Below are 57,671 nucleotides of genomic sequence, written 5' to 3' on the forward strand. Positions count from 1 at the left end.
GGCCAGGATCCGTTCTACCGATACGACGGCAGCACACCGCTGGAAGACATTGCACCTGGCACGGTGTTGAAGACCCGCACCATCCCTTACCACGTCATCGGGTTTCCGCTGCCGATCAAGAACACACAGCTGTTGTATCGCTCGACGGGACAGCTCGGACAGGCGACGGTGAATGTCACGTCCGTGGTCCAACCGGTTCTGTACTTCGGCCCGAAGAAGCTGGTCTCGTATCAGTCGTTCTACGATTCGCTCAATCCCGATGATGAGCCGTCGTATGCGATCTCGGGCGGGGTGACGCTCGGCGGGTTGATCCCGAATGTCGAATCGCTGCTGATCGCTCCGCTTCTGAGCCAGGGTTACAGCATCACGATCCCGGACACCCAGGGCCAGCAGGCAAACTTCGCGGCCGGGCCGGAGTACGGCATGAATACCCTGGATTCCTTGCGGGCCACGTTCAACTCGCGGGAAGTCGGTCTGCCCAGCTATACCAAAGCCGCGCTGATCGGCTATTCCGGCGGCGCGATCGCAACCGAATGGGCGGCCGAGCTTGCACCCGGTTATGCGCCCGACATGGACAAGCGCATCATCGGAGCGTCGATGGGCGGCGTGCTGGTGCAGCCGTTGCACAACCTGCACTACGTCGAAGGCAGCCTGGGATGGGCCGGGATCATGCCCGCAGCACTCATCGGCATCGCGCGCTCGTTCGATATCGATCTGAAACCCTATCTCAATGACTACGGCTTGACGCTCAACGAACGGCTGCAGAAGGCCTCGATCATCAACGTCCTGTATCAGTATCCCGGACTGACGTGGAGCGCGATCGCCAAGCCGGAATACCAGATTCCGGAGAAGGTCCCGGTACTCGTGGAAGCCGCGAACGATCTGATCATGAGCACGGGCGGCACACCGTCAGTGCCATTGCATATCGTGCAGGGCGCCGCTGGAGAACTCGAAGGAACGCTGGGCAATAAACCGGGCATCGGCCGCGGCGACGGCGTCATGATCGCTGGCGACGTGCGGACGCTGGCCCGCGATTATTGTTCGCGCGGCGTCAAGGTCCAATACAGCGAGAATCCGTTGCTCAGCCATGTCGGGGCCACCTTGCAATGGATTCCCGAGATGCTGCTCTGGGTGAACGGCCGGTTCGCGGGTTTCGCGGCGCCGCAAAATTGCTCGCAGATTCCGGTCGGGAATCCGGTGGAGCCGACGCCGCTCCCCTGAACATTCAGTCCACTGAAAATTTGACGTAACTTGCAAGCGCTGCGCACTCAACGCAGCGCTTGCCTATTTGGGCGCCGAGCCGAAACGGGAACGGCATCCAAACATCTGCCTACACCAAACCCTTCGCCCATTCTTTGAGAATAGAAACGTACAACTCCGGTTCCGCCTCATGCAGGGCATGTGTCTTGTCCGGCAGAGATTGGTAGTCGAAGCGCTGTCCCGCCTTTTCGACCAAAGTACGTGCGTAGTTGATTTGAAGATCCGATGCCACCCCGTGCAGCTCGCCCGTAACAGGGTCAGCCCCGCGGTAATGGTGAGTGAAAAGCATGGGCACCTTGGCCGATTGCAGTATCTCCTTTTGGCTGCAGCCGGCCGTCGCGGTTCCGGAAAGAAAGGCACGCCCCCACTCCGGATCATATTCCTTGAGGTTCTGCGGCGGGCCATCCGATTTTGCAATCCATGCCAGCACCCACGGGGGAATTTTCGAGGGCGCTGCGGCGATCATGCCTTCCCAGTCACCAACGGACCATTGATCGCCCAAATAGGTACTGAAAAGCCAGAACAAATTGCTGACCGCCGATTGATGCAAGCCATTGCCACAAGCGGGAGTGAGTTCGGAACTGAAGATCGGCGCATCCTCCAGGTACACCGCGCGCACCAAACCTGGCGGCGCGTAAGCAGCGAGCCATGCGGCAACGACGCCGCCCGACGAATTCCCGGCAACGATGGCCGGACGCCCGATGACCAGCTGGATGAAGCGAACCACATCGTTGGCGATGTTATCGACGGTATAACGGCCTGGCGTTCGTGTCGTTTTTCCCTGGCCGCGCAAATCGACCGCATAAACACGGTAATCGGCCGCCAGCTGCTGCATTGCGGCCTCGTAGGCCCACCAGGATTCAGCCTGCGCAGGAAGCAGCAGGAGTGCCGGGGCCGATTCCTCGCCGGCCACGGCGTAGTTCATCACGACCTCGCCGAGATCGATCGTTGCCTCCTGAAAGGCATGTGGAATGTAAGTTTCTTTTGGAAAATCTGGACCAAATCGCAAACCCATGGCAATTCCTCATCATTGAAATGACATCAATCAACAGGCATACAGCCGCACCTACTGCAATCAAAAAAATCCGACGCACGCCTCACATAATCCAGCATACGAGTGGATACTTTTCGTTGCAATTAGGTTTAATTAGGGCATTTATCGCCGCGTTCCATTCGCGGCGAAATCCTGTCTGATGACGAGAATGAAATGCGATCAGGATATTGGAGGAAACCCCACGATCCGTAAGGATTTCTCTTGAAGTAATTGCGGATCAAGCCACCGACATCGCAGCCGCATGCAATGCTGAAAATCCCTTCGTCGTGGCGTCGGCGGCATCGACGGTTGCCGAATTCAGATTCAAGCGCGCCAGCGCTTCCGCGTACATCGCGCAGACCGGGCCTGCGCCAATCAATGTGATCGTTTGATCGGCTGTGAGTGGATACGTGGCCTGGACATCGGCGATTTCCGCACCGATGAGCAACCCGCGCAGGTACGATGCCGCGTCGTCACGCGCGAGTTCCTTGCGAATCACGCGCGCGCGGGCACCAAACAGCAAAGTGCCCAGCCCCAGCGCGCCGCGCGCGCCTGCCTGCACGCCTGCGTGAAATGCAGGGCCGGGGGTCGCCGGCGCGCCAACGATCGACGCGAGCAAACCCGCGGCGGTGAGTCGATCGAAGATCTCGCCGGACATCGCCGTCATGAATTCCTCGACACGGCCATCCACGATCCGCACCCATTTGCTGTGCGTCCCGGGCAAGGCAACCATGCCGTCGCGCGGCAGACGACCCGCGCACAGCAGGCCGAACAGTTCGGTTTCCTCGCCACGCATGATGTCCGGCGCACCGTCGGCGGCACGACGGCAAGCCAATCCCGGCACGATGCGCATGATGCGTCCGGCGATGCGCGTGGAATGCAGCCGTGACGCGAGTCCATCGAGACCGATCGGACAATCGACGTAAGCGACTTCCTCCCAACCGATATTCGAACCGATCATGCCGCAGGCATACAGGCTTCCCACGTTGGGCCAGCGCTGACCGACCTGCTCGACCCTGGCTTCCATGGCCGGCCGATCGAGCGCGGCGATGGCGGATGCCTCGATCCAGGCGTCCTGCACGACACCGGCTTCGTTCAACAAATACGTGCGGAAATTGGAGCTGCCCCAGTTGATCGCGATGAAATCCTGCCCCATTCGCCGTCCTCAGCTCCGCGTCATGCCGGCGCCGCCGTCGACCGGAAAAACCCCGCCGGTGATCCAGCGGCTTCCTTCGCCCGCCAGGAACAGCGCCAGTTCCGCCACATCCTCCGCGGTGCCGAGACGGCCGAGCGGATGCCGGCCGATGTTGCGCATACGCGCGGCTTGAGGATCATCGGCGCGCTGGAACGAAGCCTGCAGCATCGGCGTATCGATCGAAGCCGGCGCCACGGCATTGACGCGCACCTGCCACGGCGCGAATTCGAGCGCGGCGGTGCGCACCAGCGATTCGAGTGCCGCTTTGCTCGCCGCATAGGCGGCCAGATTCGGCGTGGCGAAACGCGCATTGATCGACGACACGACCACCACCGAACCGCCGCCGAGATCACGCATGCCGGGAACGCAATGACGCAGCAGGCGTACCGCGGACACGACATTGCTGTCGTAGATGTCCAGATACAACGCATCTTCCGAATCGAGCACCGATCCCGGCGGACAGACTCCCGCGCAGTGCACCAGGATCGTCGCCGCGCCATGTGCCGCCGTGGCGGCCCGCACCGCCGTCGCCAGGGCTGCGTCGTCGCGCAAGTCGGCTTGCAGCGACAACGTGGCTTCCGGCGCCGGCCGCAGATCGATGCCGCCGACGCGCACACCCTGCTCGCGCAACCGGCGCGTCACTTCGGCGCCGATACCGCTCGCCGCGCCGGTGACGATCGCCGCACGACCGGCCAACGATACGCCGTTCACCTCCACGCCTTCCTGTTCTGCATATCTGCCCTCAGAAACGCCAGGTCATCGTCGCCATGTAGTTCCGGCCATATACGACGTTGGTGCGTAGCCCTTCGTCGCTGCCGTCGTAGGTGCGCTGCTGGCTGTCGAGCAGATTGCTCGCCTCCACCTGCAACGAAAGCCGGTCGCTGAAATCGTAGCCGATCGAGGCCGCCAGGTCCGAATAAGTGTCGTTGTAGATGCCGGTGGCCGCGGCCGACAAGCCCACCAGATACTTGTCGCGCCAGTTGTACGCGACACGGGCGTTGAAGGGACCGGTTTCGTAGTAGAGGATCAGGTTGGCGTTGTTCTTCGACAGGCCCGGGAACGTCAGCGACCGCCCGGTGACATCCTTGATCGGCGTCTTGGAGTCGATGTAGGTATACGTGGCGACGACGCCGAAATTGCTCAGCGCGCCCGGCAGGAAGGTGAACGGCACCTGCGCGAGCAATTCCGCGCCCTGGATGGTGGCCTGATCGCCGTTGACCTTGCGATTGATCAGATAGTTGACGCCACCGTAGGTCTCGGCGTTCTGGCGCTGCACGATGAAGGTCGACACGTCCTTGTAGAACAGGCCCGCCGAGAGCAACGCGCCCTCGTCGTAGTAGTACTCCAGCGACAGGTCGTACTGATCGGCCTTGAACGGATCGAGCGCCGGCGCACCGCCGACACCGGTACCGGGCGTGATCTGTACCCCACCCTCGAACACGGCGTTGTTGTACAGCATCACGCCGTTGTTGAGATCTTCCGTGTTGGGGAACGCCACCACGCGCGCCGCGCCGCCGCGCAGGACCAGCTTGTCCGTGATGTCGAGCTTGGCGGTCGCCGAAGGCAGCCACTCGCGATCGGTGCGGGTGTAGTCGATGGACTGCGGCACGTTGTTGACGCCGAGCAGATAGCCGCGCGAATCCAGTTCGCGTTGCACGTAGCGCACGCCGACGTTGCCCGTCAGCGGCATGCCGCCGACCTGGGTGTCCCAGTCGAGCTTGGTGTAGCCCTCGAAGAAATCCTCGTTGATGTCGAAGGTGCTGGCATAGGCCTGCGGATTGTTGATGCCGTCCAGGCACTGCGGGTCGCGACTGATCTGAGGCAGTGCGCCGAACGCCGCGCAACCACTGAACGCCTCGCGGTAGCTGGCCAGGAAGCTGCGTGGCAACCCGTCGAACTCGCCGCGCATGAAGTTGTTGTTGCTGTACGTGCGCAGGAAATCACCGAGCGCCGTTGCCGGAATGCCACCGGCGGGGCGAATGTCGGCGCGAGAGGGATTCTGCTCGCTCTCCAGCTTGTTGTAGCGGACGCCGAAATCCAGCGCGCGCACTGCGCCCGAATCGAAGCTCCAGGTCCAGTCGGTGCGCAATCCGCGGTTGTCGGTCTGGGCGCGGTAGTCGTTGTCGAACAGGATCGACAGGCGCATCTGCGACGGATCGGTCAGATCGACGCCGCTGATGTTGAAGCTGCCGAAATCGCCATCCCGCAGATCGAAGTCGACCACCGAGGTGATGCCGGCCATCGGTTGCAGACGCATGTAGCGCTGGTGGTATCGGGCGCTGGAACGGCCGTAGGATGCCTCGACCGAGCCGTCCAGATGCTCGCTCGCATTGAAGGTGGCCTTCAGCGCCGTCGACCAGATGTCGCTGTCGATGTCGGCGATCTCGGTGTTGGCCTGCACCGGGCCGGTCGAACGGCCGGCGACCAGGATGTCGTTGTCCGAATAGACCGCATTGCTGATGTTGGCGCTGGGATTGAACGCCAGCCAGTAGCGATCGCGATTGGCGTTCTGCTTCGAATAGAAGGTGTCGGCGGTGATCTCGACGCCGTCGACGGGACGCCATTGCAGGATGATGCTGGCGCCGACCTTCTTGCGATCGTCGTCGATGGCCTGCGCGCGCATGTCGGTGCTGCCGAAGCGCGTGCGCGTCGGGTCGTTGTTGCTGTCCTTAAAGGCCGCGTAGCCGGAGAAGGTGTCGAGCCCTTGCTGCACCACCTCGCGTTGGCTGTAGGTGGCGGCGAGCATGGCGCCGAAGCGCTGATCCTCGGAACGCAGGGACAACAGCGCGAAGCCCTGCCCGCCGCTCTTGCGCGCCAGCTCGTCATAGCTGCCGGAGAAGCTCGCGACGTTCTGCGTGCCGTCGCCGTACAGCGGCAGGCGCGTTTCGATGTCGATGATGCCGCCCAATCCACCCGCGATCTGATCAGCGCCGGCGAGTTTGGTGACCGACAGACGTGAAATCAGTTCGGAAGGCACCAGGGTCAGCAAGCCGTAAGTCGATGTGTTGAGCTGATCGAGGCCGTTGCCGCCGCGCCCAGTGGCGTCGTAGATCGGACGGCCGTTGTAGAGATAAACGTTCTCGCGCAAGCCGCGCACCAGCACGTCGCTGCCCTGCCCCATGCCGCGTTCGAGCTGCACGCCGGCGACGCGCCCCAGCGATTCGGCGACGTTGGTGTCCGGGAGCTTGCCGATGTCGTTGGCGACGATCGCGTCGACGATCTGCGGCGAATCGCGCTTGATGTCGCGCGAGGCTTCCAGGCTGCCGGCGATGCCGCGCACGGTCATCCGCTCCATGGTCTGGACGCCGTCCTGACCCTGCTGTGTCGCGGCGCCTTGCGGTGGCCCGGCCTGGCTCTGGTCCTGCGCGGTGCTGCCGGTTTGCGGTTGCGGTGTCGGCGCCCGTTCCGGAGTGCTCGGTGTGTCCGGAGCAGCGGATTGAGCAGTTGCCGGCAGCGAGGCGAACAACACCTGCGCAAGCAGCGACGACAGGATCGTACGGCGGGTATTGCGCATTACGGTGTCCTCCCTCAATGGGGAGCGAACCGGGCATCGCCACCCTGCATGCCGCACGTTACCGCGGGCATCCGGCTGGCCGATCAGAGCGCTCCCTCCCGGTCGCTCCTTACCTCTACGGATTTGTCGTTCGGAACCGCCCGTCCGCTCAGGCGGCTCCGTTGCCATTTGTCGCTATTATAGCAATAATAATCCGCAGGGCAAGACCCAGGCAACACGGCCCCCGGAGCTTCGCCGTTCCGGAGGCCGGTTTCATCGATTTCCATCTGCAAGTTCAAGGACACGGCGCATGAAGAAGCCGGCTGGCGTATTTCCCATACTCCCGACGATTTTCACTTCTTCGGGCGCGCTCGATCTGGACGGCACTCGCAATGTGCTCGAATACATCCTGGCCGCCGGCGCAACGGGCGTCGTCTTCCCCGGCCTGGCCAGCGAATACGACATGCTGTCGGTGGACGAGCGACTGGAAGTGACGGCGGCGCTCGGCGGCTGGATCAACGGACGCGTCCCGCTGATCGTCGGTGCCAGCCATCCCGATGCCGAGGTGGCGGCGCGTCTGGCGCGCGCCGGCGCGAATGTCGGGGCCGTCGCCGCCATGGTGCTCACGCCACACGCGCACGCGGGTGATCCCGAAGCGATGGCGCACTACTTCCACAACATCCATGCCACATCCGGTATCGCGATCATGCTGCAGAACGCGCCCGCGCCGATGGGGATCGGGCTGGGCGTGGCGCAGATCGCGGCGCTGGTGCGAGCGGTCGAGGGAATCCGCTACGTCAAGGAAGAAACCGCGCCTTCGGGCCATCGCATCACCGCGCTCGCATCCGAGGCCGGCGATGCGCTCGATGCGGTGTTCGGCGGCGCCGGCGCGCGCCACGTGATCGACGAGCTGCAGCGCGGCGCCATCGGCACCATGCCCGCTTGCGAGATCACCGAGGTCCACGTGGAGATGCTGGCGCGCTTCCAGCGCGGCGACGTCGGCGGCGCGCGCGACCTGTTCGAACGCACCCTGCCCCTGCTCAACATGCAGGCGGTGTTCCGCTGGCGGCTGACCAAGGCGGTGCTGCTGCGGCGCGGCCTGATCGACAGCGATCACGTCCGCGCGCCCGGACCGGCGCTGGACAGGTACGATCAGCACGAACTCGATGCCATGCTCGCACGCATCGCCGATCTGGTCCCCATCGACGGCGTGTCCGAGCACCGCGCCCGCATGCCCGCATGAATCCTCTCGTCACCAAGGTCGAAACCTTCATCGTCACCGTGCCGCGCGACACGCCCTACCTGGGTCCGCTCGGCCCAGGCGAGCGCGTCAACGCGCGCGGCTACGTGGTACGCAAGGGCAATGGCACGATCTATCCGTCGCTCGATCGCTCGGTGGCGGTGCGCGTGACCTGCGCCGACGGCAGCGAGGGCTGGGGCGAAACCTATGGCATCTGCGCGCCGCGGGCGACCTGCGAGATCATCAACGACCTGCTCGCGCCCGAGCTGATCGGCCGCAATCCGGAAGACGTGGAGCGGATCTGGGACGATCTGTACGGCCTGATGCGCGTGCGCGGCTGCAACTCGGGATTCCATGTCGATGCGATAACCGCGCTGGACATCGCGCTGTGGGACCTGCGCGCCCGCGCGCATGGCCTGCCGCTCTGGCAGATGCTCGGTTCGCGGCAACGCGAGCGCGTGCCGGGTTACCTGTCGGGATTGCCCGCTTCGACACTGGAAGGGCGCGTCGAGATGGCACGCCGCTTCCGCGAACAGGGCCATGACGCGTTCAAGATCCACGCCGTGATCAGCAGCGAAGGCATCGTCGAGGAAGTCGCCGCCTTGCGCGAGGCACTCGGTGACGACGCGTTGCTGATGGCCGACCTGCACTGGAAATTCTCGGCGGACGAAGCACTTGCGCTGATCGAACAATTGGCGCCGTATCGCCTGCATTTCGTCGAGGCGCCGGTGAAGCCGGAGGACGTCGCCGGTCTGGCCTGGCTCTCGGCGCATTCGCCGACGCCGATCGCCGCCGGCGAGGAGTGGTACACCGAATACGAAGTGCGCTTGCGGTTGTCGCAGCAGTCGGTGCGCTTCATCCAGCCGGAGATGGGACACACCGGCATCACCCAGTTCCTCCGCATCAACGCACTGGCCGAAGCCGACGGCGTGCAGACGGCACCGCACGCGACCATCGGCACGGGACTGTTCCTCGCCGCGAGCCTGCACGCTTCGGTCACCGTGCCCGGCCTGTGGCGGCACGAATGGCAACACTCGGTGTTCGCGCGCGCGTTGGAACTGCTCGACACCGATATGGCCTACGCCGATCGCAGCTATCGCCTGCCCGGCGGACCGGGCCTTGGCGTTCGTCCCGGCCAGCGCTTCTGGGATTACGCCGAACCGTTGTCCTGATCCGACGCCGCGGCATTCGTGATCAGTCGCGAGCGCGGCGCCGACCGCACCGCCAGCCATGACACGCCCAGCGCCAGCGGATGCAAGGTCGCCATGATCAGGAAGCTGCGATCGAAATTGCCTCCCGCGACGAGGTTGCCCACCACCTGCGCCGACAGCATGCCGCCGAACGCGCTGCCGGCGCCGATGATGCCGAACGCCGTGGCGATATAACGGGTCGGATACAGATCCACCGCCAGCGCGCCGATATTGATCTGGAACACCAGATGCGCGAACACCACCAGCGATGCGATCGCGAACAACAGCGGCAAGGTCGGATGGAAGGCCGCGAACACGCCGATCGGCGCCAGCATCGCCGCGCCGGACATCGCCAGCATGCGGCTGCGCACCGGCGCCATGCCGCGCTTGATCATCGCGCTGGAAATCCCGCCGCCACCGATGCTGCCGATGTCGGCCGCGAGATAGACCAGCCATGCCGACGCCGCGATCGCGGTCAACGTCATACCGCGCTGGTCATTGAGATATTTGGGAAACCAGAACAGGTAGAAGTACCAGACCGGATCGGCCACCGCGCGCGAGAGCGCGAACAGCCATAGCGAACGATCGCGCAGCAGATCGCCCCACAGCGCGCGCTCGCCGCGCGCGTCGGCCGGCCGTGGCGGGCGTGCTTCGCGCGGATGCAGCCACAGCCATCCGATCAGCCACACCAGTCCGGCCGCGCCGGTGACGAAGAAAGCCGAACGCCAGCCATAGGCCATCGCCACGCCGCCGATCAGCGGCGGCGCCAGCGTGGCGCCGATCATCGCGCCGGCGGTGTAGATGCCGATGGCGAGACCGCGCTCGGCGGGCGGAAAGCGTTCAGATACCACCTTGGCACCGACCGTGTAATTGCCGGGCTCGCCCAGGCCAAGCGCGAAACGCGCGGCACCGAGCTGCCAGACATTGCGCGCCAGGCCCGTGAGCAGATTGGCGATCGACCACCACGTCACGAACAGCGTCAGCGCCCAGCGCGAGCCCAGCCAGTCCGTGATCCGCCCCGCGGCCAGGAAGGCCACCGCGTAGGCGAGCAGGAATGCCTGGACGATGTGCGCGTATTCCAGGTCGCTGATATCGAGATCGGCCTGGATGGTGGTCGCGAGGATCGACAGCGCCTGGCGGTCGAGATAGTTGAGGATGGTCGAGAAGAACAGCAGGGCGAGCAGGATCCAACGCAACCAGCCGCGCCCCCCGCCTCCACCCTCTGTCATCGCCATGCCCACACTCCCCGCCAGGACGATCGGGAAAGTATTACTAAATTAGCAACAAAGCAAATAACGATGCGGTGAGGCGCTCAACCAATGCTCTGCGCCGCCGAGCGCAAGGCCTCGACCAGCTCGGCGGTGGCCGACTCGGGAATCCAGCCGGACATCGCGATCCCGGCATACACCGGCGTCCCGACCGTCACGGCGACGATGTGATGGTCGCGATCATCGGCCACATGCACGCGCGCGTAGCCCTGCTCGCGCGTGCGCGCGAGCAATTCCAGCAGGCTGTCGATGCCGGCCGGGAACCGCGGGATCTCGCGATCGGCATACAGCTCGCGCACGTCCTCGTCCTGCAGTTGCGACAGCAGCACGATGCCGATGCCGCTGGTGGTGGCCGGCAGCAGGCCGATGCGGCCCAATCCGCGTGCCGCCTCGATGCCGGGCGGCGCGTGGAACAGATAGCTCACGCTGTCGTTCCAGAGCACGCCCATCGCCACCGTGTGGCCGAACCGGCGCAATCGTTCGAGCACCGGCAACGCGCGCTGGATCAGGCCGGACGCGAACAGGCTTTGCGCGGCCAGCACGTGCATGCCCGGGCCGGAGGTGTACTTGCGATCGGAGGTCTGGCGCACGATGCCCATGTAGGCCAGCGTCTTCAGCAGCCGGTTCACGCGCGTCGCGTTGGCGCCGAGCTGACGCGCCAGTTCGCGGCATCCGATCGGCTCGGGCGCCGAGGCCAACGCCTGCAGCGTCAGGATTCCATCAATCAGGCTCTGGTTCGGCTGGGCATTCGGCTTGACGCGCATGTGTGCAGATTAGCCGTGCCGCCTGCGCGCGGCTAGAGCATCGCTGGCATCGTACCGTTCTTCACGCCAATCCATGACGCACCTGCCAGCGTCGCGCCAGTCCCGGCCAGCCGGCGATCGGCAACGACGGATCGGCGCGCAGTCCGACACCGTGATCACCCTCCTCGAACAGATGCATGTCGGCGGCGCCACCGGCCACCCGCACCGCCTGATACATCAGCACGGACTGTTCGACCGAGACTTCGCGATCCTGCGCCGCGTGGATCAGCAGTATTGGCGGCATGTCCGCGGTCACATTCCGTTCGAGCGAATAGGCCGCCAGCTGCGCCGCCGTCGGCGCGGCGCCGAACAACGCTTCGCGGCTGCCCGCATGCGCGCACTCGACCATCGAGATCACCGGATAAAGCAGCACCAATCCGTCGGGACGCGCCGGCAATCGGTCCGCTTCATCGCCGGCCGGATAGACATGATCGTCGAAACGGATGGCAAGACTGCCCGCGAGATGCCCGCCGGCCGACGCACCGAAGACCGTCACGCGCTTGGGATCGATAGCCCATCGGCCCTGTCCGCCATGACGGATCAATCGCATCGCGCGCTGTGCATCCTGCAACGCGACGTCGGGCCCGGCGCCCCAGCGGTCCACGGGCAGCCGATACTTGAGCACGAACCCCACGACACCCAGCGACGCCATCCAGCGCGCGTACTCGTATCCCTCATGATCGATGCCGACTCGCTGATACCCGCCGCCGGGAATCAGCAGCACCGCCGCGCCCGTCGGCTCACGCGGTGCGAAATACGACAGCGTCGGATACGTCACCCGATGCGCCACACGTTTGCGCAGCCCGTTTTCGAGAATCTGCTCGTCGACGAATTCGGTGATCGGCGGCGCCGGCAATCCGGGCATCGCATCGGGCCAGAGCGGCAGCACCTGCGTCGGCTCGATCGTGGAAGCAGCGAAGTCGCGATACGCCGGTGCGGCGACGGGCGCGATCGAGGATTCGCGGCGCATCGCATCCATCGTCAGCGTGCTTTCCTCTTCGCTTCGGCGCCGCGCCAGGCCGCGATGGCGCATTCGGCTGCGCGCGCGACCGTGGCGGCGTCATCGCCCGGACGATACAGGCTGCTCCCCAATCCGAAACCGGCGACGCCGGCGTCGAGGAACGGCGTCAGGTTGTTGTCGTCGATGCCGCCAACGGCGAACACGAGCGTTTCGGCCGGCAACACCGCGCGCCATGCCGAAACGGTGCCCGCGCCAAGCTCGCGCGCGGGAAACAGCTTCAACGCGGCCGCGCCGGCCGAAAGCGCCGCGAACGCCTCGCTCATCGTGGCGACGCCCGGCATCACCTCGACACCTCGCTCGCGTGCCGCCCACACCACGTCACTGTCGAAATTCGGCGCCAGCAGCAAGCGGGCGCCCGCATCGACCGCCTGATCGGCCTCGGCGGCGGTCAGCACCGTTCCGGCACCGATCAGTGCGCGGTCGCCGAAGGCAGCCGCCAGCGCTTCGATACTTTCGAAAGGCGATGGCGAGTTCAACGGCACCTCGATGATCGTGAAGCCGCTGTCGATCAGCGTGGCGCCGATGTCGACCACTTCATCGGGATGCACGCCACGCAAGATGGCGATCAGCGGACACGAGCGCGCGGCGTCGGGCAGCGTCATCATCGCCGTGGCTCCACCCCAATGATCGCTCTGATCACGCCACGCCCTCCTCGAACCTGATTTCCTCGAACTCGATCGAGCCACCCCAATCCACGCCGCGAACGCGTCCGTTCGGCGCGAACAGTGTTGCCTCGACTCGCGTCGCGATCGTTTCATTCGGCGCGAGACCGATCGCCGTGCCACGCTGCGCCGCTTCCGCGAGCGAGGGCAGATCGCAGGCGGGTTCCAGCGCGATCATCCTGCGCGCGCCGTACCACGGGTAATCGCCTTCTCCACCCAGCATCCGCCACAGCCCCAGCACCGGGAAATGCTGCTCATTCCAGCGCAGCGCGACACCGGCGCCACGACGCGCATTCGACACGGCGAACCAGCCCTCGCTCACGCGATCGAAGCGCGTGAAGTCATGCAGCTTCGTCGCGTCGTCGGGCACGATCAAAAGATCGGCAGCGGCTTCGATGCTCACGGGAAGATCGATGCGCGTGCCCGCTTCGATGAGCGGCGCACCGAAGGTTGGATGATGTCCCCACAAAACCTCGATCCGATGCCCCGCCTCGTTGGTGATGCGCTCGTCCAGCCGCAGCGTTCCGCTGCCCTGCTCCAGCGACACGCGACGTTCGACCGCCAGCGGCGTGCGTCGCAACCGCGTGTGCAGCGTGATCGCGATCCGCTCCGGCCGATCCTCGTCGCACGTGACCTCCCAGGTGAGGAAGGTCGCTTCGCCATGCTGGCCATAGTCGGCGCCGCGATGCTGGCAAGGCATGGGACCGTTCGGCAGCATCAGATACCAGCCACCGGGGAACTGGTCGCGGAAGGCACCGACGGCCAGCGGCGACGAAGCGCCATCGAGCGCGTGCGGCAGTCCCGCCGGCGCCTGATGCAGCATTTCGGTGTCGGTCGGCTTGTGCAGCAATTCCAGGATGTCGCCGCCCTTGTCGGCGCACAGCACGACCCGCAGCGTCTCGTTTTCGAGCGACAGGCAGCGGCGGCCGCGCCACACGAAATCGCGCAGGCGGCAGCCCGTATTGCGGTGCTGGCCGAAGCGCGGACTGTCTTCTTTCATCGGCGACCCCTTGTGTGACTGTATAAGTAACATTAAATTGAAATAATGACAAAACTTGCCGCATACCGATTGATATGTTGCTAATTTAGTGATACTGTCCGCGCCCTCATGGAGTGGGGAGAGTGAAGGTGGCGTCAGCGACCGGATCTTGGCAGGCGGCCGGCTCACAGGCCGGCCCGCCCTTGCCCATCGCGCCCGAACGGCAGTTGCTCGTCCGCGTCGCCGCGACGACGGCCCGCTGGAATTTCCGGCTGTGGGGCTTCGGCGAGGCGATCGCATTGCGTGGCCTGATCACCGCTGGTGATGTGCTCGATGATCCCACCTACTACGGATACGTGCTCGGCCTGATGCGCGGCTGGCTCGGACGCGGCGTCGCGCGCACCAACGAAGATCATGTCGCGCCCGGCCGCGAGTTGCTCGCGATCTGGGAGCGCGAACGCGATCCGGCGATGCTCGAAGCCGCGCGCGCACTGGCCGCGCTCAATGCCGGCTTCACGCCGGGTGCCGCCACCGGTGCGCGTTGTCATCGACCGGATACGCCCGGCTGGCGTCACCAGATCTGGGTCGACTGCATGGATATCGATGGCCCGTTTCTCTCGCGACTGGCGATCGCGACCGGCGAGGACCATTACTTCGACCAGGCCGCCGACGAACTGCTCGGCTACGCACGCGCGCTGCAGGACGACTCCGGCGGCCTGTTTCGTCATGGCCACGAACATTACGCGGGACGCAACGGCGCCTATTGGGCGCGCGGCAACGGCTGGGCACTGATGGGCCTGATCGAAACGCTTGAAGTGTTGCCGCGAACGCATCCCGCGCATGACGAATTGCGCGACCGTCTCGCCTCGCTGGTCGCGGAACTGACCGCGCGCCAGGATTCGACCGGACTGTTCCATACCATCCTCACCGATCAACGCAGTTATCTGGAAACCACGCTCGCCGCGATGATCGCGGCGACGCTGCCCGTCGCGATCGCATGCGGACTGATCGACCGCGCCTACGCCACCGTAGCTTCACGCGCGCGCGCAGCCGTCATGCGTCATGTCGATGAAAGCGGCGCGCTCGGATTGGTGAGCGATGCGACGCCGGTCGGCGAACCCCATGTCTATGCGACCCGGCCCTTCGGCATTTTCCCCTGGGGCCAAGGGCCGCTCCTGCTCATGCTTGCGAGGAGCGCGAAGTGAAGATCGTCCGTGTCGAAGCCGTTCCGATCCAGGCCCAGCCCACCGATACGAAACCTTATTGGGGCAGCCGCGCCTGGGGCAGCGAACGGCACGGACCTGGCGAGCTTTCGACAGAATATCCGCCGCCCTTGCGCCGCCGCTTCGTCTATTCGAAGACGATCGACACCGTGGTCGTACGCATCGAAACCGATACCGGCCATGTCGGCTGGGGCGAGGCGAAGGCACCGGTCGCGCCCCAGGTCACCGCGAAGATCATCGAATTGCTGCTCACGGATATCGTCCTCGGTGCCGATCCCCGCGAGACCACGGTGTTGTGGGAGCGGATGTACGCCGGGATGCGCGTGCGCGGACATCGCGCGGGCTTCTGGCTCGAAGCGATCAGCGGCGTCGACATCGCATTGTGGGATCTCGCCGGGCAGGCCGCCGGGGCACCGATCTCGACGCTGCTCGGCGGACGCATGCGCGATGCGGTGCGCGTCTACGCCTCGGGCCTGCCGGCGCTGCCACTGGATGCACCGGATGAAGCGCTGGCCGAACTCGTCGATGAAGCACGCGCATTGCGCGAAGCCGGCTATCCCGGCGTCAAGATCGCGATCGGTCGCGGCGTGCGCGGCGATCTGCGCACGATCCGCGCGATACGCGATGCGATGGGCGAGGATTTCGCCATCTACGCCGATGCCGCGGGCGTCTACGCGCGCGCCGACGCGATGCGGCTGGGCCGCGAGCTCGAAGCACTCGGCGTCGGCTTCTTCGAGATGCCGATCCCGCCCGAGGACGTCGAAGGCTATGCCGAACTCGCGCGGGCGCTCTCGATCCCGATCGCGCTCGATTCGATCATGTCGCGGCACGAGGTGGTCGAACTCATCCGCGCCGGCGCGATCGACATCGTCCAGCCCGACGTGTGCCGCGCCGGTGGCATCACCGAATGCCGCCGCATCGCCGAACTCGCCGACGACTTCGGACTTGCCTTCCAGCCGCATGTCAGCATCGGCTCGGCGATCCATGTCGCCGCCAGCGCGCATCTCGCGGTCGCGATGCCGAACAGCCTGGTCTGCGAATACTGGATCGGCCGCAATCCCATCGGTAACGCCGTGATCGAACAGCCGATCACGCTCGACAACGGATACCTCGCCGCGCCGCAGGCACCCGGCCTCGGAATCGCCATCCGCGAAAAGGAATTGCTCAAGCATCGCGCATGACGCGCGCAGGCGGGCTGGTCGGCCCCCGCCACCTATCCGTGTGCCGACACAGGAGAAACGCATGTCTAGCTTTCCCGCTCGTGGCATTCGGTTCGCATTGCTCTCCACGCTCGTTCTGGCACCCACGCTTCACCAGGCCGCGCATGCAGCGCCGCCTTCTTCGCTCTATGGAATCGCATGGGAAGACACCTTCACCGGCGCAGCAGTCGACGAGACGCGCTGGTACTTTCGCAGGGATGCAAAGCTGAAAAGCTTTCAGAAGAAAGAAAACGCCGTGATCGTCAACGATCAGCTCAATATTTTGTTGAAAAACGAAACGAATGTCGTCGACGGCATCACCTACAACTACACAGGCGGCGGCGTCATCAGCAAGCAGCAATTCGGTTACGGTTATTTCGAGGTCCAAGCACGCACCACATCCAATCCCGGCTGGCACAGCGCGTTCTGGATGATGGCCGGCGACGGCCATGACACCTATGCGGCGGGTCGCTGGCTCGAAATCGATCAGTTCGAAATCGAGACGGGAGCACCCAAGGTCATCCAGAGCGGCCTGAACATCTGGGATGGCGTAGAAGATGGCGCCAGCCTTGGAGCTCCACGCTGCCCCAATAAGATTCTCACCACATCGTCGGCTGATGATCTCCATACCTATGGCGCGGATTGGCGCGAAGGCGCGATCGATTACTACTTCGACGGCGTCAAATATTGCACCGTCGCGTATCCGACAAACACCTACCGCCAGGATCCGGTCAATATCTGGCTGACCATCATCGCCAACGGCGCCCAGGTGGTCACAGGCGGCACGCCTCAGATCTTCGACAGCGTCCGCTTCTACAAGCGCGACCAGTACATCATGAACGACCGCCCCTACGGTTACAGCGAAAGCGGCGGAGGTTGGGCCGACAGCACGCTCACCGGTTTCGGCAAGATACCGCAGCGCTATTCCTGCACCCCCGGCGATACCGCCACTTTCGCACCCGGCTTCAACCAATCCGGCAACTACCAGGTCTACATCTATAAGGTCGTGCATCCGAACGCGGACACGCAGGCGGAAATCACCGTGCACGGCGCGACCAGCACCAGCACGACCTCCGTGAACTTCACCACCGGCAGTTCCGGCTGGATCGACCTCGGTCAGTTCTACTTCAACTATGGAAACTCCGGCACCGCGCAGTACGTCAAGAACACTGTCCGTTCCGGCTGCCAGCGCTCGGGGGCTGTCAAGTTCGTCCGCGTCCCCTGATTTCCATCACGAGGAATCTCTCAAGCATCGCGCGTGACGCGCGCAGGCGGGGGTCGGCCCCCGCCATCTTTCCATGCGCCGACACAGGAGAAACGCATGTCTAGCTTTCACGCTCGTGGCATTCGGCTCACATTGCTCTCCGTACTCGTTCTGACACCCACGCTCGACCAAACCGCATACGCGGCCCCACCCTCGCCGCTCTACGGCATCGCGTGGGAAGACACCTTCACCGGCACCGCCGTCAACACATCGCTCTGGAACTTTCGCACCGATGCCAAGCGGCTGAGCGTGCAGGAAACGGACAACGCGGTGATCGTCAACAACCAGCTCAATCTGCTGATGGAAGCCGAGACCAACGTCGTCAACGGCGTTACCTACAACTACACCGGCGGCGGTGTCGTCAGCAAACAGAAGTTCGGTTATGGCTACTTCGAAGTTCAGGCGCGCACCACGTCCAATCGCGGCTGGCACAACTCGTTCTGGATGATGGCCGGCGACGGCCAAAGCACCTTCGCGGCCGGACGCTGGCTCGAAATCGACCAGTCGGAAATCGACTCGCAGAGCCCGCGCTCCATCCCGAGCGGCCTGCAGATCTGGAATGGTCAGGAAGGTTCCGGGAACAATACCCCCAGCCGTTGTACGACTTACACCGTGCCCAACGGCGGATCCACTGCGGATGGCCTGCACACCTACGGCGCGGATTGGCGCGAGGGCGCGATCGACTTCTATTTCGATGGCGTCAAGTACTGCACCCGGAGTTATCCGACGGATACTTATCGCCAGGATCCGATCAATATCTGGCTGACCGCGCTTGCCTACATCGCGCCGGTGGACACGGGCGGTACCGCTCAGATCTACGACAACGTCCGTTTCTACAAACGCGATCAGTATGTGATGAACGGCCGCTACGGTTACAGCGAAAGCGGCGCGGGCTGGGCGGACAGCACCATCACCGGCTTCGGACTGATGCCGCAGCGCTACTCGTGCACCGCCGGCGATGCCGCCGTGTTCGCGCCCGGTTTCAACCAGTCCGGCAACTATCAGGTCTACATCTACAAGGTGGTCCATCCCAATGCGGACACGCAGGCGGAGATCACGGTTCGCACCGCATCGGGTACCCAGACGTCCTCGTTGAATTTCAGGACCGGTAGTTCCGGCTGGGTCGACCTCGGTCAGTACCACTTCAATGAGGCAAGCACCTCTGCTGGACAGTCGGTCACGAATACCATCCACACCGGCTGTCAGCGCGCAGGCGCCGTCAAGTTCGTTCGTATCCCCTGATATGTGCGCGGGAAAGGCGCACAGCATCGGTCTGTGCGCCTTTCCTTTCGCGCCAGAGCCATCCAGGCGAAGCACGCAGATCCAGATATAAATCTCGTCATACATGCCTATGATCGTAGTCACCGTCGGTGTGTCACGACATCTCGTGTCGTTGTATCCTCGACAGCCCTCGCCTGATCGATCGCGTTCTGTTTGACGTCGGCGCAGGCTTTTCGCAACGCATGGACATCGAATGGATATCGCAATCGCCACCAGTGCCGAACTTCGTGATCTCGCCGAGGATGATCGCGGCCTGCTGACAGCCTTCGCCGCCAGGGGACTCGACGCGCGCCCCGTGGTCTGGAACGATCCGGCAGCGTCATGGCGTTCCGCGCGCGCCGTCGTCATCCGCTCGACCTGGGATAGTCACCTGCACGCGGCCGCCTTCCGCGCCTGGGCCGAGACGGTCGAGACGATCTCAGTGCTGCACAACCCCGCGCGGCTGGTGGCATGGAATCTACACAAGGGCTATCTGCGCGAACTGGCGGACCAGGGCATCGCGATCACGCCAACCCAATGGTTCGCTCGCGGCAGCGTGCCGAATCTGGAGCGCGTCCTGCGCGAAACCGGATGGTCGCAACTGGTCGTCAAGCCTGCGATTTCAGCGGGCGCGACCGGCACGCACGTCGTCGATCACGACAATGCCGCTGCGCTGCAACCGGTCGTGGATGCGTTGTCGTCGGAGAACGACCTGATGCTGCAGCCGTACCTCAGCACATTCGAGGTGCAAGGCGAACGCTCCTACATCTATATCGATGGCCGGCTCAGCCATGCGGTGCGGCGGCCGCCGACGTTGACTTCCGCGCGTCGCGGTTTCGAGGAGCCGCAGGCGATCGAAATGCCCGATCCGCGGGAAGTCGCGATCGCCGACACCGTGGCCGCCGCGTTGCCCGAAGGCTGGCTCTATGCGCGTGTCGACGTCGCCACCGATGACGACGGCCTGGTGCGGGTGCAGGAAGTCGAGCTCATCGAACCATCGCTGTTTCTCGGATTGGCGCCGGGCGCGACCGAGCGTCTGGCGGATGCCATCATCGCGCGGCTGCAACGCTAATCCCGCTCGGCGGCAATCGATCCGGGCTGCCACGCGGCAATCCTGTGCTCTCCCGGATCAGGCAAGGCCGCGCCTCCTGGCAGACGGATCCTGAAAGTGGTCCCGATACCGACCTCGCTCTCCACATCGATGTGACCCGATGCATTGACGAGGAGATCGCGCACCACCGCCAATCCGAGCCCGGTGCCCTCCCCGTTCGGTTTGGTGGTGAAGAACGGCTCGAAGATGCGCGCGCGCACCTCTTCGTTCATACCATGACCGGTATCGCTGAGCTCGAGGACGATGGAAGAAACATCGTCCCGCAACTGCTTCAACGCGATCGAGAACCGCCCGCCTTCAGGCATGGCGTGATCGGCATTGGCCGCGATGTTCAGGATGACCAGTTCGAAATGCGTGCGATCGAAGTGGATCGGAACCGGTCGTTCGGGAAGCGCGAAAGCGATCTCGACCGCCGGATCGAACAGTTGTCGTAAAGGCAGCTGCATTTCGCGCAGCGCGATGCACGCGTCGAACGTTTCAGGCCGGGCCAGATCCCTGCGGCTGAAGTTGAGCAGCTTCTGGCTGATCGCCATCGCACGCCGCGCGGCCGAATCCACGCCCCCGAGCATCTTTTGCAGCTCTTCGTCGTCCGAGGCGCGCCCGGCGAGATTCGAATAGCCCAGGATCAGGCCCAGCAGATGATTGAAATCATGCGCCACGCCGCTGGCCAGGCGGCCGATGGTTTCGACTTTCTGCGCATGGATCAGCTGCACCTGCACACGCTCGCGTTCGGCGATCTCGGCCTGCAGCAGCCGGTTGGCCTGTGCGAGCTCGTCGCCGCGGCGCATGGCGACGCCCAGGCTTTCGCGCAGCGCCGCGATGCTACGGTCAACCACGATCGCGACGAACAGGAAGATGACGGCGCTGATCGCCGCGTCCACGCTCAGATTCATGACCGACGCGGCCGCTTCCACCTTGGCCTGCACATCGCGCCAGACGCCGATCGCGAACGCCAGCACGGTCCATCCATACATCAGCCACAACGCGCTGCGATTGACCATCAGTCCTGCGATGACCAGCCACATCACCTGCACGGGATGTTCGAAGCGGTTCGCGTCGAAACCGTTGCCCGCGTACGACAGCATCATCGCCACCGCCACGACCACCATCAGTTGGCGCACGGCCCATTGCAGGCGGCCATGGCGGATCAGGACGAAACTGAAAATCGCCAGCGCGCTCAGCGCCAGGCTCAAACTCAGGCTCAACGTCTCGCCGCGACGCCACGGGATGCCGCTCATCAATCGATAGGCCCACGCCAGCGGCGGCAGGACACCGAGCAGCAGCAACACGATCTGCAGCATCGGTGCGTTGCGGCGGTCGACGGGATCTTCGATCGGCACGCGCGCCAGCCAGGCGGAGACCGCCCGCCATGGACCCGCACGCCATAGAGGGGCGGAAGAGCGACTGCTCATGGGATTTGTTCCGTATCGCGCCGGACTTTCGCTGCGCGATTGAGTGAGAGGAATATAAACCCCTGGTCACCGGCTTGACACCGCGGGACATGTGATCGCGTTCCTAGAAACCGAACGTCATCGGCCGCGATGCGGCCAGTCCTCGATGGAACGGCTGCCGGCACCGACCTTCAGTCAGTGCCGGAGCGATCGAACGCGACGGGGCGGCGTGCGAACGCGGTAATCACGGCTCGCCGGTGGCGGTCACCGTGCAAGTCAAGGTGAACTGCATCGAGCCGCCTGCCGGGAAGGTGGGAATCGTGATGCCCGATCCCTGCAGATCGGGCACGCTCGGCGAGACCGGACAGACGGCACCACCGGTCGCGGCGCCGCACACGAGTGTTCCGGCGCTGCAGTCGACGCCCGCGATCACCGGATCGGTCAGCACCGCGCCGTCGCCAGGTCCCGGGCCGTCGTTGTTGACCGTGATCGTGTAGATCACATCGTCGCCGCTGCGCAGCGTGGCCGGATTGGCGGCCTTGTCGATGCGCAGGTTCACCGTCGGCATGTTGGTGAACGTGCAGACGAAGCTCTCGCCGCTCGCATCGATCAGGCTGCCTGGAATCGTGTACGCATTGCCGGAACGGTTCCCCACCGGCGTACCGCTGGAAGTACAGACCACATCGTCAAGCAACCAACCGGTGGGCAGCGAGTTCTCGGTGATGACGACGTCGGTGCCGAAGGTGCTGACCGTGAAGGGCTCCACCGTGCCGGTCGAGGAAGCATCGCCGTCGACCTGGGCGGGCGTATCGGCCGCGGTGGTGGTGACCGTGCCGCTGGTCTGCGTGGTGTTGGTCAGGCCGAAGCCGAACGGCCCGCCCGCGACGACGCGCGTGACCTTGTTCAAGCTCACCGAAGCGGGATCGCAGACCGTCTGCGGCAGCGCGACCTGTGCCAGGAAGGCCTGTGCGGCTGCCCCCGACTTGACATGCACGATGATCTCGTTGAGGCCGCTCTGCCACGGGCCAGTCAACGTGCCCGCAGCCTGGTTGCCAGCCTGGTAACCGAGATACAAATAGGGGTCGCTGGCGCCGTAATTGGAATGGACGTTTTGCGCCACACCGTTGATCCAAATTTCGTAGATCGCATTGTCACTGTAGAAATCCAGCCTCGGATCGAAAGTCGCCGGATTCGTTCCCGGCAGCAGATTGACCCGATAGCGGTAGAAAATATCGTAGTTCACGCCAGTGGGATGAATCGCATCGGCGGCGTGGGAGATCCAGTTGGCATTGCCGTAAGGCGAGGTCACGTAGACCGGCGGCGGATTCGTCACCACGACCGCGGTGTTGTAGGTCAACCCGGCCGGCGGCGCGCCGGTGACGGGCGTCGTCGTCAACGCAACCTGCCAATAGGTATCCGGACCGGACGGCAGGCGCCCGCCTGCGCCGTCGTAGGCGGTATTGAGCAGGCTGGCATCGCTGGTGCAGCTGATGTTGGCGATGTTGGAGGACGGCGGCGGGAACTGGGTATCCGTATCGCTCGCGGAATTGTTGGCGGAATTGGAATCGGCCGTGCCGGCCGGCGCGGTCACGGTGGCCGTGTTGGCCAGATTGCCCGAGAAAGTCGACGGCACGAACAATGTCAGCGTATAGGTCACCGATGCATTGGCGGGCAGATTGGCGGTGGTGTTGATCGCGCCGCTGCCGCTGGCCGCGCCGCACGCGCCGCCGCCGGTGGCGCTGCCGCAGGTCCAGTTGGCCGAGGTGATGCCGGTCGGCAGCGGGTCGGTCACCTGCGCACCCTGCACGCCGAACGGCCCGTTGTTCCTGACCACGATGGTGTAGGTGACGTTGGTGCCCGCTGTGTAGGTCGTGCTGTTGTCGGTCTTGGTGATGGCCAGATCGGCCGGGAAGTTCAACGGGCTGGTCGGGCACTTGGTGCCGTCGCCGGAACCCGCCGGCGCATTGGAGATCAGCGTGCCCCGGCCGGTCGTCGTATCGAACCTGTAGAAACCACCACTGTTGAGACGGCCGAAGATGCCGTTGCTGGCGCTGATCATCGACCCGAAAGCATCGGCGCCGTTTGCAACCATCGACGGTCCGACCGTGGTGACGGCACCCGTGGTGGGATTGATGCGGTTGATGTCGTTGGTGAGCTGGTCGTGCGCGTACAGCTGCCCGTTGTACCAAGCGAGGTCCGCCGACGCGATGGCACGATTGAGCGTGATCAGAGTTGCCGTTCTCGTGGTGAGATCGACCCGCCACAACTGATTAACGGAAGCATTGTCCTTGATGTAGTAGAAACCGTCCGCACCCACCTCGCCCGAGGCGATGCCCGTCCCGCTGGCGTTGATCCCGCCGCCGGCGATGGCGCCCACATCCTGCACCACGCCGTTGGCGGCGATACGCAACAGACGATAAGTGCCGGAGACGTCGTCCCATCGCGTCGCGAAAATATAGTTGCTCGCGGGGTCGTAGCCCATGGCGTTGTAGCCAGAGGAATACGGCGAACCAATCGCGGGATAGGTGAACGGATTGGTGCTGACGTCGATCCTGTGGAGCTGCGTCGGCACGTTCACGCCCAGGTACATGTCGGCAGTACAGGAGCCGAAGCTCGGCGGCGTGGCGTTGACGAACGAACACGTGAAGCTCTCGCCGGGCACTACTGCCGTTGCCGGAATCGTGATCTGCCGGCCGCTCAAGGTGCCCACCGCCGTGCCTGCGGAGTTCGTGCAACTGGCGGTGCTGAAATTCCACAAGGTGGGCAGCGACGATTCGTTGACAGTGATCGCCACGCCGACGGCGGAAGCGGTGAAGTCGGTGAGCGCGGCGTTCGGATCGCCATCCACCACCGTCGGCGTGCCGGCGGCGGTGGTCGTGACGCTGGCCGTGGTGCGGCTCGTGTTGGTCAGGGTGAAGCCGAACGGACCACCCGATCCGTTCTGAGTGGTCTTGGTCAGTGTCACCGTCGGCATGGTGGCCAGCATGACGTCGTCGATACCGAAGTCGTTGCCGGTGGCAGTGACATTGGCATTGTTGATGCGCAGGTTGACGGATGTGGTCGTGGCGCTCGTGGTGAAGATCACCATGCGCCGGATCCAGGCATTGTTGGTATCGGGATAAGCGGGATTGACGGTACTGACGACGGTGATCGTGCCGGCGTCCGGCGTGATCGCCTGCGTCAGTACGGGGTCGCTGACCTGGTTGACCACCATCGTCCAGTACGAGAACACATAGGTCCTGTTCGGCTCCACCGTGATCGCGGAAACAGTGCGCCACACCGCCTGGCCGGCAGTGTAGGTGCAGGCTCCGCCGCCGGCGGTGTTGTGATACAGGTAATGCGTCGACGCGGCGCCGTCGGAAGCGGAGTCGCCACCGGCATTGACGATGGCGCCGTTGAGGCAGGTGTTGAGCCAGTTGGCATCGGCGGTACTCTGCGCGGTCGGCAGCGTGGTGTTGGCCGAACCGAAGGTCTCGCGAAATACGATCTGCGCCCGTGCCTCACCGCTCCACAATGAAGTCGCCGCAAGACTTGCGAGCAAGACAATCGCTGCGACCCAGCGTATTGCTCCGCGCCGATGCGTCGCCTGTGTGTTGATTGATGCAGCGTGGGAAAAATCGCCGATGCCAAGAGCGGCATCGGCCATGCGGGCACAATTGACAGCCATATTCAGTAGCTCCCCACAAAGTTGAGAAACCAACCTTTGTGGTCATAGTCGAAATCAGTCAGGTCGTCGCTGAAGTCAGTGAAGTTGTAGCCGGCACCGATCCGCAGATTGCGGCCCAGGTCGCGATCCACGCCAAGAAGCCATCCTTGGCGCACGCCGCCGTCCTTGACGTCCAACCGGCGATATTCGGCCAACGCATGCCATTTCTGGCGCAGCTCATAACGAATCTGCCCGGCCACGAAGGTGGTGGCCGAGTCGAACCAGGGACCGGTGCCGCGGCCAAAACGGACTTCACCTTCGCGTCGCGCCAGCTTTCCGGCGAACTCCCAGTGATGATCCAGCTTGTACACGCCTTCCAGCGACAGGATCTGCGACTTCTGGTCGTAGGTGGCACCGTTGACCTGCGCCAGCGTGGCCAGGTCGTACAGATAGGTGTAGCGACCGAACACGCCCCAACGCGTGCTGTTCCACGGTCGCCAGGCGAACCCGAAGTTGCCTTCGATGAACTTCGCGCCGGCGTTCGGATCGATCTCGTCGTCGGTGTCGGAATAGTTGAAGCGTGCCGCGATGCGCCAGCTCTCGTTGATCTTGTGCAACAGGCGATTCGTGCTCACCCACTGCCGCCGCCGCTCGGCGCCTTCATCGCGACGCCATTCCAGCTTGCTCTGCCAGTCGGTGTCGGGTGAAGTGCGGCCGCCGCTGATGCTGACCGCGCGGCGGTCGACTTCACCGCCGTCACTGTTGGTCAGCTCGCCGTCCGACAGCGTGAAGCCCAGATTCCAACCCTGCGCCGGATAGAAATCCATGCCGAAGGTATGCGCCAGCCCCGATTCCTGCCGGCTCTTCAGGAACTGGCTTTCGTTGAACAGGTTGATCTGCTGCGACAGCCGCCAGCGCTGTCCGAGCGTCCATCCATTCTGGCGGGTGGGATTGAACAGGGAATCGTATTGCGTGCTGTCGGTCGAATAGGTGTAGTTGCCGTACACCGAATGCTCGGGATTGAGCCGGTATTCGGCGTTCACCTGCGCGGCGTCGCCGCGATCGCCGTGGGTGACCTCGGCGCCGACCGTGGACAGATCGCCGAACAGATATTTGCCGCCGACGGTGTAGGCGTCGTTGTCGGCGTAGGTACCTTCTTCGTCGATGGTGAATTGCGCGGTGCCGTACAGGTCCAGCGCCGTGCCGACCTTGTGCGCGTAGCGCAACGCCGCGAGCGTGCCGGACGCGTCGCCCGTCAATCGCTTTTCCTCGATCCTGCGCAGCTCCGCGGTGAAGGTGTCGAAGTCGGTGGCGCGCCATTCGCCGGTGATCTGTGCCTGATCGAGCGATTCGCCACCACGCTCGGCTTCGCTGTAGCGCGCGTAGAGGCCGAAGCTGGGCGTGAACTGGCCGAGCAGTTCGACGCCCTGCTCTTCCACGTCCAAGCCCTGATCGAAACGGCTGACCGAATAGCCGGCACCGACCCGACGCCACCAGGCACCGGCGCTGATGTCACGCGCGGTCCAGCCCAGCTCACGGAAATTGACACGCGCTTCGATCGCCTTCGCCTCGCCTTCGCGCGGACCGACCGGATTGAGCTGAGTGAAGGTGAAGCCGCCGTTGTCGGAGAAGAACACCGGCGCGCTGAATGATTCGGTCTGGCTGTACTCAGCCTTCAAGTACGTGCCGCGACCAGCGCGCAACGTGAGGTCGCCCGCGGCCAGCGTGTAATCCTCGCCGGCGCGGTTCTCGTCGACGTAGGTGGCGCCGACACCGATGTGGTCACCAAACCAGTGCTTCCCACGAAAACCGGCGGTGATCTCGTCGGCGTCGAAGCCGGACGGTACCCACTCGTAATCCGCGATCAGGCGCTGCTCGTAACCATCGAGCGGCGTGTCGCGCGTGATGGTGCGCAGGTTCTCGCGGGTGATGATCGCCAGCGGCCGCGTCAGCAGGACGCGGCCCTGCAGTTCGTCGATCTCGTAATCGGCGCCGCGTTGCAGCGTCACCCGGTTCTCGACGCGTCCGGTGGTGATGTCGCGGATTTCGAGCACCACCACGTCCGAACCCGGCAGCAGGTCGGCATGCTTCAGGTAATACAGACTGCCGCCGGTGCCGATGAACTCGCTGTGGCCGGGCGCGGTCTGCGCCTCGGAACCGAAAACGCGCAACTCGGTGCCCGGATCGCCCCAGGCGTTGCTGCCGCGCGAGCGCCAGTTGAGCGCCGCGCCATACAGCGAGCGCACATACTGGCCGTATTCGGTGCCGCTGATTCCCGTGTTGTAATTGCCCCACAGCGCCTGGTTCTTGTCCCAGTCGGCGCGCAGGTAGAAGCGACCCATCGTGTCGACATCGCGATAGGTGGTGGAGTCGTCGCCGTACACCGGGTAGTACAGATCCGGATCGAGTCGGCGGAAGATGTCCTGCGGATCGGCCTGGCCAAAGCCATCGAACAGATGTTCCAGATCGCGCTCGGTGGTATCGGCCTGCGCGGTAATCAGGTATTTGCCCTTGAGCTTGGCCTTGCCGTAGAAGGCGAGGCGGCCATCGCTGATCACGTCGTCGGCGTAGCGGCTGTCGACCGTGAACGGATCGACCGAGCCGCTGATCTTGTTCTGCCACACCGTCACGTCGGCCAGACCGACGCCGAAAAGATAGCGGCCGGTGACGTCGACGCTCAGCGTATGACGGATGCCCTGCGGATCGCCCGCCGGCTTGCCACCGAGGCCATCACTGCCGCTGCGCAGCTCGACCGCGAAATCATGCTTCCCCACCGGCATCAGGTATTCGGCGACGAACTTGCGTTCCAGATCGACCGGATAGCTGTCGCCGTTGATCAGCAGCGTGTATCCCGGCGGCAGGTTGCGGCCCTGGATGCGGATGCGTGAGCCGTAGATCGGGATGTTCTGCTGGCGCAGGCCGTTGCCGGAGAAGGCCTCGTCGATCAGTTCCTGACTCTGTGCCTGATCGATGGTCAGCGATGTACCGAGCGACTTCTCGATGCTCTCGCGCACTTGTCGTCCACCGCGCTCGGCTTCTTCCGGCGTCACCAGCTGCAGCGTGCGCGGCTGGGTCTCGTCGAAATGTCCTTCCTTGTCGTAGGCGCGCAGCACGTAGATCAGTTCGTCGCCGGCGCGGAAGCGGTGCTGGGCCGGCAGCGCGCCGTCCCAATCGGTATTGGACACGGCGGCGACATCCAGCGGCACCGTGGCCAGCGGCTCGACCAGATCGGTATCGACGGCGCGATAGATCTTCAGTTCGTAGCGCTCGATGAAGGACGAATAGTTGCTACGCACATAGAACTGGACCGGCTTGGTAATGGCGCGGCCGTCGAACGCCACGAAACCCGGCGCCGAAATCGACAACTCTGGCTCGCTCAATGCGGGGTCCTCGGTGGCCCAGATCACGCCGCCGTTGTCCAGCTGCAGATTGAAGTTGCCGGCAACGGTGGCGCGGCCCGACGACGGCATGCCGATGTCGACGCGACGATCCGGCTGCAGCACCGCCGACGAGGCATCTTCACCGGCTTTCGTCACCGGATCGCGCTCGCCGACGCTGCGCAGCTTGAAGATCAGGCCTTCTTCCGAGCTGCATTCGTTGCCGGCGCAGTCTGGCGCGTCCTGCGTCGTGCTGGACGTCGCCTCGGGTTTCGGCGTTGTTGGCGCCTCCTGTGCCGCGGCCAGTGGTGGCATGCCCGCGAGCAGGCTGATCAGGGTGTAATCGAGGAGCTTCATCTTGATCTTCATGGCCTGCCCCTCACTTGCCGCTTCCGGCAGGGGCTGCCGGTCCGTTGCTGGATTCCACGCGCACACGGGCGCGCACTTCCGCGCTCAGTCGTTGCGCGAGCGCTTCGTACACGGCTTTCGCCCTTCGCATCCCCAAGGCGAGGTTGTAGGCATCAGCCCCGCGCACGTCGGCGTGGCCGACGACCGAGACCGTGCCGCCGCCGACCTTTTCCAGGTGCGAGGCGATGCGATCCAGCAAGGGCTCGAATTCCGGCCGGATCGCTTCGCGATCGGTGTCGAACAACACCGTGCCGAGTCGCGGACCACTTGCGTCCACACCCGCGACCAGGCTGTCCGGGTCGGTCACGGTGGTGCGCACGCTCACGCGCAGCGTCTTCGCCGTTTCGGGTGGCAGCTTCGCCAACAATGCGGTCTTCACCGCGGTGGCGCGGTCGAAGGCCAGCCCTTCGCTCTCGCCATCCGCACCGATCACCACCTCGCCACCGTGGTACTCGGCGATCTTCGCGGCGATCTGTTCGATCGTCGACAGATAGCGTTCGCGTACTTCGGCGCTGCCGGGCGCGAAGATCACTTCGCCCAATTCGAGTTCAAAGCGTCGTTCGCCGCCCTGGATCGACTCGACCGGCAACTTCGCGCCGAAGTCGAACCGCACCGGCAGTCCGGGCGTGATGCGGCGGACCAGCGGATTGTCGGTGGTGATCTCGGTACCCGGCGGCAACGTCGCCGGATCGACCTTGAGGATGAAGTTGCGCCCGCGCTCCCACGCGCCACCCGGAATGCCGGCCAGGTGATAGCGGCCGAACTGATCGGTCTCCACCAGCAGCCCATCGACCGAAGCGATGCGTACGCCAGGAATGCCGCGCTCGTCGACGCCGACGTTGCGGATGATGTAATCCACCACGTAGCCGCCCTCGCCCTGCGCAATGCGGCGCTCCACTTCCGGCATCGCGGCGTTCAATCCCTTCGCCGCCTCGCCTTCGAGCGAACGCGTGGTCGCGCCGGCGGCATCCATGCGCACGCTCACGCCCTGCTTGGTGTCGAGCACGAAGTCGCCGGTGAAATCGGGACGCGTCAACCGCTGGCGCAGCACGATCTGGCGGCGCTCGGCCGGATCGGCGTTCGATTGCCGCGCGCCAATTTCGCCGAGATCAATGCCGTGCAGCAGCGGCGCGCTGGCATCGGGCAGCGGCTGCGGTCCCGCGCCGCGATCGATCGTGGTCGAACCCGGCACGTAGGCCGATGGATCGAAACCACCCTGCACGCGCACGCCGGTGAGCGCGGCGCTGTCCTGCCAGCCGTCGCCGTCGCGGTCGTCGAAGACCGTGCCCAGGATCAGGCTGTCGTCGATCAGCGGATCCGCCGCCAGCGTCAGTTCCGCCGTGGCGATGTTCGACAGCGGGCTGCCGCCTTCGGAAATCGCCTGCGCCTGATTGATCAGCACGCCCGGCCGCACGCCGGCGCCGATCCGCATCAGATACATCAGCGTCGCCGATTTTCCTGCCTCGATGTCGATTCCCTCGAAGCGGATCGGGTTGTAACCGCTGACCGTCGCCGCGTTGTCGCCGTCGACGACCGACAGCGAGCCATCGACGTAGGTGAAGCCGGCCGGCGGCGTGTCGACGAGGGCCGCGCCGGTGACGTTGACCGTGCCGACGTTCTCGATCGTTACCGTGTAGCGCACCAGATCGCCGATCCGCGCTTCGCGCACGCTGCTCGTCTTGACCACGCGCAGTTGCGCGCTGTCGATCACCTTGTGTTCGGTCTCGCAGACCTGGCATTCGGGCTCGTAGTTCTCACCACCACCGCCGTTGGCGACCACGGCGTTGTTCACCGTGCCGCCGGCGTTGGGATTGATCGTCGCCGGATAGGTGAAGGTATACGTGCCGGGAACGGTGCCGCTGGGCAGCACGCAACGCAGGCCGGCGCCATTGGGGCTGCAGCCCGCTGGCAATGCGCCGAGGGTGAGACCGGCACCCGGCGTGTCCTCGAGGACGACTTCCGATGTGGTCGCCGCACGCGACACGTTCACCGTCAGCGTGTACTGGATCGTGTCGCCGACGTGCAAGGTCGCGTCACCGCTCGGATCGGCGCTCTTGATGATGTTGACCACCGGTTCGGCGATCGGATGCTCGGTGCCGCAACCGGTGCAATCGGGTTCCTCGCCGCCGCCACCTTGGGCGACGACCTGGTTGCCGATGCTGCCGCTCGCGTTGGCGTCGACGCGCGTCTGGTAGACGAAGGCGTAGCTGCCCGGCGCGGTGCCGGCGGCCAGCGTGCAGACCAGTCCGTTCGCGTTCGCCTCGCAGTCGCCGCCGGCGGGCGCCTGGATCGAGCCCGTCTGCAAGGTCTGGCCGGCGGTGAGCGTATCGGTCAGCGCCAGCGCTTCGGTGGTGGCGGCGTTCGCGACCGTGACCGTCACCGTGTAGGTGATGATCTGGTTCGCCTGCACCGTGCCGCCGCTGGCCGGGTCGGCGCTCTTGCGCACGGTCAGCTTGGGCGCGACCGGATTGGTCGTCGTGCAGTTCGTGCACGTGCCGGTGTTGGTGGTGACGCTGTTGCTCACCGCGGTGGTGGCATCGGCGTCGACGGTCGCCGTGTACGTGAAGGTGTGCGTGCCGATGGCCGCGCCCGCGGCCAGGGTGCAGGTGATGATCTGTCCCGTCGATGTGCAGCCGGCCGGCAGCGTGCCGACGGTCAGACCGTCGCCCAGCGTGTCGGTCAGCACCGCATCGGTCGTCGTGACGGCGTTGGCCACGGTCACCGTCAAGGTGTAGGTCAGCGTGGCGCCGGCCGAAACGGTGGTGCCGCTGGCGGGATTCACGCTCTTGCTCACCGTCACCGTCGAGGTGAGCGGATTGGTCGTCGTGCAGTTCGTGCACGTGCCGGTGCTGGTGGTAACGCGGTTGTTCACCGCGGTGGTCGCGTCGGTGTCGACGGTCGCCGTGTAGGTGAAGGTGTGCGTGCCGATGGCCGCGCCCGCGGCGAGTGTGCAGGTGATGACCTGCCCCGCCGCCGTGCAGCCTACGGGCGGCGTGCCGATGGTGAGGCCGTCGCCCAGGGTGTCCGTGAGCACTTCCGGCGCGGTCGTGGCGGCATTGGCCACGGTCACCGTCAGCGTATAGGTCAGCGTGTCGCCGACCGAGACCGCCGTGCCGCTGGCGGGGTTCGCGCTCTTGCTCACCGTCACCGTCGAGGTGAGCGGATTGGTGGTGGTGCAGTTCGTGCACGTGCCGCTGCTCGCGGTGACGCTGTTGCTCACGGCCGTCGTCGCGTTGGTGCCGACCGTGGCGGTGTAGACGAACGTGTAGGTACCGATCGCGCTGCCGCTCGCCAGTGTGCAGGTGATCACCTGTCCCGACGCCGTGCAACCGGCGGGCAGCGTGCCGACGGTGAGGCCGGCGCCGAGCGTGTCGGTCAGCACCTCGACGGTCGTCGTGGCGGCGTTGGCCACGGTCACCGTTAGCGTGTAGGTCAGTGTGTCGCCGGGCGATACTGCCGTGCCATTGCCGGGGTTCACGCTCTTGCTCACCGTCACCGTCGGCGTGACCGGGTTGGTGGTGGTGCAATTCGTGCAGGAACCGGTGCTGGCGACGACGCTGTTGCTCACCGACGTGGTCGCGCTCGCATCGACCGTCGCGGTGTAGGTGAAAGTATGCGTGCCGATCGCCGCGCCGGCGGGCAATGTGCAGGTGATCACCTGCCCGGCCGCCGTGCAGCCGGCCGGCAGCGTGCCGACGATCAGGCCGGCGCCGAGCGTGTCGGTCAGCACCTCGTTGGCTGTCGTGACGGCGTTCGCCACGGTCACCATCAACGTGTAGGTCAACGTATCGCCGACCGACACGGCCGTGCCATTGCCCGGGTTCACACTCTTGCCGACCGTGATGGTCGGATCGACCGGATTGGTCGTCGTGCAGGTCTGGCAGGTGCCGCTGCTCGGCACCACGCTGTTGCTCACCGACGTGGTGGCGCTGGTATCGACCGTCGCGGTGTAGGTGAAGGTATGCGTGCCGATCGCCGCGCCTGTCGGCAAGGTGCAAGTGATGACGCGTCCGGCGGCCGTACATCCGGCCGGCAACGTGCCGACGGTCAGTCCAGTGCCGAGCGTATCGGTCAACACCACGTCGGCGGTCGTCGCCGCGTTGGCGACGGTCACCGTCAGCGTGTACGTCAGCGTGTCGCCGACCGAAACGACGGTGCCGCTGCCCGGGTTCACGCTCTTGTTGACGGTGACGGTCGCATTGACCGGGTTGGTCGTCGTGCAGTTCGTGCACGAGCCGGTGCTGGCGGTGACGTTGTTGCTCACCGACGTCGTCGCATCGGCATCGACCGTCGCCGTGTAGGTGAAGGTATGCGTGCCGATGGCCGAACCCGCGGCCAGGGTACAAGTGATGACCTGCCCCGCCGACGTGCAGCCGGCCGGCAGCGTGCCGATGGTCAGGCCGTTGCCGAGCGTGTCGGTCAGCACTTCGGCGGTCGTCGTGACGGCATTGGCCACGGTCACCGTCAACGTGTAGGTCAGCGTGTCTCCGATCGAGACGGCGGTGCCGCTGGCGGGATTCACGCTCTTGCTGACGGTGATGGTCGGATTGACCGGATTGGTCGTCGTGCAGATCACGCAGACGCCGCTGCTCGGCACCACGCTGTTGCTCACCGACGTGGTCGCGCTCGCATCGACCGTCGCGGTGTAGGTGAAAGTGTGCGTGCCGATTGCCGAACCCGCAGGCAAGGCGCAGGTGATGATCTGACCGGCGTTGGTGCAGCCCGCGGGCATGGTGCCGGCCACTAGCCCATTGCCGAGCGTATCGGTCAGCACTTCGGCGGCGGTCGTCGCGGCATTGGCCACGGTCACCGTCAGCGTGTACGTCAATGTGTCGCCGGGCGATACCGCCGTGCCGCTGCCGGGATTGACGCTCTTGTTCACCGTGATGGTCGGATCGACCGGGTTCGTCGTCGTGCAGGTCGTGCAGGTGCCGGAACTGGGGACGACGCTATTGCTCACCGATGTCTCGGCCGTGGCGCTGACGGTCGCGGTGTAGGAGAAGTTATAGGTGCCGATCGCGCTGCCGGCGGCGAGCGTACAGGTGATCACCTGTCCCGCCGACGTGCACCCGGCCGGCAGCGTGCCGACGGTCAGGCCGTTACCGAGCGTGTCGGTCAACACTTCCGGCGCAGTCGTGACGGCGTTGGCCACGGTCACCGTCAACGTGTAGGTCAGCGTGTCGCCAGGCGACACGGCGGTGCCGCTGGCGGGATTGACGTTCTTGCTGACGGTGACGGTCGGATTGACCGGATTGGTCGTCGTGCAGGCCTGGCAATTGCCGGCACTCGGCACGACGCTGTTGCTCACCGACGCCGTCGCGTTCGCACCCACCGTCGCGGTGTAGACGAATGTATGCGTACCGATGCCCGCGCCCGCGGCCAGCGTGCAGGTGACAACCTGTCCCGCGGCCGTGCATCCGGCCGGCAGCATGCCGATGGTCAGGCCTGTCCCGAGCGTGTCGGTCAACACTTCCGGCGCGGTCGTGACGGCGTTGGCCACGGTCACCGTCAACGTGTAGGTCAGCGTGTCGCCGACCGACACGGCGGTGCCGCTGCCGGGATTCACGCTCTTGTTGACCGTGATCGTCGGATCGACCGGATTGGTCGTCGTGCAGGTCGTGCAGGTGCCGGAACTGGGCACGACGCTATTGCTCACCGATGTCTCGGCAGCGGCGCCGACGGTCGCGGTGTAGGAGAAGTTGTAGGTGCCGATCGCACTGCCCGCGGCGAGCGTGCAGGTGATCACCTGCCCCACCGACGTGCATCCGGCCGGCAGCGTGCCGACGGTCAAGCCGGTGCCGAGCGTGTCGGTCAGCACTTCGGCCGTGGTCGTAGTCGCGTTGGCCACGGTCACGGTCAATGTGTAGGTCAGCGTGTCGCCAGGCGACACGGCGGTGCCGCTGGCGGGATTGACGCTCTTGTTCACCATGATCGTCGGATCGACCGGATTGGTCGTCGTGCAGGTCGTGCAGGTGCCGGAACTGGGCACGACGCTGTTGCTCACCGACGTCGTCGCGTTCGCGTTCACCGTCGCGGTGTAGACGAATGTATGCGTGCCGATGCTCGCGCCCGCGGCCAGGGTGCAGGTGACGACTTGTCCCGCAGCCGTGCAGCCGGCCGGCAACGTGCCGACGCTCAAACCGGTGCCGAGCGTGTCGGTCAACACCTCGTCGGCGGTCGTGGCGGCATTGGCCACATCCACCGTCAGCGTGTAGGTCAAGGTGTCACCGACCGACACCGCGGTGCCACTGGCCGGATTCACGCTCTTGCCGACCGTGATCTTCGGCGCGAACGTCGTCGTCTCCGTGCAATCGTTGCCGGCGGCGGCGCAATCCACGTTATCGACGAGCACCGCGTTGTCGATCGAAGTGACGCCATTCGGTATCTGACTGGCTACCTGCACCACGAAATCGAGCGTGATGCTGCTCCCCGCCGCGACGTTAACCGCGAGGGTATTGGGACAATTGCTGCCGGCGCAGGTGAAATCGTTGGCCGCCGTCACCACGCTCGTATTGGCGGGCAGCGTCTCGACCACGTCACCCGGGAACAGCGTGGCGACCGCGCCGCCGCTGTTGGTGATCTGGATGGCATACGTCAACACATCGCCGGGCGCGACCCTCGCGCCGCTGCCCGCCGGCGCGCCGTTGATCTGCGCCAGCGACTTGGCCACGGACAGCTGCGGATCGCCGAGCGTGGGGAACGCGCACGAAGCCAGATCGCGCGAGGCGACCGCCGTCGTCGGCGCCGCCAGCGTCACCACGCCCGTTCTCGGGTCGTAGGCGTAGTAGCTGCTCGAAGTCCCGTTGTCGGCCACGTACAACTTGCCGTCATCGGCGAACGCCACGCCCGCCCACTGGATCGTGCTCGGCGAACCATTGAGCAGCGGGCGCGTCTGGCGTATTGCCTGCAATCCCGCGCTGAAATCGATCCGGTAGAGATCCTGTCCCGAGGACATCCAGCCCGCGCCTTCCCCGTCGAAGGCGATGTCACCCGAACCGTTGCTGGTGGGCGCGAAGTCGTAAGTCAGAACGCCGATGTTCTGGACCGTGTAGCCGAAACCGGCCGACGCGGTCACCCGCCACACTTCCGGCGTCGCACCGCCACCGATCATGTAACCGACGCCGGCGGACGTCATGCCCGCGCGCGCGAAGTCGGGCGATGCGAACGGCGCCGTGGCCTGATACCAGCCGCCGTTCCCGGAGTCGTAAGCCCACAGGATCGTGTTCGCGCCCGTGCGTGAGACGAACAGTATCCGGTTGTGCACCGGATCGACCATCAAGCCGTTGAGGTTGCCGGCCACGGTGAAATCGAGTTGTGTCGCGAATGCATCGCTGCTCGCGCCGGGTTCGTAGCGCGAAATCCGCACTCCGTTGGTCACACTGAAGACTGGTTTGTTGCCGCCGGCGGGACAAAAGTCGTAATCCGGAATGGCGGGCGCCACCGAAACCAATGCGTTGTCGTTACGCGCGCAGTTCGGATTCGTGGCGGCGTCCGTGCACGACAGGCCCACGGGATTGACGATCCGCGCCACGTTGTCGACGGAAGTCTGCGCGAACGCCGGCTGGACGACGGCCAGCGCCAGAGAACAGAAAAGGACGAATCTATGGAAGACGTGTCTACGAAAGACTTGGCCCAGCAAAAGGTGCGCCCGCGGCAGATGCGAGGCTAGGACGTCATAGGTCGATCGATTCATTCCACCGCTTCCCAGGCTTCACCGCCCGATATGGCGGCCGATCGAAGCGCGCCGGCATGCGCGCGCCCCCGGGAAAAGGCAACGGATCTACTGCTTAAGACTGCTGCAGGCCTGCTCTCGCAAAGGCCTTCCCCCCGATGCGAACTTTAAGCAGGCGCATCATGGGACTACACGCACTGTAACTTTCTGAAACTCACAAATACTCATCTTTTCGCCTCATCTTTTTGCTATATATGAAAGCGGGGATGCGGTCTTCGAACGGACCGGATCGATGGCTCCGACGAGGTGCGGTCAAGCAACTTGCAAGTTGTGACCTGCATGGCATTTCGGAGTAAGCGAATAGTTCCGAGTGATTCAAGCGCCTGCGCGCACCGCGCGCGAGGCTGTCGTATGCATGGGGGACGCAGGGAATATGGGCGACGACGCCAAACGATGGATTCTCGTGGTCGAGGACGACCCCGGGATGCGTGACGACATCCTCATACCGGGATTGAAGGATGCGGGCTTCAACGTGGTGGGCGCCGGGAGCGCGGCCGAAGCCTATCGCAGCATGCTCTCCCGCAAGTTTTCATTGTTTGTCCTGGACATCGGTTTGCCGGACGAAGACGGCCTCACCGTGGCCCGGCATCTGCGCGCCTTGACCGACGCCGGCATCGTGATGCTCTCTGGCCGCAAGCGGAAGAACACCGATCGCGTCCGCGGTCTGGACGAAGGCGCGGATGCCTACATCACCAAGCCGGTCGACATCGACGTGCTCACCGCCACTTTGCGCAGCCTGCTGCGACGGATGGAGCAGCCGCGAACCACGCGGCGCGAGGACATCTTGCCGCCGCGCTGGCGCTTCGACATGGACGGCTGGAACCTGGCCTCTCCCGCCGGAGCACGGGTGCCGCTGACTCATCCCGAAAGACTGGTCGTCGAGCTGTTGGCCGCCTCGCCGGGTCTGACCGTGGCGCGCGACACGATCATCTCCAAGCTCGCGCGGGATATTCACGAGTTCGATCCTCACCGGCTCGAAATGCTGATCCACCGCTTGCGGAGAAAAGTGTTGTCGGCGACCAACGAGGAGCTGCCGTTGAACACGGTGCGTGGCGTGGGTTACGTCCTGCTCGCGAACTGAGTGAAACGATGCGGCGAAGATCGCGCCGCGATCAATCGCCTATGTCTACTTGCTGATGCGGAAGCGGCGCACAGGCGCTGTTTGGATCATCCTCTCTTCCGTGGCGTGGCAATGCCTGTCTAGCATCACGCGCTGGATTTCTTGCGTCGCTTGGGAATCGCACGAACTGCTTGCGCATGCGATGCCCCTTGGACGCCCGGCTCGACGTAGCGCCCGCGGACCACAGCCTGGAGCGCCGCTTTCTTCGTGATCGCGAAGGCAGTCTGCGCGACGGACAACAATGCCGCGTCCAGGCCGGTGCGTTCGAAATCGGCGGCCATGTGCATCTGCCGGTAATCGAGATTGGCGCGCAACAGTTGCCGCAGCGTCACGGCATCCCGGTGTCGCTCCGCCATCAATGTCTTGACGGCAGTTTCGGCAGCGATCGCGCGGCCGACCAGATAGGCCGCAGCTTTCTGCGTCTCCAGTAACTCCATGGGTGCCTCGGTAACGGGGGAAGGCGTCCATGAATCTATCTCCCGGAAGTGAGAGAAATGTGATTCACGTCACTTTCATTCCCGCGCATTCCGGTGCGCGGGAATTCTCGCAAGTTAGTGAGACAAAGAAGCCGATACAGATAAAAGTTTTTAAATACAGATACTTATAAATCTGCATAGCCCGTAGCCGGCGGTTTTGTTGCTTTAGCAACATGACGAACGTCACAAATTCGATCTAAGTTCGACCACCCTTCCGATCGCCCTCTTTCTTCAACAGAGGAGGACCGGCTGAAGGCCCAGGAGTGCTGCCTGACCGGCACGTTATTCGACAAGGACGGCACGACTCCGGCTTCGACCGGCCCGTTGTCCCCATCACATCATCACAGGGTCCCGTAAATGCAAGTTCACCCGCTCAAGCTCGCCATTCTTGCTTCGCTTGCGTTGCCGCTGTCCTCGTTCGCCGCTTCTCCCAACGCCCTGTCCGCCGTCACGCAGCGCGCGAAGGGACTGATCGAGGTTCCCGCCAACGCCAAGGCGTTGCAGCGTGCCGATCAGGACGGCTTCACCGCCAAGGACACCATCATCGATGCCGACGGCACCGAGCACGTTCGCTTCAATCGCAGCTATCGCGGCCTGCCCGTGATCGGCGGCGACGTCGTCGTGCATTCGCGCAACGGGCGTTTCGAGAAAGCCAACCTGACATTGAAGAACACGGCACGGCCGGGCGTGACGCCGCGCATCTCCGCCGACGAAGCACTGATCGCGGCCGGCGCGGCATTCAACGGCACCACCATCGACGATGTCAGCAGCCGCGGACTGGTGATCTACGCACGCGGCGCCAAGCCGGTGCTGGCCTATGAAGTGCGCGTGCGCGGCGTTTCCGACACGCAGGGCGAGGCCGACATGCGTTACTTCGTCGACGCGCTCAACGGCAAGGTGCTCGACGGCTGGAACATCATCAAGACCGCGGCCGCCACCGGCACTGGCCAGACGTTGTTCCTGGGCGATGTGCCGATCACCACCGATTCGACCAGCAGTGGTTTCCAGATGGTCGATCCGACCCGCGGCGGCGGTAACACCCGCGATGGCAAGGGCCGCGAGATCAGCACGATCTACAGCTCGGCGGCGATCCTCACCGATGCCGACAACAACTGGGGCAACAACACCGCGTCCGTGTTGGCGAGCGAAGCCTCCGACGCGCATTACGGCGTCGCGGCCACCTGGGATTTCTACAAGAACAACTTCGGCCGCACCGGCATCTTCGATGACGGCGTCGGCGTGAAGAGCATCGTCCACGTGAAGTTCCGCATGTCCACCGGCGGCACCACCGGCGTGAATGCCGGCTGGTATGGCGCACCGTATAAGTTCATGGCCTACGGCATGGGCGACACCTCGACCTATTACCCGGTCGTCGCGCTCGACGTCGCCGGTCACGAGATGACCCACGGCGTGACCGAAGCCACCGCCGACCTCGCCTACTCCGGCGACGCGGGCGGCTTGAACGAAGCCAGCTCCGACATCATGGGCACGATGGTGGAGTTCTCCATCAACAACGCCAACGATCCGGGCGACTACCTGATCGGCGAGAAGATCTACCGCAGCAACGCAGATGGCAAGAAGGCACTGCGCTACATGTTCCTGCCGAGCGCGGCGGATGGCGAAAGCCATAACTGCTATCCGTCGGGTGGCTTCCCGGCCGATAGCCAGCGCACCAACGATCCGCACTTCACCTCCGGCGTCGGCAACCACTTCTTCTACCTGCTGGCGGAAGGCGCGGTGTCGCCGAGCGGTTTCAACTACACGGCGAGCCAGCTGGTCTGCAATGGCGACACCACCCTGACCGGCATCGGCCGCGACAAGGCGATGCGGATCTGGTACCGCGCGCTGACCGTGTACATGACCTCCAACACCAACTACCCCGGCGCACGCACGGCGACGCTCAATGCCGCGCGCGATCTGTACGGCACGGGCTCGGCCGAGTACGCCGCGGTCGGACGTGCCTGGAGCGCGGTTTCGGTGAACTGAGCAAAGAGGCATGTCTCATCGAACGGCCCGCGCATGCGGGCCGTTCGTTTTTTGTTCCAAGGATTTTTCCCGGTGCCAACGTGCCGAAAGGCGGCTTGAACGGCATCAGGCGGTGAAGCTAAGCTCGAACCGGCTGAAGGAGACATCGCCATGAGTACGCTTCGCCACCGCGGCCGGATTCTGTTCCTCGCCGCGCTGGTCGTTCCCCTGTCCGGATGCGCCGCCATGCTCGCGGCGGACTACTACCTGACCGGCAAGTATCGGGAAGACAGCCACATCCACGTGAAATCCCATACGCCCGAGGAAGGCGAACCGGTGAACGGCGGCGGGCCGATGTCCGTCACGATCGACTATCGGGTGGGCGACTTCGAGAAGGACCGCAAATATTTCGTGCTGCTGTGCGACAACAGCGAATGCACCGGCGCCCCTCTGCTCGCGCATCCGATCCTCAAGCGGACCGGAGACGTCACGCTGCAAGCGAACCTGCCGGCCAACCAGAAACGCGCGGATGGCGCGCTGATCGATCCAACGGTCTGGATCGTGCTGGTCAAGGACCAGCCCGTCTACAAGATGGAACGGTGCGAGGACTGCCTCAGCCGCTGGCGCACCAACAGCCTCGCGCAAGCCGTCGCCTCCTGGCGTTAGAAAACGTGACCGGAACGTCGCTTCCGGTCATCGAACCTCACAGCCCTTTCACGACCCGTGCGCCATCTTTGGTCGCGGGCACTGCCGTTTAGCGTGAATACGCTCATGGTCGCGGCCGCCCTAGATTTCATTTCTCTTCCCCAATGCCATCTTCGGATGGCTTTTTTTTGCGCGTTCGCCTGCTTGGGAAAGCCATTGGTGCGGCGCCGATCACCGCTCTCGACGAAGCGACGCCTGGTCAGGCGTCGCTTCGGAATGAACAGTCGCGCGGACTATCTCCGCTGACTTGATGCAAACGAAAGAGTCAGAATTCGTGAGTGTCGGCAAATTCGCCGATCAGCTGCGCGACCTCATCCGGATGCGACAGCTCCACCCAATGTCCGGCATCGATGCGCCTGATCAGCGGATAGCGAACCGCCGAACCCAGATCCGTCGCGGTGGATTCCTTGACGTAGGCATCGCGGGTGGGAACGATGATCTGCACGTTCTCGACCGCGATACGATCGTAGGTCGGCGCCAGCAGCCGTTCGGTCACGTTGGCGCGATACAGGTTCACCGCCGCGGCGCCGTCGCCCGACGCGTACGGTTCACGCGTGCCGCCCTCGAGGAAGACCGTGAACTGCAGCAAGGCCTCCGGCAGTCCCAGCGCCCACGCGATCTCCGGCAGCAGCGGCAGATTGAAGAACACGATGTAGGCCGATGCGATCGCCTGCTGGACGAGGTTGCCCCATTGCAGCGGATTGAGCAGATTCCGTCGCAAGGCCTGCCCGGTCAAATCCACACTGGGTCCGGAAATGCTGGTGTACGAAGCGATCCTGCCGGCGAACGATGTCTTGGCCACCGATTCCCAACTCTGCACGGCGCCCCAGTCGTGGCCGACCAGATGCACCTTGCGGCCACCGGCCGTCGCATCGAGCACGGCGCCAAGATCCGCCGACAGCAGTGAAAGCTTGTAGGCGGCCTGCGTCGAAGGATGATCGCTGTTGCCCGAACCGCGTGTGTCGTAGGTGACCACGTGATAGCCGGGCGCCAGTCGCGCGACCACCTGATCCCAAACCTTGGCCGTGTCCGGATAGCCGTGCACCAGCACGACGGTTGGCGCCACCGAAGCATCCGGACCGTACTCGTACACCGCGATGCGGGTGCCATCACTGCTGGTGACGATCTGGTTGCGAGAAGCCGGCACCGCGAGTGTGGCCTGCGTGCGCGCGGCGATGGCTGCCGCCGGCGAATCGCCACCGGATGCTTGCGCCTGCCCCATGGCGGGCACGGCCAACATCATGCCGAGCGCGAACGATGCGAGTGTCCGCGCCAATCCTTTTCCGGCAGGTTCGGATCGTTTCGCGGGCGTGCCCGCGGAATCGTGAATCGTCTGTTTGCTCATGTTTCTTCCTCTATGGATGGAAATCGCGATCGGAAACGATGCTCCAAACGGCCGGATTTCCCTCCACACCAGGCCCCCTGTTGAATGCTTCCACGTGCGATACAGCAACAAACGGAGAATCAAGACGTGGTGAAAGAAGAACGACGATTCACCGCATGACTCAAGAGAAAAATTCATGTCGTGAGCAAAAAGAATCATCATGAATGACGATTCGCACCCGCATGTCGCTTCGCATTGGATGTCTCGATGCCATGCGTCATCGACTTCAAAGGTTTGCAGTCGCGTTCTGTGGCGGACTTTCACATCACGACGACAACACCTTGCCTCGCCCGAGAACGAATCGCGATCGAGCGCGCCCACTCGAGCGCGTGCGTGATCGGTTAGCCGCACGGGCCTGATCGCCCGCCCTCCGTACTCTCACCCCGGTAAAAGTCTGGTGCCCGTTCCCACCCATCCGGCCAGCCCAATCCCTCACTGACTGTGTTCCAAACCGCCCCATACGTCGCGGTATCGTCGTAGTATCCTGCGCCGCATCCCATTCCCAGGTGGACTCCCGGTATGAAGCGCTGGCTGGTGTTCGTGGTGTTCGCGTCGTTGTTGACGGCCTGTGGTGGCGGCCCGGTCCGGCGCGTGTCGGAGCCGGCCGCGAGCATCCAGCAACTCACCGTGCGGGCGGACGGCAGCTGGTCCGTGGATCTGCGGCTGCAGAACTACAGCAGCATCCCGATGCGTTTCGACGCCATCAACCTGACGCTCACCCTCCAGGACCAGTCCGCCGGCGTCCTGCAAGCCAACGCCGGCATCTCGATCGGCCCTGAGTCCGCGGACGTGGTGACCGTCTCCCTGACTCCCTCGTCACTCGCCCGGATCGCCATCGCGGACGCGCTCAGCGACAGGCGCGGCGTGGCCTACTCGCTGGAAGGCACCCTGCAGGCCGTGCCCGAGGAAAAGAAATCCCAGACCTTCACGCTCAAGAAGCGCAACAACACCTTGAACCCCGTTCCCGGCCTGCCCGGCGTGTTGCGCTGACACAACAGAACACCGCACGCCACTGCCGTCGCGTACACCGCCGGCACGGCGCCATCCTCGCCCCTCTTCTCCGATATCCCGACCGATCATGTCCACTTACAACGCACCGCTGAACGACATCCGCTTCACCCTCTTCGACCTGCTCGATGCGGAGGCATTGTTCGCACGCCTTGGCAAGACCGAGGCCACGCGCGACATCGTCGACGCCGTGCTCGAGGAGTCCGCGCGCTTCGCCGAAACGGTGCTCACGCCACTGAACCGCGTCGGTGACGAAATCGGCTGCAAGTACGACAAGGCCACCGGCGCGGTGACCACGCCGCCCGGCTTCAAGCAGGCCTACGAACAGTTCGTCGAAGGCGGCTGGTCGGGGCTGGTGTCGCCGGAGGAATTCGGTGGACAAGGTCTGCCGCACCTGGTCGGCATCCCGCTCGAGGAAATGGTCGACGCGGCCAATCTCGCCTGGGGCAATTTCCCGCTGCTCTCGCACGGCGCCACCACCGCGCTGATGCACCACGGTGAGCCGTGGCAGCAGGACATCTTCCTCAAGCCGCTGATCAGCGGTCAGTGGACCGGCACGATGTGTCTCACCGAACCGCACTGCGGCACCGACCTCGGCCTGCTGAAGACCAAGGCCGTGCCACAGGCCGACGGTACCTACTCGATCAGCGGCACCAAGATCTTCATCACCGCGGGCGAGCACGATCTCACCGACAACATCATCCACCTCGTGCTCGCGCGCCTGCCCGACGCACCGGCCGGCAGCAAGGGCATCTCGCTGTTCATCGTGCCGAAGGTGCGCGTCGCGCGCGACGGCACGCTCGGCGAACGCAACGGCGTGCGCTGCGGCGCGATCGAGCACAAGATGGGCATCCACGGTTCGGCGACCTGCGTGCTCAATCTCGACGAAGCGCAGGGTTATCTGATCGGCCAGCCGCACAAGGGCCTGATGGCGATGTTCACGATGATGAATACCGCGCGCCTGGGAGTCGGCTTGCAGGGTCTCGGCCTCGCCGACCGCGCCTACCAGAATGCGTTGCGCTACGCGCGCGACCGTCTGCAGATGCGTTCGCTCTCCGGCCCGAAATTCCCCGACAAGCCCGCCGACCCGATCATCGTGCATCCCGACGTGCGGCGCATGCTGCTGACGTGCAAGGCGCTGACCGAAGGCGGCCGCGCGCTGAGCTATCACGCCGGAACGCTGGTCGATGTCCTCAACCACAGCAGCGACGAGGCCGAGCGCAAGCAGGCCGACGACCTGCTCGGCTTCCTCACGCCCATCGTCAAGGCCTGCCTCACCGAGTGGGGCGTGGAATCCACGTATCACTCGCTGCAATGCTTCGGCGGCCACGGCTACATCCACGAGCACGGCATGGAACAGCTGGCACGCGACGCCCGCATCACCACGCTGTACGAAGGCACCACCGGCATCCAGGCGCTCGATCTGATGGGACGCAAGATCGCGCAGCTGCAGGGCGCGGGCCTGCGCGTGTTCCTCGGCATGATCGAGGAGTTCTGCAAGGCCAACGAAGGCAACGAGGCGTTGCGCGAATTCGTCGAGCCGCTGCGCGCGAAAGCCGGCGAATGGCAGACGCTGACGCTCGGCGTGGGCAAGCGCGCGATGGCCAATGCGGAAGAAATCGGCGCGGCCGCCTACGACTACCTGTTCTATTCCGGCTACGTGGCGCTGGCCTACTGGTGGGCGCGCAGCGTGGCGGCGGCGGATGCGTCCGCGCAGTCGCAGGCATTCAAGGATGCCAAGCGCGAGACCGCGCGCTTCTACTTCGCCCGTATCCTGCCGCGCACGCTGACGCATGCGGCGGCGATCGAGAGTGGCACGGCGCCGTTGATGGCGATGGATGCCGAACGGTTTGGGTGAGCGACTGCGTTTAGCCGGCGCCACAAGCGCCGGCTGCGGTCGCGAATGCCCGGCCATGGATCTGGAGCCGCGCCGTCAGCGCGGCGACAGGCCCGGGCGATCCGAAGCCATTACCGCACCGCCATGGAAGGCAACACAATCCTTCCAAGCCTCAACAATGAGCTGCCTACATCGATTGCAGCCACAAACACCCAGCACGGATTTGAAACTGAAATTCGCGACAGGATCTCCGGCAACCAGCCACACTCTTCCCGCTATCCAGCTTCCCCGCGCCTATACACAAAAAGTAAACAAAGGCGTATAAGCTATCCCTCCCATGGAGCCTGACAGAGCGAATCTTCGCCTGATCCGGGCCGGGGCCTTCTCGGAACCGGCCGACCTTGCTTCGGCCTTACCACCTCGCTCCCCTGCCCGCCTCGACGCCGTGCGTCTGCTTTCGCTGGACGCGCATGGCCGTGTGCTCGACTGGATGAGCTGGCAGGACGCCACCTGCCTGTACGCCCGCGGCGCGGTCGCCTGGACCCTGGGCGATCCCTGCCTCACCGTGCGCGGCGGCATCTGCCGCGTCACCGGCGAGCGTAGCAGCCTGGAACTGCATCCGATCATCGCCGCGCGCGGGCATGCCCGCCCCTCGGCGCTCGATCCCACGCCGGCGCTGACCAACGCCGCGCTGTTCGCGCGCGATCAGCACCTGTGCCTGTATTGCGGGCGCGACTACCCGCGCCAGATGCTCACCCGCGACCACGTCAAACCGATCTCGCAGGGCGGCCGCGACACCTGGGAGAACGTGGTCTCGGCCTGTTTCCACTGCAACTCGCGCAAGGGCGGGCGCACGCCGCAGCAGGCCTCGATGCCGCTGCTGGCGGTTCCGTACCGCCCGAGCTGGGTGGAGCACCTGATTCTGAGCAACCGCAACATCCTCGCGGACCAGATGGCGTTCCTGAAGAACCATCTGCCCAAGCGCAAGCGGCAGTAACGCCCGCGCTGGCGCCGCGCTCCGCCGCCAACGACGCACTCCTCGACTTCAACCGACCCGCCGCGGCTTAACGGCACGGCCTCCCGTCTGCTCGTTTTCTTGCCCCTCCCCCCGGCCGGGAGGGACAATGGGCAATATGATCGACTCCGCCCGCTATCCGCGCCTCTCGCGCATCGACAGCCCGGCCGACCTGCGCAAGTTCGACGAAGCCGAACTCCCCGCCATCGCCGACGAACTCCGCGCCTATCTGATCGAATCGGTCGGCAAGAGCGGCGGCCATTTCGGCGCCGGGCTCGGCGTGATCGAGCTGACCACCGTCCTGCACTGGCTGTACGAGACGCCTGACGACCGCATCGTCTGGGACGTCGGCCATCAGACCTATCCGCACAAGATCCTCACCGGCCGCCGCGACACCATCCATACCGTCAAGCAGAAGGACGGCGTGGCGCCGTTCCCCAAGCGCGAGGAAAGCGAGTACGACACCTTCGGCGTCGGCCACTCATCGACCTCGATCTCGGCCGCACTGGGCATGGCGATCGCCAACGCGCGCGCCGGCAACGAGCGCAAGGTGGTGGCGGTGATCGGCGACGGCGCGATGACGGCCGGCATGGTCTACGAAGCGCTCAACCATGCCGGCGGCATGGAACCCGAGCCGAGCATGCTGGTGATCCTCAACGACAACCGCATGTCGATCAGCGAAAACGTCGGCGGCATGACCAAGATGCTGGGCCGCATGACCGGCAGCCGCACGCTCAACGCGATCCGCGAGGGCGGCAAGAAGCTGCTCGGCGACAAGCGCAGCAGCGGCACAGCGCGCTTCGTGCGGCGCTGGGAAGAACACTGGAAGGGCATGTTCGTGCCGTCCACGCTGTTCGAGGAAATGGGTTTCCATTACACCGGTCCGATCGACGGCCATGACGTCAAGGCGCTGGTCAGCGCGCTGAAGACGTTGAAGACGTTGAAGGGCCCGCAGCTGCTGCATGTCATCACCACCAAGGGCAAGGGCTACGAGCTCGCCGAGGACGACCAGATCGGCTATCACGCCGTCGGTCCGTTCGATCCGACGCAGGGCGTGGTCGCCAAGACCGGCGCCAAGAAACCCACCTACACCGACATCTTCAGCGACTGGCTCTGCGACATGGCGGCGGCCGATCCGAAGCTGCTCGGCATCACGCCGGCGATGCGCGAAGGCTCGGGGCTCGTGCGTTTCAGCAAGGAATATCCGGATCGCTACTTCGACGTCGCCATCGCCGAACAGCACGCAGTGACGCTCGCCGCCGGCATGGCCTGCGAAGGCGCCAAGCCCGTGGTGGCGATCTACTCGACCTTCCTGCAGCGCGGCTACGACCAGCTCGTGCACGACGTGGCGATCCAGAACCTCGATGTGCTGTTCGCGATCGATCGCGGCGGCGTGGTCGGCCCGGACGGCGCCACGCATGCCGGCAATCTCGACCTCTCCTATTTGCGCTGCGTGCCCAACATGGTGGTGATGGCGCCGAGCGACGAGAACGAATGCCGGCAGATGCTCTCGACCGGCTTCGTTTTCGAAGGGCCGGCCGCGGTGCGCTATCCGCGCGGCACCGGCCCCGGCGTCGCCATCCGCCCGAATCTCGACACGTTGCCGATCGGCAAGGCGGAACTGCGCAAGCGCGGTTCGCGCATCGCCCTGCTCGCCTTCGGCGCGGTCGTGCCGGCGGCGGAGAAAATCGGAGAGGAACTCGGCCTCACCGTGGTCAACATGCGCTTCGTCAAGCCGCTGGATCGCGACCTGATCCTCGAACTGGCCAGGACGCACGAAGGCTTCGTCACGCTGGAAGACAACGTCGTCATGGGCGGCGCCGGTTCCGGCGTGGCCGAACTGCTCAACGCGGAAGGCATCGCGATGCCGGTGCTGCATCTCGGACTGCCGGATGCCTTCCAGCATCACGCCAGTCGCGAGGATCTGCTGGCCGAGGCCGGACTCGATGCCGCCGGCATCCGCAACGCCGTGCTGTCGCGCTGGCCGATGCTGGCAGGAAACGTTCCCACGCTCGCCAGCATGGCGGGCTGAAAAAGAACGCCCCTATTCGACGACTTCGTCGGGCGCCTGCACCGTATAGCCCTTGGCCCGCAAGGCATCGAGATATCCGTTCGGTGCCAGCATCAGGCTGATCGGCAACACCGCGAAAGTCGAAGTGTTGTTGCTCAGCGAGGCCTCGGCGGTCTTCAGCCAGACGGCGCGCATCTGCGCGGGCAGGTCGTGCATGCCCTGCTTGCGCGCCACTTCCGTTTCCGTGAGCGCCGCGGTGCAGGCCGTGAACTGATTCTGCGACGGCAGATCGCGCAGCGCGGCGACATCGCCCACTGCCCAGGCGTTCGCGCGCGCGGCCATGTTTCCGAGATCGCCTTCGATGCGATCCAGCGTCTTGTTGAAACAATCGGAGTCGTTCACCACGCCCTTGGCGAATTCCTTGACCGCGTTCTTGGCATCCTTGATCTTGATCGTGAGCACGGGCTCGGTGATCTTGATCTTGTGTTTCTTCGCCGCCTTCTTCACCACCGGCCAGACGATGCCTGTCTGCACCATGCCGGATTTTTCGATCGCCTTCTCGTACAGCTCCATCGCCGCGAACACGGGCCGCATGCGCTCGACGCCGCGGTCGCTTCCGATGTAGCGCGCCTTCAATACCTGCCAGCGCGCGTATTGCTGCGCGGGCACGACGTCCCGCAGCGTCTTGTCATCCGGAATCTTCGGCGCCTTGAGCAAGGTCGGCAGCATGAACATCGCGCGGAACATGCCAATACCCGTTTCGACCTTCGGATAAGGCGCCGACAGCACTTCCTGCGATGCGGCGACGACGCGCTCCGTCTCGGCCGACTGCCATTCCATTCGCTTCGGCAATGGCGACAGCGTGCCGAGGATCCACATGACATGATCGCCTTTCGACACCTTCCACAAACCGGGGCCGGGCTGCACGCCGGAGACCACGACGGTGTCCATGTCGACGACTTGCGGCTGTTGTTGCGGCTGTTGCTGTGTCGTCGGCGAAGTAGCCAACGGCTGTTGCGCGATGACCGGCGATGCCGTGAGCGCCAGCGACACCGCCGCCAGACAGGCGCAAAGAATTCGACGCATTCGGGTTCCGTCCTCAAGGCGTGGGAAACGCGTGCAAGTGAAGCACGCCCAGCCGTTCGAGTTCGTGAGCGAGCACGCTGCCGTTATCGAGCAGTTCAAATCCCTCCCAGACGAAGCCCGGTGCGACCGTGCAGGCGACCAGGGTGTAGTCGCTCAATGGCCGGGCCGCCTGCCAGGTACCGGCCGGGACGATGACGAGCGGTTGGCTGTTCTCGGCCAGCGCATCGAGGCGGGTGCGGGTGAGCTTCGCGGTCGTAGCATCGTACTGCAGCAGTTCCAGGGCACCGCCCGCCTGCCAGTGCCAGCTTTCCTCGGCGTCGACGCGGTGCCAGTGGCTGTATTCGCCGCGCGCCAGCAGATATTGAATCGCCGTGAGCGCCGGCCGCGGATACCCGCCGTATTCGACCTGCGCGGACGCAGCGTGGATGCGCCGGAAATGCCCGCCTTCCGGATGCGGGGCCAGGTCCAGCGATCGGATCAGATGGGCGGCACGGGCGTGCATGCGGCGATCGTAGCTGTTCGCCAGTGCCGAAAAAGGAAGAGCCCGCACGTGGCGGGCTCTTCCTTTGGGGTAGCCTCTACCGAATAACGCCAAAAAACGTAGAAACTGCGCGGATTCTCCATTTCGTATCTCAGAAGTTGCCCCCAAATATGCCCCCGAAACGCCCTGACTGCAGTGAGATAGTGCGGGACGACTGCGGATGTTCGTCACGGCTCGCCCATCGTCGGCCCCGCCGCAGCTGCCCTGCTGCTTGATCGGTACAGGTCCACTGCTGTCACACGACCCGGTTCGACACTTACGGGGAGCAATCCGAGCAGAAAGGAAGGTTCCCCATGGACACAGAAGGCGGCATAAAGCCGCCTTAGTGTTGCTTGATCTTTCATTCAGGGACTTGCATCTACGTCCACAACTGCCGTCCCCCACGAATGGAGCAAGCCCGCCATATTACGGACCTGTCGATACCGCCCTACCTAATAGTGAACGCAAAGCAAGTACATTCAAGAGAATAAGAAACAGGATTGATTCTGCAACAACTAATAGATATCCCTCGATTAAGCGGGGGACGTCGCTGGTGGCCACCGCGAACGTGACCGCGGCGAACACGATGACAGTGTCGTTCTACAACCCGACAACAGCGGCTGTGGATCTTGGGAGCAGGACAATGCGGGCGAGAGTGTGGAGACCTTGATGGAAAATTTCGTTCAATCAAAAAAAGCCCGCCATCAGTGCGGGCCTTGTTCATCTGCAGTTGGATATTCAGTGAATTCAACCCGCAATATGGTAGGTATAGATTCCTGCCGTTATAGGCTTGTAGCTTGGATCACCATTCTTGGCAGGAGAAAAAGAGGATTGCGGATCCAATATAAATACGCCGTGCTCTTCAACGTGAAATTTAGACGTACTGATGTAAACGCCCTCTGGCCTGCGGGATACCTCTAATGGTTTAAGAGAAGACACCGACGCGGGCCACTTAGACGCCGGAATATCTCCAACCTCATGACCAAGCAAAACCCCGCTGTCCTTAGCTATCTCTTGAGCCTGCTGCAGAGAAACGCTTGGCGCGCACCCCGCAAGGAACATAGAGAAAGCAGCGCATAAAAACCATCCAAAAAGCTTCATATCTTCCTACCCTTAACCAGGGAACAATCGCCCACTCTATTTTGTATGTGGAATACCTTGATCATATGGCGCCCATCTGACATTACTCTGAGCGCCAGGGCAATCTGCTGCGGCCGGATCATCCAAAGGAAGCAACTCATATTCTGTCCCCCATTCATTGCTGTTCTTGGCACCATTTTCCTTTGCCCATCTCTCAAAAGCATCCGCCAAACTCTCCCCCTTCCCAACGCTTTTGGCAAAATTTATGCCTGCGTCATTACTAGGGAGATCTTCTGGCGAAAAACCACTGTGATAGTCATCAAGACCGACAGCCTGCCTAAATGTTTGCCACGATTCTGCGACATAACCCAGCGAGGTTGCGTACCATGAATAGAGATTATTATCAATAATCAGATGAGCAGCTTCTGCAAAGTGCCTGGAATCTACCCATCCGTATGTTGAAGTATAAAAATATCTCTTGTACCCCCGTGGCCCATAAAAATCGCTGATTTCGCTCAAACTCCTTAGTTTAAGCTGCTGATACATAGTAAACCATCCAGTTGCCCCTTTTTTATTAGGGGCTTGTCCTAGTGGGTCCACATGCATGTTTGGTGAATTTTCACCGTAAACGTAAGGATTGATCCCTCCATCCAGCCCAATTGGATCAACTTGCAAGTACTTACCTGTGTTCGAATCATAGTACCGATTGATGTTGTACCAGAATCCGCTCTCCGCATCGTAGTACTGCCCTGGGAAGCCCACATTAAGGCCTCCGATGGCATCAGTCGGCACCGAACGGTTGAAAGCATAGTTGTTTGCCCGCCACCTCACCGCTTTTGCAGCATCGGTCGCAATCTCAGGCCGCCCCAGGTGGTCATTGTGGATGTAGTAAATTTGACCGTTCCGGACCAAGCCGACCAACTCACCGCCGAACCATAGGTAGCTCGTCCATACATCGCCGTTGTCCAAATGCTCGGCTAACAACTGATTCCCCGGCGCATAGGCGTACCGGGTCGTCAACCCTCCCGCGATCTTGGCCACCCGCTCGTTAAAGACATTGTAATTGTAGGCGCCGACCGTGACCCCATTCCTGCTCACCGACTGCAGACGGTTGAAGCCGTTGTAGGTCAAGACAAGTCCGTAGCCACTGGTCGTGTTGCCCACACCGTCGTATCCAAAGGCGGCGGTCTGTCCCCCACCGATGGTGTTCAGGCGGTTGCTGTCACCGGCCACCAGATATGTGTCGGTGCGGCTGGACGTCCCACTCAGTACGGCTTTGGTCCTGTTACCGGTGTTGTCATACGTGTAGGTCCAGATGTCATTGAAACCAGTGCTGAACTTCTGCAGGCGCGAGATGCCGTCGTACTCAAAATCCAGCGTGGTGCCAGAATTGCCGGCATTGGTGACTTTGTCGATACGGTTGTTTTCATCAAAAGCGTAGGTCAGGCTTTGCAGCGGGCCGTTGTCGACGCTAATGGTCGCCACTTGGCCATCCTTGTTATAGCCGATCAGGCGCTTGAGGCCATTGCCATAGGTCCAGCTGCTGGCCGACCCGAAGGGCTCATAAGCAGCACCGGTGATGATGCTGCTCTTGGCCGTTCCCTGAGTCACCGTCATCGACGTCGGTTTGTCCAGGGTGTATCCGTACTCCACCAGAATTTCGTTCGGATAGCGCATCGCGACGAGGCGCCCGGCGGCGTCGTAACCATAGCCGGTGCGATAATTGGTGGTGACGCCCCCGACTGTGATGATTTCATTACGGCGCGCGATCTGGCCATCAGGCATATAGTCGAAATGTGTGTTGGCGTTTGTAGCTGTCGTGTCGCACAACCGGCCCTTTCCGTTCGTACAGGTATCGTAGGCGAAGGTTTGCACCACACCGCCCACCGTACTCTTCGTGACCCGGTTCAAAGCGTCGTATTCATACGTCACCATGACGCTTGCCCCACGAGCGTCGGTGCGTGTCTTGAGGTTGCCGGCACTGTCGTAGGTATAGGTCGTGGTCTTACGATCCGGGCTGACCTCCTGCGTCACATCACCAAAGGCGTTATAGACATACGATGTACTCAGCCCCCGTGGATCTGTGACCTTCTTGACGTTGTCGTACACGTCATACTCATAGGCCGTCTCGGCGTGTATGCCGGCCTCATCCCCAATCGTACTGGCCAAACGATTGAGGGCGTCATAGCTCTGCCGGGTTCGATAGGTGAGCGGATCGGTGATGGTGTCCCGATTGCCGTTCGCGTCATACGTGAAGTTGGTGATGTTGGAGATTGCATCGCCGTCTTCCAGTGCGGTTTGTTGCCCTAACGTATTGAACTCACGCGCGAGCGTGCGCTTCACGGCTCCGGCCACATCTTTTGTGTCTTCCTGCCACCGGTTTCCTGCCTTATCCAAGGTGTAGACAATCTTGTTCTTCGCGCTGTCCTCGATACCGGTCAGTCGATGTGCCGTGTCATAAGTGAGCACGTGGTACGCACCATCCGGGGTTGTGATCTTGCTGACCTGCCCGGTGGTGGAGTACTCGATGCTCGTGATCTGATCATCTGTCTCGACAGCATCGTTGGCGCCGCGAAGTTTACGGGTTGTCAGCCAACCACGCGGGGAATACCCGTAGTCGGTCACAACACCGTTGGCGTCTTTCGCGGAAAGCGGGCGACCCGCACTGTCGTACTTCAGGATTTCAATCACGTGCCCCGCAGCATTGACGACCTTCCAGAGGTCGCCCTTGCGATACGTACAGGTGGAGGGAGATGTACTGCAGTTAGGATCATCGCTGACCCGGTACTGGTAGTTCGTGACATCACTGACATCCGTGCGTGGACCGTCGACTGTTCTCAACAAGCCCACCATCGGACAGACAGTATCGACCGACTCACAATACCCATAAGTCGTGGTGCGAACCGCGTTGATGGCCGTGTCCTTGACGCTCATCGTGAGCGGCTGCAATCGGGCATTACGCGTGATCCGAACCTCCCGATTGCCGACCTTGGTCAGAATGACGCGGTTACTGGCGAGGTCGCGGCGCTCCTCGACAGTGCGACCTTCCGCCTTGCCATAGGCTTCTTCCACGGTATGGGTGCTGGCCGGCAGATTGGTGACGGGGTCCGTCATCTCACCATAAGAGTGCTGTGTTTCAATGTTCTTTCGGTCGATAACGACCTTCAAGCGGCGGCGAAAATCTCCCGATTCGTCGTAATAGGTTCGCTTGATCGTCCCCGCGCTATTTTGCGTATCGTCCACCTTGCGGGGCAGCCCTGTGGCGCTCGTCGCGGTCAGGCTGTAATCCGTCTGTAGCCCTAGGGCATCCGTGATCAGCGCGCCTCCTGCAGTGGTGTAGCTCAGCACCAGCTTGTCTACGTCACCAGCCAGCTTGCTGGTCGCGATCCTGCCCATGGTGTCGTACTCGAACCAAGCATAGCGCTGATTGTCTTCTGCGGTGATCCCCGTCAGGCTGAGGGGGAAGTTGGAATTCTCATAGTGATAAGCACGGAAACTACCTCCGGGATAGCTTGCGGTTTTCACCTGGCCTGTCGTGGTATAGCCATAGGTCACCAGGGTTGCGCCGCCCGATGCAATTGTTTGGATGACCGTGGTGTCAGGACTCGCCCCATAACCGATAACCAGCGCGCGCCCAGTTGAATGCGTGATGGTGACGAGACGGCTACGATTGTCATAGGCGTAGACAAGCGATGTTCCATCTTCGAAATCCTGCCGTTTCAACTGGCCATTCGGCGCGAAGGTCAATACCTTGTCGGAACGATAGAGCTTCCAGTCAGTACCGCTCGCTGCGATACGGTCCCCGCCCCCATCGAAGGCTTCATAGACGGTGCCGATCTTCTTGAAGGGGATTTGTGTCCCATCCACATCAATCAACCCGATTAACACCGTGGCATCCGATGAGCTTTTATCCGGCCCCATCGTCAATTGGATGTTGTGAGAATTCGTCCAGCCGGAGCCGAAGCCACCACGCGCCGTGGACGTCGACGAATGATAAGTACGGCTGAAGGTGATCCAACCCAGATCAACATCCGTCTCAGTCCCCGACTTATCGCCAGTAGCTGGATTGCAGCCGCCTGGAGAGTCGCAGTTGCTTACTAGCGGCTCGGACCAATAGAACAAATAGTTTGCGAATGCGGTCTCCGTGGCTTGTTGCATACCGCAGGCATTCAACTCCGGGCGCCATTCCATGATGGCGGTGTTGGGGCAATCGACGGACCGGGTCCGTTGTGCGTATGCACCACTGTTCACCAAAGGGCTGCACGACGAACCTGCAACGATATAACGGGTGATCGTGTACGTCCGGTCCTCGCCTTCGTTTTCACCGTTGGCTCCGGTGCCAGCTCCGCCTCCCGGGATACCAACCCATTGGCCATTCCCGACCACGGTCGTTGCAGAACACCCCGCACCCGGCGGATTGGCATTCTTCATCGCCTGGATCATCGCGTCTTCGGATGCGTAATTCGTGCTGCCCCAAAGATAGGCCCAGGGCGTTCTGTTCACATCTACCGGTTTCAACCGGTAGTTGTAGAGAGTCTTGTTGGGAGTGGTGATCTGGTCTTTCACTTCAAACGTGAAAGCGCCATATTGCTGTTTGTCCTGAAACAGATTCTCAATGTCGATCTGTACGTCACGTTCTTTTAAGCGCTGAGTCGATGGCATGACCTTGCTCAACCATCCTTTTGTTACCTCCTGCGCGAGCGCGGATGGCGCTAATGACACAGCCATCAAGACGGCAAACAACAGCCCCCACCTCGGGTATGACTTCCGATGACTTCTACTCATTTCCAAACCCCTTATTGACCAGCGCCAAGATCGACACGATGCACCGAACCCACCTTTCCTCTTCGAACGGTCTACCGCCACGCCACCAAATCTCGCCCCGACTTCGCCATCATCCTCTTATGACAACAAGCTATCTGACGATCTCAGCGCTCCTAAGAAACCGCATTACCGCCCCCATCTAAAGACGGCTGAGAGCGCCAGATTCCGTCATTGCTTAGAAGAAGGGCCCTCCTCTCGCATCGTTCAGATATCGCCAGATCCCGCTTTCGCCACTAGTTTTGAGGATGACGATACTAAGTACCTCTCGCACTCAGAATTTGGCATGTCATGCTGTAGGAGAAATCCGAACTGGCTGAATACGCGAGCGTCCCTCCTTGTCTCTTTTGACGCCTTAACCATTGGCAGCTGCCTGTTAGCCATCATGTGACTTATAGTCCGTGGATCAATAAGCCAATTCACTCCACCTTGTCAAGGTGGACATCACCCCATTCGTCGGCCCCGCCTTCCGTCAGCTTCGCGAGCGCGCGAACTTGAGCCAGGAAGGCTTTGCCCTAGAGGCTGGCCTAGACCGGACCTATGTCAGCGGCATCGAGCGCGGCGTCAGGAACCCGTCCCTCAAGTCCATGCAACGCCTTGCTGAGACGTTGGGGGTCTCGCTGGATAAGGTGTTTGTCTTGGCTGCGCGGCTGGCGAAAGAGCAAGCGTCATCACGAACAGGTAGGCAAGGCCGCACCTGATTCATCGTTACCCCTGTAGTCGTCCGAGATGTATTGAACCGTATCGGCATCTCATGCGACGAGACGGGATTCCTTATGATGAAAGAACACCGGGAACATGACCTCCGGTGTGGATTCGTATCGCCGCACCTAGCCCGACGGGGCGAAAAACCGGTCCACCCTGCCGGTCTGGTGCGGCGTCTTTCTAGGGGGGCGAGGGGCGCATGGAAAAGATCAAGCACGTTGGGAACTTGCCGCAATGGTTCAACATCTCCAAATTCCAATTCTTGAGAAATGCAGACGCGGTCGTTTGGGCTGACGTACTCGGCACACTTCTTAGTCTCCGGGAATTTAATTGGTCGGCGTCCGGCTATGACAAAGCAGCTATCAATGAAATATTTGCAGAATTGGAAATTTTCGATGCCGCAGATACAGCATGGGATCGGCCTTGGCTAAGCTATACGACGGATCCTGATAATTTTCGCTTCCGCAGCGTCGGCGCGCTGAGTGTCAGTGTGGTCGCTTATATGGCTTTGGAGTTGGAACAGATTCCAGAAGCAAAACCAATTATTGAATATCGCCGCTTGGCTTTAGATGTGGCCAATGGGAAGCGCGTGCGTCGCAAACCTCGCATGAGCATCGAATCCGTCGAGTATGGTAAGCGCCCATTCTTCATGGCGCTGCGCGAAGCAATGAAAAAGAATGGCGATCCCAAGCAACTGACCACAAGCCGCGCAATCTGGGTGGATATGGACCTGCCAGATGCAATTTTGATTGAAGACTTTAAAGCATGGTTGGCCGCTTCGAGAAGGCTCGATTTTCACCGAGCGGCAACAAAAGCCTTTACACGTCATGACTTCGCCAAGTGGTATGACGATGCCTATGTGCCGCTTGCATTAGTTTTGTCTTGGGCGCGTGCAACGGGGGTTGACATCACAAACGGAGTGCTCGCTGATGCGTTGTATCCGACTCGACGAATAGACTCCGACAAGATGCGGCGCACGATCCGGCCAGCCTGCGAAGAATGGCTCTGCAACGAAACGAGGCTTGCCTTGGCAGCTCAAGCGGCAAAAGAGGACGAGCAAAATTTGCCGACAAAATAGGGCAGCCTAACTTTGTAGGCATAGACAAGGACTAGCTAGCTTGCTGGCAAAGTTAGGCGGTGGAAATTTGCCTTCCACCTGAACAGCCAATCGTAGACCTTCTCT

Annotated in this window: 36 protein-coding genes; 17 read left to right on the plus strand and 19 right to left on the minus strand. The window is 63.3% G+C overall.

The window, feature by feature from the left end:
- Positions 1-1,221, plus strand: a 1,221-nt coding sequence (locus LG367_RS14965; protein ID WP_226470071.1) for a lipase family protein, incomplete at its 5' end; no start/stop codon positions are given.
- A gap of 109 nt (positions 1,222-1,330) precedes the next feature.
- Here LG367_RS14965 and LG367_RS14970 read toward each other — a convergent pair.
- The 4 genes from LG367_RS14970 to LG367_RS14985 all read right to left on the minus strand — a co-directional run bounded on the left by LG367_RS14970 (position 1,331) and on the right by LG367_RS14985 (position 7,002).
- Positions 1,331-2,275, minus strand: coding sequence for an alpha/beta hydrolase (locus tag LG367_RS14970; protein ID WP_226470072.1), 945 nt, complete (start codon positions 2,273-2,275; stop codon positions 1,331-1,333).
- Between the two features lie 256 nt (positions 2,276-2,531).
- Positions 2,532-3,449 (minus strand): 2-dehydro-3-deoxygalactonokinase, encoded by a 918-nt coding sequence (locus LG367_RS14975; RefSeq protein ID WP_226470073.1) that lies wholly within the window; start codon positions 3,447-3,449, stop codon positions 2,532-2,534.
- A gap of 9 nt (positions 3,450-3,458) precedes the next feature.
- On the minus strand, positions 3,459-4,199 hold the full coding sequence (locus tag LG367_RS14980) for an SDR family NAD(P)-dependent oxidoreductase (RefSeq protein WP_226470074.1): 741 nt from the start codon (positions 4,197-4,199) through the stop codon (positions 3,459-3,461).
- A 31-nt stretch (positions 4,200-4,230) separates the two neighbouring features.
- Positions 4,231-7,002, minus strand: coding sequence for a TonB-dependent receptor (locus LG367_RS14985; protein ID WP_226470075.1), 2,772 nt, complete (start codon positions 7,000-7,002; stop codon positions 4,231-4,233).
- Positions 7,003-7,291: 289 nt separating this feature from the next.
- On the opposite strand from LG367_RS14985, the gene LG367_RS14990 reads away from it, so the two are divergent.
- Both LG367_RS14990 and LG367_RS14995 read left to right on the plus strand, forming a co-directional pair.
- A complete protein-coding gene (locus LG367_RS14990; protein ID WP_226470076.1) occupies positions 7,292-8,224 on the plus strand; it encodes a dihydrodipicolinate synthase family protein in 933 nt (310 codons plus the stop codon).
- A complete protein-coding gene (locus tag LG367_RS14995) occupies positions 8,221-9,393 on the plus strand; it encodes a mandelate racemase/muconate lactonizing enzyme family protein (protein ID WP_226470077.1) in 1,173 nt (390 codons plus the stop codon). Before LG367_RS14990 ends, LG367_RS14995 begins: the two co-directional genes overlap by 4 nt.
- Here LG367_RS14995 and LG367_RS15000 read toward each other — a convergent pair.
- The 5 genes from LG367_RS15000 to LG367_RS15020 all read right to left on the minus strand — a co-directional run bounded on the left by LG367_RS15000 (position 9,372) and on the right by LG367_RS15020 (position 14,165).
- Positions 9,372-10,646: an MFS transporter gene (locus LG367_RS15000; RefSeq protein ID WP_226470078.1), complete on the minus strand. Its 1,275-nt coding sequence runs from the start codon at positions 10,644-10,646 to the stop codon at positions 9,372-9,374. The two genes, LG367_RS14995 and LG367_RS15000, sit on opposite strands and share 22 nt — an antisense overlap.
- 77 nt (positions 10,647-10,723) lie before the next feature.
- On the minus strand, positions 10,724-11,443 hold the full coding sequence (locus LG367_RS15005) for an IclR family transcriptional regulator (protein ID WP_226470079.1): 720 nt from the start codon (positions 11,441-11,443) through the stop codon (positions 10,724-10,726).
- A gap of 61 nt (positions 11,444-11,504) precedes the next feature.
- Complete coding sequence (locus tag LG367_RS15010; protein ID WP_226470080.1) at positions 11,505-12,515, minus strand: alpha/beta hydrolase; 1,011 nt, start codon at positions 12,513-12,515, stop codon at positions 11,505-11,507.
- Positions 12,464-13,108, minus strand: coding sequence for a 2-dehydro-3-deoxy-6-phosphogalactonate aldolase (locus tag LG367_RS15015; protein ID WP_226470081.1), 645 nt, complete (start codon positions 13,106-13,108; stop codon positions 12,464-12,466). The genes LG367_RS15010 and LG367_RS15015 overlap by 52 nt, the downstream gene beginning before the upstream one ends.
- 31 nt (positions 13,109-13,139) lie before the next feature.
- Positions 13,140-14,165 carry a DUF4432 family protein gene (locus LG367_RS15020; protein WP_226470082.1) on the minus strand — a complete coding sequence of 342 codons (1,026 nt, stop codon included), beginning with the start codon at positions 14,163-14,165 and terminating at the stop codon, positions 13,140-13,142.
- 128 nt (positions 14,166-14,293) lie between these two features.
- On the opposite strand from LG367_RS15020, the gene LG367_RS15025 reads away from it, so the two are divergent.
- The 5 genes from LG367_RS15025 to LG367_RS15045 all read left to right on the plus strand — a co-directional run bounded on the left by LG367_RS15025 (position 14,294) and on the right by LG367_RS15045 (position 20,162).
- Positions 14,294-15,349, plus strand: coding sequence for a glycoside hydrolase family 88 protein (locus LG367_RS15025; protein WP_226470083.1), 1,056 nt, complete (start codon positions 14,294-14,296; stop codon positions 15,347-15,349).
- The gene (locus tag LG367_RS15030; RefSeq protein ID WP_226470084.1) at positions 15,346-16,548 is read left to right on the plus strand and encodes a mandelate racemase/muconate lactonizing enzyme family protein; all 1,203 of its coding nucleotides are present in this window, start codon (positions 15,346-15,348) and stop codon (positions 16,546-16,548) included. The genes LG367_RS15025 and LG367_RS15030 overlap by 4 nt, the downstream gene beginning before the upstream one ends.
- Positions 16,549-16,645: 97 nt before the next feature.
- Complete coding sequence (locus LG367_RS15035; RefSeq protein WP_226470085.1) at positions 16,646-17,791, plus strand: family 16 glycosylhydrolase; 1,146 nt, start codon at positions 16,646-16,648, stop codon at positions 17,789-17,791.
- Between the two features lie 96 nt (positions 17,792-17,887).
- Complete coding sequence (locus LG367_RS15040; protein WP_226470086.1) at positions 17,888-19,072, plus strand: family 16 glycosylhydrolase; 1,185 nt, start codon at positions 17,888-17,890, stop codon at positions 19,070-19,072.
- A gap of 232 nt (positions 19,073-19,304) precedes the next feature.
- Entirely contained in the window at positions 19,305-20,162 is an 858-nt protein-coding gene (locus LG367_RS15045) for an ATP-grasp domain-containing protein (protein WP_226470087.1), read from the plus strand.
- On the opposite strand, the gene LG367_RS15050 is transcribed toward LG367_RS15045, so the two are convergent.
- The 4 genes from LG367_RS15050 to LG367_RS15065 all read right to left on the minus strand — a co-directional run bounded on the left by LG367_RS15050 (position 20,159) and on the right by LG367_RS15065 (position 36,716).
- On the minus strand, positions 20,159-21,613 hold the full coding sequence (locus LG367_RS15050) for a sensor histidine kinase (protein ID WP_226470088.1): 1,455 nt from the start codon (positions 21,611-21,613) through the stop codon (positions 20,159-20,161). The genes LG367_RS15045 and LG367_RS15050 overlap by 4 nt on opposite strands.
- A gap of 223 nt (positions 21,614-21,836) precedes the next feature.
- Positions 21,837-25,133 (minus strand): DUF11 domain-containing protein, encoded by a 3,297-nt coding sequence (locus LG367_RS15055; protein ID WP_226470089.1) that lies wholly within the window; start codon positions 25,131-25,133, stop codon positions 21,837-21,839.
- 128 nt (positions 25,134-25,261) lie between these two features.
- Complete coding sequence (locus LG367_RS15060) at positions 25,262-28,984, minus strand: hypothetical protein (protein WP_226470090.1); 3,723 nt, start codon at positions 28,982-28,984, stop codon at positions 25,262-25,264.
- Between the two features lie 10 nt (positions 28,985-28,994).
- Positions 28,995-36,716 carry an isopeptide-forming domain-containing fimbrial protein gene (locus tag LG367_RS15065; protein WP_226470091.1) on the minus strand — a complete coding sequence of 2,574 codons (7,722 nt, stop codon included), beginning with the start codon at positions 36,714-36,716 and terminating at the stop codon, positions 28,995-28,997.
- A gap of 412 nt (positions 36,717-37,128) precedes the next feature.
- Between LG367_RS15065 and LG367_RS15070 the strand changes: the two genes are divergently transcribed.
- Complete coding sequence (locus LG367_RS15070; protein ID WP_226470092.1) at positions 37,129-37,836, plus strand: response regulator transcription factor; 708 nt, start codon at positions 37,129-37,131, stop codon at positions 37,834-37,836.
- A gap of 125 nt (positions 37,837-37,961) precedes the next feature.
- Here the strand turns inward: LG367_RS15070 and LG367_RS15075 are convergent, their stop codons facing one another.
- The gene (locus LG367_RS15075; RefSeq protein WP_226470093.1) at positions 37,962-38,312 is read right to left on the minus strand and encodes a hypothetical protein; all 351 of its coding nucleotides are present in this window, start codon (positions 38,310-38,312) and stop codon (positions 37,962-37,964) included.
- 396 nt (positions 38,313-38,708) lie between these two features.
- Between LG367_RS15075 and LG367_RS15080 the strand changes: the two genes are divergently transcribed.
- Together LG367_RS15080 and LG367_RS15085 are read left to right on the plus strand one after the other, a co-directional pair.
- Positions 38,709-40,337, plus strand: a complete 1,629-nt coding sequence (locus LG367_RS15080; RefSeq protein WP_226470094.1) for a M4 family metallopeptidase — start codon at positions 38,709-38,711, stop codon at positions 40,335-40,337.
- Positions 40,338-40,487: 150 nt separating this feature from the next.
- Complete coding sequence (locus tag LG367_RS15085; protein WP_226470095.1) at positions 40,488-40,982, plus strand: hypothetical protein; 495 nt, start codon at positions 40,488-40,490, stop codon at positions 40,980-40,982.
- 304 nt (positions 40,983-41,286) lie between these two features.
- On the opposite strand, the gene LG367_RS15090 is transcribed toward LG367_RS15085, so the two are convergent.
- Positions 41,287-42,366, minus strand: a complete 1,080-nt coding sequence (locus LG367_RS15090) for an alpha/beta fold hydrolase (protein ID WP_226470096.1) — start codon at positions 42,364-42,366, stop codon at positions 41,287-41,289.
- Between the two features lie 558 nt (positions 42,367-42,924).
- On the opposite strand from LG367_RS15090, the gene LG367_RS15095 reads away from it, so the two are divergent.
- The 4 genes from LG367_RS15095 to dxs all read left to right on the plus strand — a co-directional run bounded on the left by LG367_RS15095 (position 42,925) and on the right by dxs (position 48,297).
- Entirely contained in the window at positions 42,925-43,395 is a 471-nt protein-coding gene (locus tag LG367_RS15095) for an LEA/WHy family protein (RefSeq protein WP_226470097.1), read from the plus strand.
- An 88-nt stretch (positions 43,396-43,483) separates the two neighbouring features.
- Positions 43,484-45,271: an acyl-CoA dehydrogenase C-terminal domain-containing protein gene (locus LG367_RS15100; protein WP_226470098.1), complete on the plus strand. Its 1,788-nt coding sequence runs from the start codon at positions 43,484-43,486 to the stop codon at positions 45,269-45,271.
- Positions 45,272-45,587: 316 nt separating this feature from the next.
- The gene (locus LG367_RS15105; RefSeq protein WP_226470099.1) at positions 45,588-46,247 is read left to right on the plus strand and encodes an HNH endonuclease; all 660 of its coding nucleotides are present in this window, start codon (positions 45,588-45,590) and stop codon (positions 46,245-46,247) included.
- A gap of 136 nt (positions 46,248-46,383) precedes the next feature.
- Positions 46,384-48,297, plus strand: a complete 1,914-nt coding sequence (gene dxs / locus LG367_RS15110; RefSeq protein ID WP_226470100.1) for a 1-deoxy-D-xylulose-5-phosphate synthase — start codon at positions 46,384-46,386, stop codon at positions 48,295-48,297.
- 12 nt (positions 48,298-48,309) lie between these two features.
- On the opposite strand, the gene LG367_RS15115 is transcribed toward dxs, so the two are convergent.
- From LG367_RS15115 to LG367_RS15130, 4 genes are all read right to left on the minus strand, one after another.
- The gene (locus LG367_RS15115) at positions 48,310-49,362 is read right to left on the minus strand and encodes a TraB/GumN family protein (RefSeq protein ID WP_226470101.1); all 1,053 of its coding nucleotides are present in this window, start codon (positions 49,360-49,362) and stop codon (positions 48,310-48,312) included.
- A gap of 13 nt (positions 49,363-49,375) precedes the next feature.
- Entirely contained in the window at positions 49,376-49,864 is a 489-nt protein-coding gene (locus LG367_RS15120) for a cupin domain-containing protein (protein ID WP_226470190.1), read from the minus strand.
- 765 nt (positions 49,865-50,629) lie between these two features.
- Positions 50,630-50,983 carry a hypothetical protein gene (locus tag LG367_RS15125; protein WP_226470102.1) on the minus strand — a complete coding sequence of 118 codons (354 nt, stop codon included), beginning with the start codon at positions 50,981-50,983 and terminating at the stop codon, positions 50,630-50,632.
- Between the two features lie 36 nt (positions 50,984-51,019).
- Positions 51,020-55,636: an RHS repeat-associated core domain-containing protein gene (locus LG367_RS15130; RefSeq protein WP_226470103.1), complete on the minus strand. Its 4,617-nt coding sequence runs from the start codon at positions 55,634-55,636 to the stop codon at positions 51,020-51,022.
- A gap of 584 nt (positions 55,637-56,220) precedes the next feature.
- On the opposite strand from LG367_RS15130, the gene LG367_RS15135 reads away from it, so the two are divergent.
- Both LG367_RS15135 and LG367_RS15140 read left to right on the plus strand, forming a co-directional pair.
- Positions 56,221-56,484: a helix-turn-helix transcriptional regulator gene (locus LG367_RS15135; RefSeq protein ID WP_226470104.1), complete on the plus strand. Its 264-nt coding sequence runs from the start codon at positions 56,221-56,223 to the stop codon at positions 56,482-56,484.
- Positions 56,485-56,687: 203 nt separating this feature from the next.
- Complete coding sequence (locus LG367_RS15140; RefSeq protein WP_226470105.1) at positions 56,688-57,566, plus strand: DUF6387 family protein; 879 nt, start codon at positions 56,688-56,690, stop codon at positions 57,564-57,566.
- Positions 57,567-57,671: the final 105 nt, after the last annotated feature.

Origin of the sequence: Luteimonas panaciterrae, from assembly GCF_020511115.1 — a bacterium.
Lineage (GTDB): Bacteria > Pseudomonadota > Gammaproteobacteria > Xanthomonadales > Xanthomonadaceae > Luteimonas > Luteimonas panaciterrae.

Coding starts and splice junctions, on each gene's coding strand:
- LG367_RS14970 (WP_226470072.1), bottom strand. CDS start 2,275: ATGGGTTTGCGATTTGGTCCAGATTTTCCAAAAGAAACTTACATTCCA.
- LG367_RS14975 (WP_226470073.1), bottom strand. CDS start 3,449: ATGGGGCAGGATTTCATCGCGATCAACTGGGGCAGCTCCAATTTCCGC.
- LG367_RS14985 (WP_226470075.1), bottom strand. CDS start 7,002: ATGCGCAATACCCGCCGTACGATCCTGTCGTCGCTGCTTGCGCAGGTG.
- LG367_RS14990 (WP_226470076.1), top strand. CDS start 7,292: ATGAAGAAGCCGGCTGGCGTATTTCCCATACTCCCGACGATTTTCACT.
- LG367_RS14995 (WP_226470077.1), top strand. CDS start 8,221: ATGAATCCTCTCGTCACCAAGGTCGAAACCTTCATCGTCACCGTGCCG.
- LG367_RS15000 (WP_226470078.1), bottom strand. CDS start 10,646: ATGGCGATGACAGAGGGTGGAGGCGGGGGGCGCGGCTGGTTGCGTTGG.
- LG367_RS15005 (WP_226470079.1), bottom strand. CDS start 11,443: ATGCGCGTCAAGCCGAATGCCCAGCCGAACCAGAGCCTGATTGATGGA.
- LG367_RS15010 (WP_226470080.1), bottom strand. CDS start 12,515: ATGCGCCATCGCGGCCTGGCGCGGCGCCGAAGCGAAGAGGAAAGCACG.
- LG367_RS15015 (WP_226470081.1), bottom strand. CDS start 13,108: ATGATGACGCTGCCCGACGCCGCGCGCTCGTGTCCGCTGATCGCCATC.
- LG367_RS15020 (WP_226470082.1), bottom strand. CDS start 14,165: ATGAAAGAAGACAGTCCGCGCTTCGGCCAGCACCGCAATACGGGCTGC.
- LG367_RS15040 (WP_226470086.1), top strand. CDS start 17,888: ATGTCTAGCTTTCACGCTCGTGGCATTCGGCTCACATTGCTCTCCGTA.
- LG367_RS15045 (WP_226470087.1), top strand. CDS start 19,305: ATGGATATCGCAATCGCCACCAGTGCCGAACTTCGTGATCTCGCCGAG.
- LG367_RS15050 (WP_226470088.1), bottom strand. CDS start 21,613: ATGAGCAGTCGCTCTTCCGCCCCTCTATGGCGTGCGGGTCCATGGCGG.
- LG367_RS15060 (WP_226470090.1), bottom strand. CDS start 28,984: ATGAAGATCAAGATGAAGCTCCTCGATTACACCCTGATCAGCCTGCTC.
- LG367_RS15065 (WP_226470091.1), bottom strand. CDS start 36,716: ATGAATCGATCGACCTATGACGTCCTAGCCTCGCATCTGCCGCGGGCG.
- LG367_RS15070 (WP_226470092.1), top strand. CDS start 37,129: ATGGGCGACGACGCCAAACGATGGATTCTCGTGGTCGAGGACGACCCC.
- LG367_RS15075 (WP_226470093.1), bottom strand. CDS start 38,312: ATGGAGTTACTGGAGACGCAGAAAGCTGCGGCCTATCTGGTCGGCCGC.
- LG367_RS15080 (WP_226470094.1), top strand. CDS start 38,709: ATGCAAGTTCACCCGCTCAAGCTCGCCATTCTTGCTTCGCTTGCGTTG.
- LG367_RS15085 (WP_226470095.1), top strand. CDS start 40,488: ATGAGTACGCTTCGCCACCGCGGCCGGATTCTGTTCCTCGCCGCGCTG.
- LG367_RS15090 (WP_226470096.1), bottom strand. CDS start 42,366: ATGAGCAAACAGACGATTCACGATTCCGCGGGCACGCCCGCGAAACGA.
- LG367_RS15095 (WP_226470097.1), top strand. CDS start 42,925: ATGAAGCGCTGGCTGGTGTTCGTGGTGTTCGCGTCGTTGTTGACGGCC.
- LG367_RS15100 (WP_226470098.1), top strand. CDS start 43,484: ATGTCCACTTACAACGCACCGCTGAACGACATCCGCTTCACCCTCTTC.
- LG367_RS15105 (WP_226470099.1), top strand. CDS start 45,588: ATGGAGCCTGACAGAGCGAATCTTCGCCTGATCCGGGCCGGGGCCTTC.
- dxs (WP_226470100.1), top strand. CDS start 46,384: ATGATCGACTCCGCCCGCTATCCGCGCCTCTCGCGCATCGACAGCCCG.
- LG367_RS15115 (WP_226470101.1), bottom strand. CDS start 49,362: ATGCGTCGAATTCTTTGCGCCTGTCTGGCGGCGGTGTCGCTGGCGCTC.
- LG367_RS15120 (WP_226470190.1), bottom strand. CDS start 49,864: ATGCACGCCCGTGCCGCCCATCTGATCCGATCGCTGGACCTGGCCCCG.
- LG367_RS15125 (WP_226470102.1), bottom strand. CDS start 50,983: ATGAAGCTTTTTGGATGGTTTTTATGCGCTGCTTTCTCTATGTTCCTT.
- LG367_RS15140 (WP_226470105.1), top strand. CDS start 56,688: ATGGAAAAGATCAAGCACGTTGGGAACTTGCCGCAATGGTTCAACATC.